The sequence below is a fragment of the Streptomyces luteosporeus genome, from assembly GCF_039532865.1.
GTDB lineage: Bacteria > Actinomycetota > Actinomycetes > Streptomycetales > Streptomycetaceae > Streptomyces > Streptomyces luteosporeus.
Map to the genome: position 1 here is coordinate 1 of NZ_BAAASL010000009.1, position 54,304 is coordinate 54,304.

Sequence of the window (54,304 nt, forward strand, 5' to 3'; positions counted from 1 at the left end):
TTGGTCTCGATGCCGAGGGACAGCGGGGTGACGTCGAGGAGCAGGACGTCCTTGACCTCGCCCTTGAGGACACCGGCCTGGAGCGAGGCGCCGATGGCGACGACCTCGTCCGGGTTCACACCCTTGTGCGGTTCCTTGCCGGTGAGTTCCTTGACCAGGTCGGTCACCGCCGGCATCCGCGTCGAACCGCCGACCAGGATGACGTGGTCGATGTCCGCGACCTTGATGCCGGCGTCCTTCACCGCATTGTGGAACGGTCCCTTGCAGCGTTCCAGCAGGTCGGCCGTGAGCTGCTGGAACTGGGCGCGCGTGAGCTTCTCGTCCAGGTGCAGCGGGCCCTCGGCGGACGCCGTGATGTAGGGCAGGTTGATCGTCGTCTCCGTGGCGGCCGACAGCTCGATCTTCGCCTTCTCGGCGGCCTCGCGCAGCCGCTGGACGGCCATCTTGTCCTGCGAAAGATCGATGCCGTAGCCGTTCTTGAACTGCTTCACCAGATGGTCGACGACCCGCTGATCCCAGTCGTCGCCGCCCAGCTCCGTGTCACCGGACGTCGACTTCACCTCGACCACGCCCTCGCCGATCTCCAGCAGCGAGACGTCGAACGTACCGCCACCGAGGTCGAAGACGAGGACGGTCTGGTCGTTCTCCTTGTCGAGACCATAGGCGAGCGCGGCGGACGTCGGCTCGTTGATGATCCGCAGGACCTTCAGCCCCGCGATCTCGCCCGCCTCCTTGGTCGCGGTGCGCTGGGCGTCGTTGAAGTACGCGGGGACGGTGATGACGGCCTCCGTCACGTCGTCCCCCAGGAACGCCTCCGCATCCCGCTTGAGCTTCTGCAGCACCCGGGCGGAGATCTCCTGCGCGGTGAAACGCTTGCCGTCCACGGTCCCCGAGTCGGGGAAGTGCCACTGCGCATCGCCCATGTGCCGCTTGACGGAACGGGCGGTGCGTTCGACGTTCGTCACGGCCTGGCGCTTGGCGATCTCGCCGACCAGCACCTCCCCGCCCTTCGCGAACGCGACGACGGACGGTGTCGTTCGCATACCCTCCGCGTTCGTGACGACCGAGGGCTCCCCGCCCTCCAGGACGCACACCACGGAGTTCGTCGTACCAAGGTCGATTCCGACAGCGCGTGCCACGATGCATCACCTCTCTGCCTTCATAAAACTTGAGCCGAGGTATGTCAAGGCGAGGAATCCTCCCAGCGGAGCGCGGTCACCGGTAACTGCAGTACATGGCGGTCGTTTTACTCTCCGTGAGCAAGCGATGGAAGGCGACCTGGGTGCTGTGCGCCGTGGCCGCCTGTGGGTTGTCGGTGGCCTGGCCGCTGCAGGACCCCGAGCGGATCTCCGCTGCCGCGGCGGTCGTGAGCGCGGTGATCGCCCTGTTCGGCGTGCTGTCCGGGTGGGCCTCGCGCGCCGGCCGGAGCCGGGCGCCCTCCAGCAGCAGGCAAGTCGCGGAGGCGGCCGAGGCGTTGGCCCGCACGGTCCGCCGGCAGTGGGAGGACGAGGCCACCCTGCGGCAACTGTACGATCCCGAGCCGCTGCCCGTGGTCTGGTCGGACTGTTCCGACCCGGGAGTGTCCGACCACCGTCGGCTGGTGGGCACCGCCGTGGTCTGCCGGGCCGACGATCCGCAGCAACTGGCCGCGGCCTTCGGAGCGCTCGCGCGCCGGCGCCTCGTGGTCCTGGGCCCGGCAGGATCGGGGAAGACGACCTTCGCCGTCCTGCTGCTGCTCGCCCTGCTGCGCACGCGCAGCGACGGCGATCCGGTGCCGGTGCTCTTCTCGCTGTCCTCCTTCGACCCCGCGCGCGAGAGCGCCGGCACGTGGCTGCGCCGCCGCGTTGCCGTGGACTACCCGGCGCTGGCCGACACCGAGAACTACGGTGCCGGCGTCATCGAGGACCTCCTGACGGAGCACCGTCTGATTCCGGTACTCGACGGTCTCGACGAGCTGCCCGAACAGCGCCGGGCAGCAGCCCTGGCCTCCCTCAACGACACCGTGCCGGCCCACACTCCGCTCGTCCTGACCTGCCGTACCGACGACTACGTGCGAGCGGTGGCCGAGAGCGGCATCCTGACCGGAGCGGCCGTCCTGGAACCCGCGCCCGTACGCGCCGGCGACGCCCTCGCCCTGCTGAAGCTGGCCACGCCACCCGGGCCCCGCCAGCGCGGCTGGAACGCCCTGGCCGAGCACCTCGACCACCAGCCGCAGGCCCCTGCGGCCCAGGCCCTGACGAGCCCGCTGATGGTGGCCCTGGCCCGGTCCGTCTACGCCGACAACGACAACGATCCCGCCGAACTCGCCGACACCCGGCGCTTCCCCACGGCCGCCGACATCGAGCGTCATCTCCTCGACGCGCTGATCCCGACGCTCTACGGCCGCGCACGCAGGCAGCACCCGGGCTGCAGCTGGGATCCCCGGCAGGCCCATCGCCACCTCGCCTGGTTCGCGGCGGGCCTGCACGCCCAGGGGACGTACGACCTGATGTGGTGGCAGCTGTACCGGTGGACTCCGGCCCTGGCCGGGCCGTGGCGGCGCGCAGGGACGTGGGCGCTGGTCACATGCCTCGGACTCCTGCTGACCACCTCGCTCCTGGTGGCTGTCCTGGACGTGCCGTCATGGAGCGAAGGCCTGCAGTGGTACCCCTTGTCGGCGATGGAGGCCCTGATCAACGTCCCTGTACTGGGAATCGGCGGCCTGATAGCCGTGCGGGAACGCAGCCTGGCCCGTACGGCCGCTGTGGCTGCGCTCCTGTCCTTGTCCGGCGGCCTCGCGGCCCTGCCCGCAGCGCTGTACTACTACCACGGCCTGTTCGGACCGGTGCTGGTGGCCGCCATCGGGTTCGTCTGCTTCAGCCTGTGGCTGTGCATGCTGGGTGCCGGCGGCCTGCCGTCCCCTCCTCGTATGCCGAGCCGTAGCCGGCCCGCCCGGCGAGGCCGGTCCAGGCAGTTGATCCGTGCGCTCGTCATCGTCGCGGGCGTCGCCGCAATCAGCGAAACGGTCTTCGCCGGATACACGTTCGCCGGCTACGAAACCGCCCTTCCGACCGGGACGGTGCCCTGGGGCCTGACGATCGGGGCCGCGGTGGGCGCCGGCCTGGCCGCACTGGACTGGGTCCGGGGCCCGTCCACTGCTGACGAAGTGGCAACGGCAAGCTCCTCCGTCCAAGCCGATCGCCTGATTTCGCTGATCAGTGGAGCAGCCTGCGCAGTGGTCTTCAACATCCCCGACGGCATCATGCGGGCCGTCGTGTCATGGTCGCCGTACAACCCCCTGCGCACCACTGTGTTCGCGGCTGTGATCGGCCTCTTCCACGGCGGATTCCTCGGTGCCGGTGTGGCGCTGCCCGCTCACTCCTGGCCCCACTACACCCTCGCTCGCCTGATCCTCGCCGCCCGCGGCAGGCTCCCCTGGCGGCTGCAGGCGTTCCTCGCCGACGCGCACCGGCTCGGCATCCTCCGCCGGGTCGGACCCGTCTACCAGTTCCGGCACGCCCGCCTCCAGCACCACCTCGCCACCCGACCCCGGCTTCCGGCCCCGCGCGCCGGTCGGCGGCCGGACCGTCCGAGGCCGGTGCGCACGCCCTTCGGATGACGCGTGCGTCATGGCTCCTGCCCCTCCTCGCACCGCTCCACGAGCAGCATCGCCGCGTCGTCCGCCAGGTGGCCCCGCGTGTGCCCCAGCAGTGCCTCGTGCAGGTGTTCAAGGAAGTCCTTCGGCAGACCGCACGGCAGCTCGGCGGCGGTTTCGCGCATGGCCTCCGGCAGGGGGAAGAAGGCGTCGTTCGGGTCGCGGGCCTCGATTACGCCGTCCGTGTACAGCAGCAGGCGGTCGCCGGGTGCGAACGGGTGGCTCTCCGCCGTGGCGGGGTGGCCCGCGGCGAAGTCCTCCAGCCACAGGGGCGGGAGGGGGTCGGCGGGCGTCAGGACGTGGAGGGTGTCACCGTGCGTCATGAGTGGCGGCGGGTGGCCGCGGTTGACCACCTCGACCACGGGCCCGTCCGGCACCTGGGCGACGAGGGCGGTGACGAAGCCCTCCAGCAGGGCGACCTGGTCGAACGCCCCGGGGACGGCGGTCTCACGGCGCAGGGCGGCGGTGCAGCGGTTCATCACGTCGGCGAGGTCGTCCTCGTACTGCGCGGCCTCGCGGAAGGCGCCCAGGACGGCCGCGGCGGCGCGTACGGCCTGGAGCCCCTTGCCCCGCACGTCGCCCACGATCATCCGGACCCCGTAGCGGGTCTGCAGGATCTCGTACAGGTCGCCGCCGATCTGGGCGCCCTGTTCGGCCGCGAGGTACATGCCGGCGGTCCGCAAGGGGCCGAGCCGCTCGGGTACGGGGCGCAGGACGACCTCCTGGGCCGCGGTGGCGATGCGGCGGACCTGGTCCAGTTCGTTCTCCCTGCGCGTGCGCACGGCGCTGTTCGACGTGATGCCGGCGACGGAGACCAGGAAGATGGCCAGCAGATTGGTGTAGACCTGTTGGGTACCCCAGGCGTCGTTGTACGTCGCGGTCGCCACGCTGATGGCCACCGCGAGACCGATCGACGCGAGCGTGCCCCGCAGCCCCAGCGTCACGGCCGCGAGTGCGGGCGTCGCCGTGAGGAGAGGGCCGGTGTACAGAAAGTGTGCGGGTGAGAACTCGATGGCCAGCACCAGCAGGGCGATCACGAAGGGCAGGCACTGCCCCACCATCAGGAGGCCCCAGGTGTGGGCGCTCCCTCCCGGCCGGGAGGCGGAGCGCAAGAGCGACCCCATGCCTCCAGGCTCGCCCGCGGATCGCCCGGGGGCCACTCGTCGTGCGCCGGGGCCGTGTCCTCGGGTCCCGTCGCCCGGACCCGCGGGAAAAAAAACAGTTGAACGCGATGATCTTCGTGAGATAGCGTGCGCTCGACCGTGACACCGCACGAGGAGGTGAGACCCATGAACGCAGTACGCACGTGGGTGCTCCCGCTCGTCGTCACGGCCGAGCGGACGACATAGGTCGTCGCCGGGAGCGCCTGGGAATGACAAGGCACTTCCGAAAGGCACCACCTATGTACTCTTTGCAGTTCACTTCCCGGTCGTCGTCGAACGGCATGGTCGAGCGCGACTTCACCGTGGGCGGCGTCCCCGGCGTTCTCTGGTCGCCGGCGTCCGGCGCCGACCGCGCACCCCTGGTACTGATGGGGCACGGCGGCGGCAACCACAAGAAGCACCCGGCGATGGCCGGCCGTGCCCGTCTCCTCGTGACCGGTTGCGGCTTCCACGTCGCCTGCATCGATGCGCCCGGTCACGGCGACCGGCCGCGTACGGCGCACGACGAGGAGGAGATCGCCGCACTGTACGCGGCGCGGGCGGCGGGCGAGCCGGAGGGCCCGATCGTCGTCCGCTACAACGCACACCTCGCAGAGCTCGCCGTGCCCGAGTGGCGGGCGACCCTGGACGCCCTCCAGGAGCTTGCGGAAATCGGCACCGACGGGCCGGTCGGCTACTGGGGCATCAACATGGGCACCGCAATCGGCATACCGTTCGTGGCGACCGAACCCAGGGTCACGGCGGCGGTCTTCGGCCAGCACTGGCCCCATGTCCTGGCCGAGCACGCGCAGCGGATCACCGTCCCCGTCGAGTTCGACATGCAGTGGGACGACGAGCACATCTCCCGCGAGGAGGGTCTCGCGCTGTTCGACGCCTTCGCCTCGAAGGAGAAGTCGCTGCACGTGAACTCGGGCAGGCACAAGGAACTGCCCCGGTTCGAGGCCGAGAGCGGTGTCCGGTTCTTCGCCCGGCACCTCGGCGGCGCCGCCGGCCGCAGCTGACGGGCGCCGGCGCCCGGTCACCGGCCGGGCGCCGCTGCACCACCCGCTGTCCCGCCGGGTTCCGCTTCCGGGTCAGGAGACCAGCGGCGGCTCCTCCAGCTCGGCCAGCTTCACCGTGCACAGGCCGTTGCGTTCGGACGTGACGTCGGTCACCTTGAGCTGCGTGCCCGGCAGGAGGATGAACTCCTCCTCGTCCGTGAACGCGGAGAAGCTGCGGATGCCCACGGCCCGGGCGGGCAGCACCTCGAAGAGCGTCCGCTTGCCGCGGCCGCCGAGGAACGCCCGCGCCACGCTGTGCTTGGACGTGCACGAGGACACGCCCCACCAGGTCACGGTCCCGCCGACGGGGTACTGGGCCCGCAGGTCCAGCGGTACGCCGCGCCACAGCGGCTCCGTCCGGGCGGGAAGGCCCGACACCGCCGAGAACAGCAGCCGCAGGTAGGGGAGGTACGGCAGGACCCTGGTCCGGTCGGGGGAGCGCAGGATGGCGTTGATCTCGCGGTAGAAGGCGGACTGGCAGGTGTAGAGGTGGAGGGCGGCGATCGCGTCGGCGGACAGGCTGCCGGACGCCGCGTCCGCCGCATCCGCCCGCCTCTTGCCGAATTCGTGCGAGAGGGTCACGTGCCGGTCGAGACCGGACAGCAGCCGGGCGACGGGGCCGACGGCGTCCCGGAAGTCCATGAGCGGTGTGTCGAGGACCCCGGTGATCGGGGAGAGGAGGAGGCCCTCGTCCTTCACGCCGGCGAGCCGGTCCAGGTACAGCTGGTGCAGCTCCATCGTCGACGCGATGAACGCGCCCATGCGCTCGGCGACGCCGCCGTCCGCCCCGCCGCCCCCGGCCGCGTGCGCGTCCCAGCCCTTGCTCGGCAGCCAGTCGACGGCGTCGGCGCCCAGCGAGGCGAGGGCGTCGTTCACCACGCGGAAGTGCTCGCCGTCGCAGAAGAGGTCGCCCTGTGCGGCGGGGTTGGCATGGTCGATGTGCCGGACGTCGACGTCCGGGTACTTCTCCTGGAGCCGCAGGACGACCTTCTTCAGGGTGCGTGCGTGGGCTCCCCACCACGCGAAGACGACACCCCGGTCCTCCTCCTCGGCCGCGTCCTGCTTGGCCTTGAGGATCTCCTCGACGATCCGTTCCACGACCGGCCGCCAGAACGCGGTGTGCCGGTCGGTGCCCATCGCCCCGTCGGCGCTGGCCGTGAGCGCGGCGTTCAGCAGCAGGACGCCCTGCGTGAGCATCGCCTGGAACCATTCCGGCGGCTGGACGGTGTCCTGCTTCTTCAACAGCGCCCGGATGTCGGCGATCGGCGTCTTCTTGGGGATGCCGTACTTCCACATCGCCGCCGCCTTGATCAGGCAGCGAATGCTGACGACCCTGCCGAACTGACTGTCCTTCCAGTCGTGGAAGGTGTTGTCGAACATGGCGATGCCGGTGGCGCTCTCCGGCCGCGGATAGGGGTTCTGGCCGAAGACGACGACCTTCCACTTGTGGGGCGCATGCGGCTTGAGCGCCTGGAAGGTCAGTTCGCGCACGGGTACGACCTCGGGGCTGCGCCCCGGGCCCATGAACGCGGCGGCGCCCGGCTGGGCCTCGATGACCGGCTTCAGCAGCGGGAGCCACGGCTCGCCGCCGCCCTTGAACAGGTCGGCGAGAGCCAGCGGGTCGCCCGCGTCGGGCAGGGCGGAGGTGTGGGCATCACTCATGGGAGGGGCTCCGAAAAAGTCGAACAGCGCTGGTGGGAGGCCTGATCGGCGAAGTGCTCACGACGATAGGGCAGCCCACTGACATCCCCTCCGGGCGCCGGTCCGGGCCGGACGCAGTGTCAGTGGGGCGCGCTAGCGTCCCGGTCAGTCGAGTGAACGCTTTTCGATCGGAGTGAACCATGACCGTGAATCCCGTGCCGTCGCCGCTCAAGGTCGTGCTGACCGACCTCAACACCGCGGTGGTGGCGGCCTGGCGGGCGGCCTTCGCCGACACCCCCGGCATCGAGATCCGCAAGGGCTCGATCCTCGACGAGGACGTCGACGCCTGGGTCAGCCCGACCAACTCCCGGGGACGGATGGACGGCGGTGTCGACGCGGCCGTCAAGCGGTACCTCGGCGCCGGCATCCAGCTGCGCGTCCAGCGGGCGATCCGGGACGGCTTCGGGGGCACCCTTCCGGTGGGCAGTGCGGTGTGCGTCCCCTCCGGGGCGGTCAAGCCGAAGTTCCTCATCTCGACGCCCACGATGGAGACGTCCGCGCAGAACGTGAGCGAGACCTTGAACGTCGCCCTGGCGTGCGCCGCCGCGTTCCAGGCGATCCACCGGCAGAACGACAAGGAGCCGGGCAGCATCCGGTCGGTGGCCCTGGTCGGCATGGGCGCGCAGACCGGCCGGGTGCCGGCACGGGTGTGCGCGAACCTGATGTGGACGGGCTACACGCTGTTCAACGACTTCTGCTTCGAGGACGACGACGACCTGCGCAGCACGATCACCGCACAGCTCGACGACATCGAGAACGCCACCGGCGGCCGGCGGGTCCGCATAGCCCCGCCCCGGCGCGGCGCCTCCCGCCGCTGACCGGCGGCTGCTCCCGCCGAAACGAGAGACCGGCCGACCACTTGGGCCGATTCCGGGAGAAGCCCGGGCGAGAGGGATACCGTCGGATGTCATGGGGCGACATGCGGCGGGTACCCGGCCCGGGTGGGGCTTCACCCACACCCAGTACAGCGCGGAGTACGGCGTACCGGACGCCACCCGCAGGGCCGGCGCCCTGCTCTCCGCGCAGCCCCTGCCGCAGAACCAGCACATCATGGGCTGGGGCGCGGAGAACCCGGAACCGTCCCCCGGCCGCCACGACTTCGAGGCCCTCGACGAGCGCGTCGCCCTGATGCGCGGCACCGGCGCCGTCCCCGTCCTCACGCTGTGCGCCGCCCCCGACTGGATGAAGGGCGGCCGGGCAGGGCACACCGACTGGTCGCGGCTCGAAACCGCCCCGGATCCCCGGCACTACGCCGACTTCGCCCGCCTCGCGGGCACGGTCGCCCGCCGCTACCCCGACATCCGGCACTTCCTGGTGTGGAACGAGCTCAAGGGCTTCTACGACGAGGACAAGCGCCGCTGGAACTACGAGGGCTACACCCAGCTGTACAACCTCGTCCACGCGGAGCTGAAGAAGCAGAACCCCCGCAACCTCGTCGGCGGGCCGTACGTGGTGGCCGACCACGATCCGCCCGCCGCCCACGAGGAGGACTGCTCGCGCGAACTGCGCGGCTGCTGGGGCGAGCTCGACCAGCGTTCGGCCGACGTCGTCCACTACTGGAACGCGCACAAGACGGGTGCGGACTTCGTCGTCGTCGACGGATCGAGCTACACCCGTGACGGGCACCGCACGATCCCCGACGAGTTCGCCGCCACCGAGAAGTTCGCCGACGTCACCCGCTGGCTGAGGCGGGTGACCGGGCTGCCGGTGTGGTGGGCCGAGTGGTACGTCGAGCCGCCCGCCGACGACGACCGGCCGGGCGGACGGGACGGCTGGAGCGAGCAGCACCGCACCGCCGTACAGGCGACCGCCATGATGCGGCTGGCGGAGAGCGGTGCGGCGGCCGCCTTCTACTGGAACCCGCAGCAGACGGGGGACGACTGCCCCGGCTGCCTGTGGCGCAGCACCCACCTGCGCGACGGCGGAGGAGCGCTGCCCATGGCCCGGCTGCTGAGCCGGTTCGCCCACGAGTTCCCTCCCGGCAGCGCCTTCCGGCCGGTTGCCGTGACGGCCGCAAGGGGCGAGAGGCTCCAGGCCCTGGCCGACGACGCGGCCGTGCTCGTCGTCAACACCGAGGCCCGCCCGGTCGTGGCCAGGGTGGACGGACAGGCGCTGTCCCTCGCCCCGTACGAGGTGCGCTGGCTGCCCCACTGAGCCGTCGCGCCCCGAGGGGGCGCGGGGCAGTGTCGATCTGCGGCTGCCGCCGCGTGGGCGCGATCGGCCACGGACGGCCCGCAGGGGCCGGTGGCAGCACGGCACTTCGGCTGCGGGCGCGTCGTGGCTTGTCGCGCAGTTCCCCGCGCCCCTGACGGGGCGCCGCACGGGCAAGGGGCACCGGCCGACGGGCAGCCGACGCCCCCAGGGCGCGTCAGTCGCCGGGCCTGATGCGGCCGCGCCAGGCGCCCGTCTCGCCGCCCTGCTTCTCGATGTAGTCCTTGAAGCGGCGCATGTCGCCCTTGACGCGGCGGTCGATCGTCCCGGTGAGGTCGCCGGCCTTCTCGGCCATGCCGCTCGGCTCGACGTCCATCACCAGCTCGACGCGCGTGTGCGTGTCGTCCACGCGCCGGAAGCTGACCGTGCCCTTCTGTTTGGTCTCGCCGCCGACCGTTCGCCAGGTGATGCGCTCGTCGGGGTGCTGGTCGACGATCTCGGTGTCGAATTCCCGCTGGACGCCGCCGATCTTGGTGGTCCAGTGGTTGTGACGGTCGTCGATCTGGCGGACCTCCTCGACGCCCTCCATGAAGTTCGGGAACTCCTCGAACTGCGTCCACTGGTTGTAGGCGGTGTGGAGGGGGACGTCGACCTCCACCGCTTCCTTCACCGTGCTCATAGGGACTCCTCGCTGTAGTCGCGGCAGCGCGGTGCGTGTCCGCCGCGCTCGGACTCCTCCGCGGGTACCCGTTCGCGCTCGCTATGTGCGAAGAGCTCGGGAAAAAATCCGGCCGGCGCCTCCTACTCCTGCGGCGTGCCCGAGGGCGCCGGGTGGGAGCTGGTCCGGTAGCGGCTGCGGAATTCGGCCAGCAGCTCGTCGGTCGCCTCGGCCCCGGCGCTCACGGCGGCGTGGACGTCGCGGAAGTAGTTCTCATAGCCGGCAGGGGTGTAGAGGCACAGCGCACGTGCGGTGACCGTGCCCGCGTTGCGGAAGCCGTGCGGCGTACCGCGGGTCGCGGCGAGCAGGTCGCCGGGGCCGGCCGTCACCTCGCCGTCGCCGGTGTGGAGCGTCAGCTCGCCCTCCAGGACGTAGAAGTACTCGTCGTGGCCCTCGTGGACGTGCGGCCGGGCACCGATCGTGCCGGGGGCGAGGCTGAACTCCTCGAAGGAGAAGTGCCCGTTCGTGTGCTCGCCGGTGAGCCGGAAGAAGTGGGCGACTCCGGCGACGTCGATGAGCTCGCCGTCCTGCGGGCGGCGCAGCAGCGGACGGTCGGCAGGAACATGGGCATGATCATTGGTCATGAGGGCATTCTCACCCAGGCGTTCGGCCACCGCCGCGTCGTATCGAACTACGCGAAAGGACCGGGGCCCGGCGAGACTGCCGTCATGGACCTTCTCTCCCTGCGCTATTTCCAGGCCGTTGCCCGGCACCAGCACATCAGCCGCGCCGCCGAGGAACTGCGGGTCGCCCAGCCGTCCGTGAGCCGGACCATCATCCGGCTCGAATCCGAACTCGGGGTTCCGCTCTTCGACCGCCGGGGCCGCCGGATTCGGCTCAACGAGCACGGTGAGGCCTTCCTGCGCCGGGTCGAGCGGGTGCTGGCCGAGCTGGACGACGCCCGGCGGGAGGCGGCCGACGCCTCCGGCGCGGGGCCGGGCCGGGTGGCCGTCGCCGCCGAGACCCTGGTCCAGCTGGCCTCGGTGCTGGCCGCCTTCCGTACGTACCGTCCCGGGGTGAGCGTACGGCTGTTCCAGGCGCCGTTGGACGAGATGCGGCGGCATCTGCGCACCGCCGAGGTGGACTTCGCGCTCGCCTCCCAGCCGCTGTCCGGGCCCGGACTGTGCACGCTGGAGCTGGTGCGGGAGGAGGTGCTGCTGGCCGTGCCGCCGGGCCATCCGCTGGCCGGCCGGGAGCGCGTCACGGTGGCCGAGCTGGCGGGCGAGGGGTTCGTCAGCACCCGCCCCGGCCTGTGGCAGCGTGCCCTGCTGGAGCGGCTCTTCGCCGGCGAGGGACTCGTACCGCGTGTGGTCTGCGAGGGCGACGAGGCCGCCGCGACCCCGGAGCTGATCGCCGCCGGGCTCGGCATCGGACTGATGCCCGCGATCGCCCGGCGGACCATGGCCGAGCGCAGCCCGGTGGCCTGGCTGCGGCTGGACGCCCCGGACTGTCACCGGACGCTGACGCTGGTGTGGCGCCGGGACGCCCACCTTTCCCCCGCGGCCCTGGAGTTCCGCCGCCTGGCGAAAGAACACCTCATGCCCAGCGCGTCATGAGCACATGACAGAACCGGTCGTGGAAGGTATCAGCGGGCGGCACTAGCGTCGACGGCCTCGAGGGGACATTCCGGCAAGGGAGAGCGTCAGCGATGAGCCAGCAGCAGTCCAGCGGGCACGGGCACGGGCACGAGCACGTCGGATTCCGCAGCTACGTGGAGGCCGTCCTCGACGTGTTCTCCGCCCACCCCGAGCGGGCCGCCGTCACCACCGCCGAAGGGCTGGTGATCGGCGCCGGGGAGCTGCGCGACCGCGTCCTCCGGCTCGCCGCCGAGCTGGCCGAGCGCGGCGTGGGCCGTGGCACCACCGTCACGCTGCTCACCGGCAACACCGCCGAGGCCCTCGTCGCCCGCTACGCCGCCAACCTGGCCGGTGGCCGGGTGGTCGGCCTGTACGAGGGCATGAGCCCGCCCACCATGGCGCACATCATGGCCAGTGTGGAGTGCTCCCTGCTGCTGGTGGACGACCAGCGGCACGCCACCGCCGAGGAGCTGCTGCGGCTCGGCGGCGTTCCCCCGGTGCTCTCCCTGGGCCCGAGCGGCTTCGCCGAGGACGTCCTGGCCACCGCCGCCCGGCACCCGGCCCGGCCGATGCGCGGCCGGGTCGGTCCGGACGACGACTGGTGCATCCGGCACACCGGCGGGACCACCGGCATCCCCAAGGGCATCCGGATGACCCACGGCTCGTACCGCACCGGCCTCGACCACCCCCTCGCGGACGCCGGCGACCCGCCCCGCTATCTGGCCTGCACCGCGCTCGCCCACCTCGCGGGCATCTTCGCCGACATGGCCCTGCACGAGGGCGGCTCGGTGGTCCTGCGGCACGGTTTCGACCCCGGGGACGTCCTGGCCACGATCGAGCGCGAGCGCATCACCCACACCTGGTTGCTGCCGCCCCTGCTCTACCGGCTGCTGGACCACCCGGCCCTGCCCACCACCGACCTGTCCGGCCTGCGCCGCATCACCTACGGGGGCACCGCCGCCTCGCCGGCCCGGCTGCGGCAGGCGGCCAAGGCCTTCGGGCCGGTGCTCCACGGCCTGTACGGGCAGGCCGAGGCGCAGCACATCACCGAGGCCGGCCCCGGAGACCAGGAACGCACCGGCCGCGGCGGGCACCTGACGGTCGGTCGGGCACTGCCCGGGGTGGAGATCGCCGTCCGGGACGCCGACGGCACCACCCTGCCGCCCGGGGAACCGGGCGAAGTGCAGGTGCGCTCGCCGTACGTCATGCAGGGCTACTGGAAGCAGCCGGAACTGACCGCCCAGGTGCTGCGGGACGGCTGGGTGCACACCGGAGACGTCGGCTACCTCGACCAGGACGGCTACCTCTACATCGTGGACCGGATCAAGGAGATGATCGTGGTCGTCGGCGGCCACGTCTACCCGGCGGAGCTGGAGGACCTGCTGCTGCGCCATCCTGCCGTCGCCCAGTGCGCGGTCTTCGGCAGCCGGGACGAGCAGTCGGTGGAGCACGTCCACGCCGCCGTGGTGCCCGCGGACGGACAACGGCCGTCGCTGGAGGAGATCCGCGACTTCGTCACCGCCCGCAAAGGACGCCTCTACGCCCCCGAGGCCCTGCACCTCGTCCCCGCCATTCCCCTGACGGCGGCCGGCAAGCCGGACAAGCAGCAGCTGCGCGCACAGCTGGCGGGCTGACCTACGGCGCCGGGGCCGGCACGCGCCGTGTGCCCGCGTCGTCCGGCGCCCCGGCCAGGCGGTGCTGCAGGCGCAGATGACGGAACTCGTAATGCGCACCCGACTGCCGCAGCACGCCGCGGCGGTGCGCCTCGGCGAGGAACCCCATCAGCCGCCAGGGCGCGCGCCCCGTCAGGGCGAGCCAGACGCGGGCGACGCACAGCCGCCCCCACGCGCTGAGCGCGAGCGCGGAGGTGCCGACCGGCACCCACAGTTCGGTGTGCATGGTGCCCAACGGGCCGCCGCGGCCCACCAGGAGGACCAGTGCCAGGCACACCCCGCCCGCGAGGACGGTCGCGGTCGCGCTGCGCGCGAGCGTGGCGGCGCGATCGGCGCGCAGGGTGCTGCGCGGGCCGGCCGCCCGCACCATGTCGGACGGCACGCTCAGGGCCCGGTACACGCCGGACGCGCAGCCCCCGATGGCCCCGATCAGCGCCCCGAAGCCCAGCAGGGGCAGCGTGGCGCCGCGGACGATGACGGGGGCGGGACGCTCGGCGAGCCACAGGTGGACGGGCCGGGGCAGCCCGAGCACCACGTTCCAGGCGTCGGCCCGGGGCAGACCGGGGGCGGTCAGCACCGGGCCCGCGGGCGCCGTGCGGATCCGGACGACCTGCTCGAAGTGCTCCACCCGGCGTCCGTTGCGGGCGATGCGGGCGTGCCGCGGGACGGCCAGTGGGAGCTCGCCGCGCCGGCCGACGAGCAGCTCGCCCCGGTAGGGCCCGGTGGAGGTGGCGGTACGGGTGCCGTCCGCCGCCGTCCGCAGGCGCCAGCCCTCGCTCACCGAGCCGTCCGCCGGCAGGTGCGCCGACCGGACCTCCTGCGCCGCGAAGAGCCCGGTGATGCCGCCGACGACCGCCGCGGCGGCCACCCCGACGAACGTACAGACGAGGAAGCCGCGCAGGAGGCCGCCGGCGAATCCCTTGAGGACCGCGGCGGGGCTCGTGTACTGGGCGACGACCCGTTCGGCGTGCCGCTGTCCTGCTACGCACAGCAGGACGCCCGCCACCAGGGCGGTCGTGGCCGGCAGCACCTCACCGCAGCACAGGAGGACGACTCCGGCGACCGTGGCCACCACGCCCAGCAGCCGGACGGCTCCGCTGCCGTTGTGGCCCCCGGCCCACGGCAGTCCCAGCGGGAGGGGACGGCGGGGGAGACCGGCGACCGCGAACAGCATCGCCAGGATGAGACCCATGCAGCACCCGTTGAGGAACCAGGCCGGGCGCGGCGTGACGACACCACCCAGCCGCAGCCCGAGCACGGGAGGGCACAGCAGACCCACGCACACCGCGACGACCGCCGCGGCCGCGGTGAACGTCGCGGCCATGCGCACCAGACGACGCGGCCCCTGCGGGCTGTCGGCCGTGGCAGGCAGGAGGAAGGCGAGCCCGAAGCCCAGTCCCGTGAAGTCGCCGAGGAGGTTCAGGACGGTGGACAGCGGAGTGTCCCAGTCACCGACGACACCGTCACCGAACCGGGCGAGCGGTACGAGCACGGTGGCCGTTGCCAGCAGCGACAGGGCGGCGGGGCCCAGGACGCGCAAGGCCGCCGGCATCGCCGCGGGCACCTCCCACCAGGCGAACCGCCACGTGCCCTGCACGCCGTCCCGGCTACCCAGGTCGCGGGCGAGCCGGCACAGGATGCGGTGCGCGGCCTCCGGCTGCCAGGTGCTGCCCGGGCCGCCGGTGAAGGCCGCCGGCACGAAGGCGTCCAGCAGGTGTTCCTCGATGCTCTGCGCGGTGGGGAAGCGGGCGGCGTCCGTCAGCTCGGCCGGGTCGCGGGAGGCGTCCCCGTAGACCGTCCGGGCCAGCGCCACCATCAGCGGCGTCGTGAGCACCATGGCCAGCGGCTCGGGCGGGGACCGCAGGACCGGCGTCCAGGCGGTGTCGCCGTGCTCGTCCGGCCGGGCCGTGCGCTCCAGGTAGGTGCGGGCCGTGGCCAGGTCGAGCGGGTCGAGGCGTACGACCTCCGCAGCGGTGAGCACGTCCCCCGACTCGACGGCGCGCGACCAGGCGGTGGTGCGGCAGGTCAGCAGGACGGGCAGGCGGTCGTCCAGTTCCGCGTTGAGGCGGCGCACCGCATCACCGTGCACCGCACGTGGCAGCTCGTCGAAACCGTCGAGGACCGGCAGGATGAGGCCGGCGTCCAGCAGCTCACGGGCCAGGGTGCGCTCGCCCGTGACGGCGGCCAGCGGACGGTACTCCGCGGCCAGGCGGCCGGCCAGCCACTCGCGCAGCGTGACGGCCCGCGGATCCCATCCCGCCAGCGCAAAGAGCACCGGTACGGGGCCGCCGGGGCGCCGGACCGCGAGCGTACCCAGCACGAACTGCACCGCGAGCACCGTCTTGCCCGCCCCCGGCTCGCCCAGCACGACCAGCCGGCGCGCCGGCAGCTCCCCGAAGGCCCGCACGATCCGGTCCAGCCGCTGGTCGCCGTCGCGCGGCGGGGGCAGCGGCCTGCCCCGCAGGACGTTCCGCCGGTGGTCGGCCAGCGGCGGCCCGAGTCGGGACCAGCCGACGTTCAGCGGCTCGGGATCCTGCAACCGCCGTAACTGCGCCTCCCTCGCCCACTGCTCCTGCACCGCGTCGGCGAGCGCGTCGGCCGCCCGCTGCCGCCGGCCCCGCGGCGCCGGACCGCGGTCGTCGTCCGGGGTGCGCAGCAGGTCGGCGGCGAAGGCGCACACCGAGACGACCGCGGAGACGACGGAGACCCACAGGGAGGCCGCGTTGTTCTTGTCGCCGCCGTTCCCCCACAGGACACAGGCCATGACCACCAGCGCCGAGCAGGCCACGCCCAGCCCGATGCGCCGCTGCACCCGCGCCCGCCTCAACGGCGCCCACACGGCCCCGTACCGCCGCATTCCCGACCGCCCATGTCCGGTGAACGAGGCGCCGGCCGAAGCCGTGCCGCGTACGGGGGAGGCGCACAGGAGCACGAGGGGAGCGTCTCCCTGACAGGGGCGGCGTCCCTAGGCTCGTGCCCGGCGCCCGCTCAGCTCTCGTCCTCGGCCTCGGCCGCGTCCGAAGCGGCCAGGGCCTGGGTGATCATGCGGGTGGCGAAGTTGCGGTCGTCGGTGATGCGGTTGATGTGCTCCGCGAGGAGGAAGGCGGTGGCTTCCAGCGGAGTCAGCTCGTCCTTGGTCCAGAACCCGTACTGCCTGCGCCACAGGTTGGGGCTCAGGCCGGTGCCGGCGGCGACGAGCAGGCCGGCCATGGTGGGGATGACCTCGGGGCGGATGCTCTTGGGCATCAGGCGCATCGAGCCCACCAGGTTGGGCACCACGTAGTCGATGACGTCCTCGTCCTGGGCCTCGTAAGCCATGCGCAGCCACTGCATGTACATGAAGATGAGCGTGCACGTGCCGTCCAGGACGTCGTTGGCTCCCCCGGGGCCCAGGGACGCGGCGAACCGGTCGATCATCTCTTGCTGTTCGGGGTCGGTCTCCGTCTTGCCGTCGTAGATGGCCTTGAGCCGGGAGTCGACCATCATGAGCGCAGTGCCCACATCGCCGGCGGGTGCGTGCTCGGGGTCACAGGGCGACGACACAGGGCTCCTCCTCGTGCGACCGCGTCGGCCGGCGCGGGCGCGTCCGTTGGCACAACTCCGCGACCACTGCTGGGCGCACCGGCACAGTAGCGCTTCCGAGCCTGCCGTCAGGGCAGGTCTTCATTTCATTCCACAAGCTCTCGCCGAGGCGTGCCCTGGTGGGCCGTCACCCGGTCGCCTGTTGGCCGTAGTGGGTGTGACATTCACAGAACGGAGTGGTATCGACATATACATCCCCGTTCGTACGTGAGAGGCGGATGTTGCCGATGCCCGCACCCGCCGTCGACCACGTGCATGCTCTGCCCCTTCACCGCGTTCTGGGCCGGCTGATCAGAGGGGGACCGCTCGGGCTGGTCGAGGAGGCCGGCCGGCAGGCGCAGGGGGCGGTGGTGCGGCTGGGGTTGGGGCCCTTCCGGCCCCTGCTGCTCACGCACCCCGACCACCTGCAGCACGTCTTGCGGGACGGGGCGGAGAACTACGCCCGCGGAGCCGCGATGTGGAACGCCCTCGGCCGGTTGACCGGTCAGGGCATCGCCGGGGAGGGCCCGGGGTGGCGGGCCAGCCGCGACGTCCTGCGCGGGGGAATGTCGAGCCGGTATCTGCAGCGGACGGGGGAGGCAATCGCTTCCTCGGTCGAGCAGGCGGTGGAGGAGCTGGCCGCCCGGGCGCGACCGGAACAGCCGGAGGACGCGGTGACGGCGATGACCCGGCTGGTGCACCGGATCATCAGCCCCGTTTTCTTCGGCTCCCGCATCAGCGCTGCCCAGTGCGACCGGCTGGGCAGGGAAGTGGCCACCGCGCTGGACTCGCTGCTGTGGCGCATGGCCATGCCCTTCGTCCCCCACGGCGTGCCGATGCCCGGGGACCGGGCGTTCCTGCGGGCGACCCGGACGATCAACCGGATGCTCCTGCCCGCCATCGACACGGCCCGCCGGCAGGGCGGTGACGGCGCCGATCTGATGAGCGGCCTGCTCCGAGGACGCGGACCGGACGGCCGGCCACTGACCGACCAGCACATCGGCCAGGACATCGTGGCGTTGTTCGTGGCCGGCTCGGAGTCCAGCGCGCTCACGCTCACCTGGGCCTGGGTGGTCCTGGCCCGGCACCCGGCCGTCGCGGCCGGTGTGCGGCGGGAGGCGGACGAGGTGCTGGCCGGCGGGCCGCCACGGCCCGGGCACGTACGGAAGCTGGTCTTCACCCGGCAGGTGATGGCCGAGGTGATGCGGCTGTACTCGATGGCCTGGGCCGTTCCCCGGGTGGCCGGGCAGGACGACACGATCGGCCGGGTGCCGGTGCCGGCCGGCACCACGGTCGTCCTCTCCCCGTACCTCACCCACCGGCTCGCCGCGTTCTGGCCGGACCCGCTGCGCTTCGATCCCGGACGGTTCGGGAAGCAGGCCGTACGGGAGCGGCATCCGCTGGCCTACCTGCCCTTCGGGGACGGGGCCCACCAGTGCGTGGGGCAGGCGTTCTTCACCATGGAGTCGGTGCTCGTCCTGGCCACCGTGCTGAGCCGCTACGACGTGCACGTCACCGGCGACCCCCGCCCGCGCCTGGCCGTGGCGCTACCGCCTCGCGGCCGCGTCGGCCTGGTCCTCACCCCTCGGGACCGCTCAGCCCAAAAAATCTTGGACGGCGATGTCGAGAACCCGTGGCCGGCTCCGTCCCCGGGGTGAAGGCGACCACAATGGGTCGCACCAGCACCGAGGAGAACCACCATGGCCAAGTACTTGCTGCTCAAGCACTACCGAGGCGCCCCGGCTCCGGTCAACGACGTGCCGATGGACCAGTGGACGCCGGAGGAGATCTCGGCCCACGTGCAGTTCATGCACGACTTCGCGGCCCGGCTGGAGAAGACCGGCGAGTTCGTCGACGGCAATGCACTCGCCCCCGAGGGGGAGTGGGTCCGCTACGACGGCGAGGGGCGCCCGCCGGTCACCGACGGGCCGTTCGCGGAGACCAAGGACCTCATCGCCGGCTGGATGATCATCGACGTCGACAGCCACGAGCGCGCCGTCCAGCTGGCCGGCGAACTGTCGGCCGCGCCGGGGGCGGGCGGGAAGCCGATCCACGAGTGGCTGGAGGTGCGCCCGTTCCTGGCCGCGGAGCCCGGCACCACGGAGTGCCCGCATTGATCGACGAGGTCCTGCTCAGGAGCCTCGTACCGGGCGTGCTCACCGTCCTCGTCCGCCGCGGAGCCGACTTCGCGGCGGCCGAGGACGCCGTGCAGGACGCGCTGGTCGAGGCGCTCCGCCTCTGGCCGGCCGACCCTCCGCGGGATGCGAAGGGCTGGCTGGTCACCGTGGCCTGGCGGAAGTTCCTCGACGCGACACGCGCCGACGCGGCCCGCCGCCGGCGCGAGGACCTCGTCGAGGAGGAACCGGCGCCCGGACCGGCGCCCGCGGTGGACGACACGCTCCAGCTCTACTTCCTGTGCGCCCACCCGTTGCTCACCCCTGCGTCCGCGGTCGCGCTCACCCTGCGCGCCGTCGGCGGGCTCACCACCCGCCAGATCGCCGCGGCGTACCTGGTGCCCGAGGCGACCATGGCGCAGCGGATCAGCCGGGCCAAGCGCACCGTGGCCGGCGTGCGCTTCGACCGGCCCGGCGACGTCGCCACCGTGCTGCGCGTCCTCTACCTGGTCTTCAACGAGGGCTACTCCGGCGACGTCGACCTCGCCGCCGAGGCCATCCGCCTCACCCGGCAGCTCGCGGCCGCCGTCGACCACCCCGAGGTGGCCGGGCTGCTCGCCCTCATGCTGCTCCACCACGCCCGGCGCCCCGCCCGGACCGCGCCCGACGGCAGCCTCGTACCGCTCGCCGAGCAGGACCGCAGCCGGTGGGATACGCGCCTGATCGCCGAGGGCGTCGCGATCCTCCAGGCGGCCCTCGCCCGCGACAGGCTGGGCGAGTACCAGGCCCAGGCCGCCATCGCGGCCCTCCACGCCGACGCGCCCACCGCCGCCGAGACCGACTGGGTGCAGATCGTCGAGTGGTACGACGAGCTCACGCGCCTGACCGACAACCCCGTCGTCCGCCTCAACCGTGCAGTGGCCGTCGGCGAGGCCGACGGCCCGCGCGCCGGCCTGGCCGCGCTCGCCGAGCTGGACGCCTCACTGCCCCGCCACACCGCGGTGGCGGCGTACCTCCACGAACGCGACGGCGACCTGGCAACGGCGGCACGGCTGTACGCCGAGGCGGCCCGCAAGGCCTCCAACCTCGCCGAGCGCGACCACCTCACCCGCCAGGCCGCCCGCCTCAACGCCCACCGGAGCCGGTGACGGGCCGGCCTACAGCCGGTCCCACCACCACGCCACCGGCGCAATTCCCGGTGGCCCGGCGGGCGGGGCGGCGTCGGTGAACGCACAGGTGGTGACCACGGCGCCGGGGTGGCAGCCGTCGGGGTTGCTGTAGCGGCCGGCGCGCAGGCCCCACTCCAGGTTGCCCCTGAGCAGCGCCGACAGGTGTGCCAGGTGCCGGCGCAGCGGCTCGCTCGCCCCCTGCCGAACCTGGTCCCGCAGCTGCACGAATCGTGCCGTGAGGCGGTTGTTCAGCGCCACCGCCTGCGCCATCGCCTCCGCCGGCGACAGGGAGCGCTCCTCGATCAGGACGTCCACGAGATTCAGCCGGCACCCATTGCTGTACCCGCTGTGCGCAGCCAGCCACTGTTCCTTGCCGTACGAGAACAGGTCGTCGTCGAAAGCCGCCGTGGTGAAGGCCAGTTGGCGCAGGGCCTGCACCGCCGGCGAGCCCAGTTCCCGCTCCGGGATCTCCTCGCCGTCGACGATCTCCGCCCAGCCGAGCGTCGCCGCGCCGGCCGCGGTGTGCTGCCGCATGCGGACGTAGTCGCCGAGCGATGGCGTACGGCCCCGCCGGCGGCAGGCGAACTCCCACAGCACGCCGAGGAACCAGGCACTGTGTCCCTCCACCAGGCGCCGGACCTGCACCGGCGTCCCCTGGGCGCGGCAGCGCGCCGCCAGGTCGCCCGTCGCCGCGAGGAACGGATCCGCCGATCCGTCCGGTACCGTTCCCGGGGCTTCCAGCACGCGCAGCAGGCGTGTGGCGAAGGCGGCGAAGTCGCCGGTGCGCGTGCTGGCAGGTCCCTCGTCGCAGTGCAGGTCGTCGAAGGTGAACATCAGCACGCACCAGTCCACGGCGACCTGGAGGCGGGCGGCCGGTGCGCGGGGCATGATGCGCCCGTAGAAGCCGGCGCAGTCGTTGCCGGTCATCCGTACGCGCTGCGCCCCGTCGCGGCACAGGCCGTACCCGTTCAGCCAGGCCGCCGCCCGCGCGTCGAGCTGCTGGGCGTCGGGGTGCTCGGCGGAAGGGAGGGGGCAGTACCGCGGTGGGATCTCGACCCGGACGGCCTCCGCGGCGGCCAGGACGCCGGTGTCCGTGACGCTCACGGCAGCAGGCTGCGGGTGAGTGCCTGCGCCGCCTGGGTCACGTCACCGCCGGCGGTGGCATCGAACACCGTGCCCTGGGCGGGCAGTGGGGCGGTGCCGAAGGCGTCCTTGAGCGCGTTGTCGCCGCCCTGGCCAAGGCCCAGGGCCGCGGCGCCCTCCGCCGTACCCCTGGCGAGGTCGATCTTCGTCTTCGCCGGCTGGAATTCCATCGTGAACAGGTCGGCCGATTGCTGCCGGCCCCTGCCGGCGCGCGAGCCCTCGATGGTGGTCGTCCCGGTGGCCCTGAGCGTACCGAAGTCGAATACCAGGGCGTTGAAGGCCAGAACCCGGCCCGTGGACCTGGTGAAGGTGATGCTGCCGTCGGCCGGTACGGACCCCGCACTGAGGTCCAGCGCGAACTCGCCCCGCGTCATCGGCAGGCGCACGCACGTACGGTCGCCGACGTGGGCCATCACCGCCGGGCTCCTGGCGCCGAGCGTCACCCCTTGGTCGGCCAGTGCCTTGGCGGCGGCTGCGGTGGGGCACAGGTCCGCCTGCGCCTTGCCGACCTTCAGCTGCGGGGCGGGCAGCAGGTGCGGAGTGGTCCCCGTCGCCGCGCCGGCCCAGGCCAGGGCGCAGGCGGTGGCGGCCGCCACGCAACCCAGCGCCGCGACGCGGGTCCGGTGCAGGGACATGGCGACTCCTGTCGACGGTCGCAGGGCGCGGATTCGTGGGGCGCGGATTCGTGGGGCGCGGATTCGTGCGGCTCGGGGAGCGGCCTGCCTCCACACGACCACGCCGCCGCCGCGCCCGACCACCGCAGGTGGGCCACCCGGGTGAACGGGCAGCACACAGGCGCCATGGTCGGGTTGACCCGAACACGCGGGCTGTTCGACCCCGCAGGAAGGTTGTTGATCATGTGGGTGCAGAATGACCCAGGTGCCGATAAAGAACACGCCGCAGATGGCGACGCTCGACGACGTGCAACCGATCAGCCGCGCTCTGGCCCGTGCTTTTGACGACGACCCGATGATGCGCTGGTTCTTCCCCGACGATGCCTCCCGCGAGGGGCAGTTGGGTCGTTACTTCACCACTCTCTTCACCCGGCAGTACGCCCTCCACGGCGTGTGCGAGCGCACCGACGCCGCGGCCGCGTTCTGGGTGGCGCCGGAGGGGCAGGAGAAGGCCGTTCCGGATGCGGGGACGATCCAGGAGCTGCAGGAGATCCTGGGCGACCGGGCCCCGGTGTTCCGCGACGCCGTGCAGGCGGCGGCCGCGCACGCGCCGCAGGAGCCGCACTGGTACCTGGCCGTGATCGGCGCCGACCCGGACGCCCGGGGCCAGGGCCACGGGTCCGCGCTGCTGCGCTCGGGGCTGGCCAAGGCCGATGCGGCGGGCATGCCCGTCCACCTGGAGTCCTCCAAGCCCGACAACCTCCCCGTCTACGAGCACTTCGGCTTCGTCGTGCGCGAAGAGGTGCAGCTGCCCGGCGGCGGGCCGGTGCTGTGGGCGATGCGGCGCGAGCCGGTCCGCCCGGCCGGTGCCTGACGGAGGAGGAACGAGGGTGGGGCGGTCACCCGGACGGCCGGCGTCCGGTCGACCCCGGCCGTCGGTCGCCCGATGCTGGGGGAGCGTACGGCGTCATGCCGGCGCGATGCCGGATCGCCGGGAGGACGTGCTCATGGCCACCGATGCCCATCCCGCTCCGCTGCGGATCCTGGTGTTCGGGGCCGCGCTGCGGGCCGGGTCGCTGAACGCCCGCCTGGCCTCCCTGGCGGCCCGGCTGTTCACCGAGGCCGGCGCCGACGTCGATCACGCGACGATGCGCGAGTTCGACATGCCGCTGTACGACGGTGACGCGGAGGAGGCCGAGGGCCTGCCGGCGGGCGCCCGGGCCCTGCACGACCGGATCGCGCGCTCCGACGCGATGGTGATCTCCTCCCCGGAGTACAACGCCTCGGTGCCCGGCGTGCTGAAGAACGCCATCGACTGGGTCTCCCGCTTCCGGCCCCAGCCGTTCAAGGACAAGCAGGCGCTGCTGCTGTCCGCCTCGCCCTCGCTGGTCGGCGGCAACCGCGGCCTGTGGACGCTGCGCATCCCGCTGGAGCATCTGGGGGCCCGCGTCTACCCCGACATGTTCAGCCTGGCCCGTTCCCACCAGGGCTTCGCCGACGACGGCCTGCTCGCCGACCCGTCGGGCCAGCAGCGCCTGACGGAGACGGTGCGGGCGTTCCTGAGCCTGGTCGAGGCGGACACGCGATATGTGTGCCTGCAGCGCCGCTGGTACGAGTTCCTCGGCGACCACACCGACGCCCCCGTCACTCAGCGCGCGCAGGACTAGCGGCCGCCCGCCGCGCCCCAGCCCCGCTCCAGGAGGGCGAAGATCTCGTCCGCGGCGCGCTGCGGGTCGGGGTGGCGGTGGGCGACGAGGGGGGCGTCCAGGGCGAACCGGGCCAGGGCGGCGCAGGCGGCGTCGTCCTCGGGAGCGCCCGTCTCCTCGGCGATGGCGCGGGCCAGGGCGGTCTCGTGGCGCATCCACATCCGGTGGGCGTACTCGCGCAGGGCCGGAGTCTCCTCCACCATGCGGGCGAACTCCGCCAGCTGCGGCCCTGCGGCATGTCCGCCCGGCGGCTGGGGGATCAGGCTGTGCGGGCCCACGGCCGTCACCAGGTGCTCGCGCAGGGCCTGCAGGACGGAGACGCCGGGCGCGCGTTCGCGCACGGCGGCGACGAGTGCCGCCTCGATGTCCTGGTCGAGGTCGAAGACCAGGGCCTCCTTGCAGGGGAAGTGCTTGAACAGCGTGGTCACCGACACGTCGGCGGCGTCCGCCACCTCCTTCACGCCGACCTGGTCGTAGCCGCGGTCGAGGAAGAGCTCCAGGGCTGCGTCGGCCAGGGCCTTGCGGGTCTGGGCCTTCTTGCGCTCGCGGCGTCCGGTCGGTGCGTTCACCGGCCCACCATACCCCGCGGACGATGCCGCAAGGTGAGTGAGGCAAAAAGTTAAGTCGTTGCACTTTCGTAGTGGGTGTGTTTTCGTGGGAGTGCCGCTTCCGGCATGCAATTCCTCCACCTCCCATCGTCGAAGGAGCCTTAGGTGAACGCCCGTTTCGCCCGCATCGCCGTCGTCGGGGCCGGCCCCGGCGGGCTGATATGCGCCCGCATCCTGCAGGTGCACGGCTGGTCCGTCACCGTCTTCGAGCGCGAGGCGTCCCCTTCCGCACGGACGCAGGGCGGCACGCTCGACATCCACGCCACCACCGGCCAACAGGCGCTGCGCGAAGCCGGCTTGCTGGAGAAGTTCCACGAGCTGGCCCGGCCCGAGGGGGAGGTGTGGCGACAGCTCGACCCCTTCACGGCCGAGGTCCTGGTGGTCGACGAGCCCGCCGACGGTCAGGCCGGCCGGCCGGAGATCGACCGCGGGCAGTTGCGCGGACTGCTGCTCGACTCCCTCGCCCCCGGAACCGTCCGCTGGGGCTGCCCGGTCAGCCGCGTCGTCCCGCTCGGCGACGGCACGCACCGACTGCTGTTCGAGGACGGCATGGCGGAGGACTTCGACCTGGTCGTCGGCGCCGACGGCGCCTGGTCGCGCGTCCGCCCGGCACTGACCGACGCCGTGCCCCGCTACACAGGTGTCACCTTCGTCGGCACCGGGTTCGACGACTCCGACACCCGTCATCCGGCATTCGCCCGCCTGGTCGGCAACGGCACCATGTCGGCCCGCTCCGGCAGCCAGGCACTGACGGCCCAGCGCAACAGCGGTGGCTACCTCGACGCCGTCGCCATGTTCCGCGCCCAGGAGGACTGGTACGTCACCGCGGGCCTCGACTTCGCCGACACCGCCGCCGTACGCGCCCACCTGCTGGCCAAATACGACGGCTGGCACGACAGCTTGCTGTACCTGCTGCGGGCCGGCGACAGGGGATTCGTCAACCGGCCGCTGTACGCCCTGCCCGTACCCCCTGCCTGGGACCACGTGCCCGGCCTGACGCTGGTGGGCGACGCCGCCCACCTGATGCCGCCGCTCGGCGTCGGCGCCAACCTCGCCCTCGTCGACGGCGCCGAACTCGCCCTGGCGCTCGTCGCCCACCCGCACCTCGACGCGGCGGTCCGGGCGTACGAGGAGGTCATGCTGCCGCGCGCGGCGGACCTGGCCGCACGCACGGCGCAGGGCCTCGACCACTTGCTGCCGCCGGAGGGGGCACCCGAGCCCGCCCCGGGGGCGAGGGGCTTCGAGGCCTAGGGCGACAGGCCCTGGCAGGCGCCTCGCGCACCGCGCCGTCGGCTTTGTGTCCTGGCGCCGGCTTCATCCCGTGGGCTACGCTGCCCGGCGATGACTACCGGGACGGCCTTGCGCCACACACGGATTGGTGACCCGGTGCTCTCCTGAGCACCGTACGGGCCGATGCGGGCCCGCCGTTCGATCGAGGGGCCGGCACTGCTGCGCGTGCTCCGCCTCCCGTCGTGTTGACCACAGATTCGACACGTCAACCACGACAGGAGGATCCATGCCCATCAAGACGCTGCAGATTCCCACCGCGGACGGCCGGGCCGACGCCTTCGCCGCCTTCCCCGACCGCGGCGACCGGCACCCAGGGGTGCTGATGTACACGGACGGCTTCGGCATCCGGCCCGTGCTGCGGGAGATGGCCCACGAGCTGGCCGGGCACGGGTACTACGTACTCGTCCCCAACATCTTCTACCGGCACGGACCGGCGCCCGTCATCGACCTTCCCGAGCACATCGGAGAAGAGGCCCGGCCCCGGGTCATGGCCGAGCTGATGCCCTTGATCGAGGCGCACACCGCCGAACGTGCCCTCAGTGACGCCGACGCCTACCTGGGGTTCCTCACCACCCGGCCCGAGGTCGGCGCCGGCCCGGTCGCCGTGACCGGCTACTGCATCGGCGGCCTCCTGGCGATGCGCACCGCCGCGGCCCACCCGGGCCAAGTGGCCGCCGTCGCCGCCTTCCACGGCCCCGTGGGCGCCGACGGGCCCGGCCTCTTCGCCGGGCTCACCGCCCAGGTCCACCTCGGCCACGCCGAAGGCGACATGACCCCCGACGCCCTCGGCGAGCTCAACCGGGCCCTGGACGCCGCAGGTGTCGACCACACCTCCGAGATCTACCCCGGCACCGTCCACGGCTTCACCATGTCCGACACCGACGCTTTCAACGCCGGCGGGCTGAAGCGCCACTGGGACCGTCTACTCCCCCTCCTGGACCGCACCTTGGCCAACGGCTGAGGCCCCGGCGGCTCCCTGCACCTCCCTGTGATCGCATAGCTTGGTGAGCAGGATGAGAAGCGCGGGGGTGGCGATGACCGTGGTACTGAGCTCGGCAGATGTGACACTGCGTCCGTGGGAGGCCGGTGATGCATCCGCGTTGGCGACCCTGGCCAATGACGAGGAATTGCGCCGCTGGACGTCGCACCGGGTGGCCGACCGGGACGACGCGGAGCGCTGGATCGCCGCAGCAGCAGCCGGGTGGGAGACCCGGGAGCGGCTCGGCTTCGCGGTCCTCGCGCAGGGGCGGGTCGCGGGGCACATCGTGCTCAAACGGCCGGGCGGCGTGGGTGCCGTGGCCCAGGTCGGCTACTGGACCGGTGCTCCCGCGCGCGGCCAGGGCCTGGCCTCCCGGGCCGTCGAGATGCTGACGGCCTGGGCCTTCGACGCCGACGAGGGGGAGGAGCTGACCCGCCTGGAACTGATCCACAACGTGGGCAATCCGGCCTCCTGCCGGGTGGCCGAGAAGGCGGGCTATGCCCTGGAAGCCGTCCTCCCGCCGCGCCCGCCGCGCCCGTTGGAAGGGCATCTGCACGTGCGCGAGCGCGGGGCCGTACCGTCGCTGCCGGGCATGCGCTAGGGGACGCCGAGGAGGCGCAGGACGGCGGTCGCCGCGGCGGCCGCCAGGACCACCGCCAGGAACGGCACCTTGCGCCAGGCCAGCACACCGGCCACCAGGACACCGGCCGGTCGTGCGACGCCGGCCGGGCCGTGGCCCTCGGCCAGGGCCGTGGTCGCGACCAGCGAGGCGAGGAGGACGACGGCGGAGATCTCCTCGAACCGTCGACCCGCGCCGTCCTCGTACTGGAACACCCCTAGCCAGGCCGTGTCCGGCGGATCATGCGGCGCCCCGTAGGGGCTCGGGGCAGTGTCGACCTGCGGGTGCGTCGTGGCTTGTCGCGCAGTTCCCCGCGCCCCTGACGGGGCGCCGTGGTGGCCTCACTGGATGTACTGGAGGGTCCACTTCTGGTTCGGCAGTCCCTGGTTGTCGTTGGTCACGACCGGCGACCGGTTCGCACCGTTCCAGCCGCGGTCGGGTTCCAGGACGCGGCCGAAGAGGTTCGCGATGCGGGCCGGGTCGGCCTGGGTGGCCGGGTCGACGTACCAGAGCTGGTCGACGTTGCTGAAGCTGTTGTCGCACGGGGACAGCCAGGTCGCCCAGCCGCTGGGGCCCTGCGCGTAACCCGCGAGGCATGTGCCGTTCCTGCGGTTCACCATGTGGTAGCGGCCCTGGCCGTCGGCGACCAGGTCCCACAGCTGGTACGTCTCCGTGGTGCAGTCCCACACCCGTACGCGGTCTTCACCGGACGGGAAGCCCATGCAGCGGCCTGTGCCGTAGTTCCTGACCTGGAACGGCCCGACCGCGCGCTGCGCGGAGGCGGCCGGGACCGCCGGGGCCGTCGTGGCGAAGGCGGCGGCCAATACCGTGGCGAGCACGGCGAGTCGTGTGCGTGGTCTCACGAGTTTCCCCCTGTCCGACCGTCCCCGGAGTCGTCGGACCAGACTCTCGCACCGCGCCCCGTTCGAAAGGGGTTTCGCCGTGAAACCCCTCTTACGGGGAGCGTGGGATCGCACAACGGGCGCAGCAGGAGCCAGCCCACCGCGGGCAGGGCGACGAGGGGGACGAGGGCCGTCCGCAGGGACGTGGCGTCGGCCAGGGCGCCGATGAGCGGCCCGGCCACGCCGCCCACGCTGATGGCCAGGCCCAGCGTCACGCCGCCCGCGGTGCCCACGTGGCGGGGGAGGTAGTCCTGGCCGAGGGTGACGTGCAGGGAGAAGGGGACGTACAGACCGGCCGACGTCAGCGCGACGAACAGGTACAGCAGCGGGCCGGGCACCAGGACGACGCCGGCCACGGCGGCGACCGTCAGCAGGTACGACCAGCGGATCACCGGCAGCCGGCCGTAGCGGTCGGCGAGCCTGCCGCCGGTCACCGTGCCCGCCGCGCCGCCCAGGTAGAGCAGGAACAGTGCGGCCGTGCCGGAGAGGTTCCCGCCGCCGGTGCGCTGACGGGCGTAGAGCGAGACGAAGGTGCTCAGCCCCACGAAGACGACGGAACGGGAGACGATCGCGCCGGACAGCCTGACGAAGGACCGCCAGTCGTCCCGGCGGCCGTCTGCGGCTGCCTTCGCCACCGCTTCCCCGGCGGGCGACCCGGCGGCCGTCCGCAGTGCCGCCGCGCACAGTCCCGTACCGGCCACGGCCGGGACGGCCAGCAGCGGCGAGGCGTGCAGCCCGCCGGTCGCGACGACGGCGGACACCAGCAGCGGGGCCGCGGCGAAGCCGAGGCTGCCGCCCAGCGAGAACCAGCTCATCGCCGTGTGGCTGCCGCGACTGGCGTCGCGCGCGACCCGCGCCGCCTCCGGGTGGTACGCCGCGATGCCGATCCCGGAGACGGCCACGGCGGCCAGCGTGAGCCCGTACGTGCCGTACAGCCCGCTCGCGGCGACACCGATGCCGCTCACCAGCGTGCTCAGCGGCAGCAGCCACGGCAGCGACCGGCGGTCGGTGAGCACGCCGAACAGCGGCTGTATCACCGACGACAGCAGTGATGCGGCCAGCACGATGCCGGAGGCGGCGGCGTACGAGTAGGCCCGCTCGGCGACGAAGTACGGCACCAGCGCGGCCACCGCGCCCTGGTAGACGTCGACGCAGGCGTGTCCCCATGACAGCAGAACGATCGGGCGGTTGGTTCGAGCGGTCTTCGGCGGCATGCTTTTCGTCGGCATGGTGTGATCGTGTCCGTGCAGCCACCTGTCCCGCTTCCGATGGAACGCCCGTTCCTGTCGAAAATCCGCCACGAGCCGCAGGCCCCGACGCGCGTGCAGGACCTGGCCGCCGGGCAGGGCATCGACGCCCACCGCCACGACGACCACCAGATCGTCTACGCGGGAGCGGGCGTCCTGGCCGTCACCACCGACGCCGGTACGTGGGTCGCGCCGGGCACCCGCGCCCTGTGGGTGCCCGCGGGCACCGTCCACGCCCACCGAGCCCACGGCCACCTGGAGCTGCACCTGGTCGGCCTGCCGGCCGACGACAACCCGCTCGGCCTGACCGCCCCCACCGTCCTGGCCGTCAGCCCGCTGCTGCGCGAGCTGATCCGCGCCTACACCCGCAGCCCCGAGGACGCCGGCCCCGAACGCCGCCGCCTGCTCGCCGTCCTGCGCGACCAACTGCGCGCCTCGCCGCAGCAGCCCCTGCGGCTGCCCGCCCCGGCCGACCCCCGCCTGGCCGCCGTCTGCACCCTGGTGCACGACGCCCCCGCCGACACCCGCACCCTCGCCGCCCTCGGCTCCGCGACCGGCACGGGGGAGCGCACCCTCAGCCGGCTCTTCCGCGCCGAGCTCGGCATGACCTTCCCGCAGTGGCGTACGCAGTCGCGTCTGTTCCACGCGCTGCGGATGCTCGCCGACGACGTGCCCGTCACCACGGTCGCGCACCGCTGCGGGTGGTCGTCGGCCAGCGCGTTCATCGACGTCTTCCGCCGGTGTTTCGGGTGCACGCCGGGCGCGTACCAACGGGATCAGCGACAAATGGCCGGTTTGGACGGAACCCCTCCGGCAACCCGTCCGCTTTAACGGGAGAGAGCAGTAAACCCCGTGCCCGCAGGGGCACTTGCGATGGGGGGAACCCATGCCCGCACCCCGTACCCCATGGCGCTCCGGCGCCGCCCTGGCCCTGCTCGCCGCCCTGACCGTGCCCGCCGTCGCCTTCGCGGCGGCCTCCGGCCGCCCCGCCGACGTCCCCCGCACGGACCCCGCACCGGCCACCGCCCCCGATGCGGAGCAGCCGGTCCGCGAGGGCAACGCGGGATCGGTGGTGGACCAGGTGGCCGCGTTCTACGGCGCGTACGTCGGCGCCCGCAGCGGTACGCCCGACTCCGTACTGTCCGGCGCCCTGCGCTCGCACTACCTCACCCGCGAATTCCGCACCCGGCTGGAGGAGTGGGAGCGCAAGAGCGGCGCCGACGGTGTCCTGCGCGCCCAGGACACCCCGCGCGCCTGGCGCGTGACGTACGACAACAGCGGCGCCGGCCACACCTGGACCCGCGTCCGGCTCACGTGGGGCGACGAGAAGAAGCCCACCTACACCTACCTGAGCGTGCAGTCGGACATCGCGACCCGGCTCATCTCCGACATCAAGGAGGAGTCGGCGAGCTGAAGCGGCTGAAGCCGGGTCACTTCTTCGTCAGATAGCGGTGGCGGGCCCACAGCGGCAGGCCGAACCAGCACAGCACGAGCCAGGCCACCAGAACCGCCACCACCCACGGCACAGCGGTGCCGGGCATCGCGATGCGCAGGATGAGCAGCAGCGAGGAGGTGACGGTGCACAGCAGCAGGACCACACCCACCATGGTCATCCGCGACGCCCAGGTGACGGTCTGCGGCTTGATCCGGCGTCCCGTCACCAGCCGGTGGAAGGAGACCGGCCCGACCAGCGCCCCGGTGGTCGCGGCGCCCAGCAGGACCGTGGCCACGTAGATCGCCCGGTCCGTGTCGCTCAGCGTGGGGAAACGCGGCGTGAAGGCCACGGTCAGCAGGAAGCCGAAGAGGATCTGCACCCCGGTCTGGGCGACACGGACCTCCTGCAGCAGCTCGGCCCAGCGCCGGTCCGCGCGCTCCTCCTCTGTTTCGTGACGCCCAGTGGGTGCTGGGCGGCCCGGCTGTCCACTCGGCTCGTTCGGCGGCATGTCGTCCCGTCCGTACCTCGTCGTCCCGTCCGTCTTCCCGCCCGGGGCCAGGCTATGCGGGCGGGGACGGCGGTCGGGGAGAGGACATGCCGGGGGATCAGGCGGTCGTGGGATGCGGGCGCTCGTAGCAGTCGTAGTTGCGCTGGGAGACGATCCTCCCGTCGCGGAACTCCAGGAACGTCGCGATGTGCGCACGCAGCACGTGCCCGACGGGCAGATCGCCCAGGGCCATGGCGAGCGTTCCGTGCCAGGTGACCTCCAGGGCCACCTGGTCACCGGACGCGACGGCGTTGAGCACCTCGAAGTGCTGCTCGGTCAGCACCGTCCGCCCCCGCTCCGCCGCGGCGAGCACGGCGGGCAGATCACGGACGGCACCCTCGGGGAAGAGCGCGTTGGGCAGCTCGCGATGGACCGCTTCCGGATGGAAGAAGGCAGCCAGCTCCTCGCCCGTGGCCCACTGCGCGACCGCCTGGTGGTACCGGATCGCCGTCTCGACGTTGGGATGCACGACTGTCACGGTAGCGCCGGAGCTCAGCCCGTGGCGTGCTCGCTGCGGTCACCGCTCCAGAGCGTGTGGAAGGACCCCTCGCGGTCGGTGCGGCGGTAGGTGTGGGCACCGAAGAAGTCCCGCTGCCCCTGGGTCAGCGCGGCGGGCAGCCGCTCCGCGCGCAGCGCGTCGTAGTACGCGAGCGCGGCTGAGAAGCCGGGCGTCGGCACACCGTGCCGCACGGCGGTGGCCACGACCGTCCGCCACGCCTCCTGCGCCTGCCCGACCTCCCGCGCGAAGCCCTCGTCCGCCAGCAGCGTCGACAGCTGCGGGTCGGTCTCGAAGGCGGCGCGGATACGGTCGAGGAACGCGGCCCGGATGATGCAGCCGCCGCGCCAGATGGCCGCCATCGCACCCAGGTCGATGTCCCAGCCGTACTCCTCGCTCGCCTTGGCGATCATGTTCCAGCCCTGGGCGTACGAGACGACCTTCGAGGCGTACAGCGCCTGCTCGACCTGCGCCGCGAACTCCTCCGCCTCGGCGGGGGAGAGGGCCCGGGCGCTCGGCCCGGGCAGGCCGCGCGCGGCCTCGCGCAGCCCGGTGTGCCCGGACAGCGAGCGCGCGAAGACGGCCTCGGCGATGCCGGACACGGGCACCCCCAGGTCCAGCGCGGTCTGCACCGTCCACCGCCCGGTGCCCTTCTGCTCCGCCTCGTCCGCCACGACGTCCACGAACGGCCGCCCGGTGCCGGCGTCGGTGTGCGCGAGCACCTCGGCGGTGATCTCGATGAGGTACGAGTCCAGCCGCCCGGTGTTCCACGTCCGAAACGTTTCGGCGATCCGGCCCGGCTCGTACCCCCCGACCGCACGCAGCAGGTCGTACGCCTCGGCGATCAGCTGCATGTCGGCGTACTCGATGCCGTTGTGCACCATCTTGACGAAGTGCCCGGCACCGTCGGGGCCGACGTGGGTGCAGCAGGGGGAGCCGTCCTTCGCCTTGGCGGCGATGGATTCGAGGAGGGGCCCGAGGGACTTGTAGGACTCCTCCGACCCGCCGGGCATGATGGAGGGCCCGTTGAGGGCGCCCTCCTCGCCGCCGGAGATGCCGGCGCCGACGAAGTGGATGCCCTTGTCGCGGAGGTCCTTCTCACGGCGGCGGGTGTCCTCGAAGTGCGCATTGCCGCCGTCGATGAGGACGTCGCCCTCGTCGAGGAGGGGCGCGAACTCGTCGATGACGGCGTCGGTGGCGTCACCCGCCTTGACCATGATGACGATGCGGCGGGGCTTCTGGAGGGAGGCGACGAAGTCCTCGGCGGTCTCGGAGGGGACGAAGTCGCCTTCGTGGCCGTGCTGCTCGATGAGGGCCTTGGTCTTGGCGTAGGTGCGGTTGTGGACGGCGACGGTGTGGCCGTGGCGTGCGAAGTTGCGGGCGAGGTTGCTGCCCATGACGGCGAGCCCGGTGACGCCGATCTGTGCGGTCGCCGTGGTGGCGGGGGAGCTAGGCATGCGGTGGTCCACTCCTGTCGCTGTGCGTCGAAGGCTGGTGCGAGCGTCAACACCGCGGGGTTTGGAGATCTTCCCCGCAGGTGTCCGGGCATCGCCCGGTCATCGTGGCATGCGGCGCTCGTGGGCGGCTGGGTGCGCGCTGGAGATGATCTCGGATCTGTCAGTTTCCTCGCGCATGAGAGCTTCCGCCTCGATGGTCCGATTGTGTGAATCACACAAGATGTGGAGCCGGGCGTACAGCCTCCGGAGCGACCCTTCGGCGCTAGGTGAACCTCCGGAGGTGCGGTCGGGCGGTTGCGTGATCTTGGCGCTTGCGGGCGGTTCGCGGCGGGTTCCGACGGGTCGGATGCTGACTTAATGCTGACTTTGCTGACGGCTAGTCAGCTATTCGGGTTCGGCCCCGTGCGGGCGTCGAGGCGCCAGTGAGGAGGTGGCGATACCGAGGCCGGCGGTAACGGAGCGTGATATTGATCAGAAACTGCTGGGGTTCTCGTCCAGGGCGTAGCGGACGTGCGGGCCGCCGAAGTAGCCGCGGACGATATGGGCCGGGGGTAGGTGAATCGGCATAGGCTCGCCCGCGTGGCTGATGACATAGCTGAACTCGTGCGGAATCTGCCGGGTCTGAAGAGTGTGACGGGGGTGTGGCGGCTCGCCGAGCAGTGGTTGGCGGCCGGGGACAGCGAGCGGGTCGCCGAGCTGGGTGTCCGGCTCGTTGGGGAGTACCGCGGCCGAGAGCAGGAGTTGTGGCAGTACGTGACGATGCGGGACGGGCTGCTGCGGTTGCTCGCCCGCACGCCCGGCCCCGGCCAGGTCCTCGCCACGGGTCGGCTGGCCCAGGCTCTGGGCGGCAGTCACTTCCCGAGCCTGGCCGCCTCCCTGCTGGTCTCGGCGCAGCAACCAGCGGACCTGGCAGTCCTGTTCGGTGACGGGGCGGATGGACCGGACGAGTTGCGGGCCTGCCTGGTACAGGAATTGGTGGTCCGAGGAGTCGACCTCGCCGGGCTGCCGCAGGTGGCCAACTGGGCGGGCGCTTCGCGTCAAAGACACGGTCGGTTCGCCTGGCTGCCGCTCAGTCGTGCCGAGTTCGAGCTCGGCTACCCCGTGCCAGCCCGCTTCCCGGACGGGGAGAGCCGCACCGGGCAAGGGGCGCTCATGTGGCACTCCGGCAGCGCCCCGGTGCCGCTGCCCGGCGTGAGGGAGACCACCGCGGCAGCGACCGGCGAGCTGATCGCTGCCGCCGCGCGGAACTGGGCCGAGGACTCGAACGGCTGTCTCGAGGCCCGGGTGTTCGAGTTCGTCGAGCCGCTGACGGCGGCCAGCCTGCCTGCCGCCCTTGGGGCGATCGGTCTGAAGTGCACGGCCGCGGCGGCCCAGGTGAGCCTCAGCCGCTGCTTTCCGGTGGAGGTCTGGGAGGTCCTGTTCGACGCCGCGGCCGAGGGAGGAGCGTATGAATCGGCGGAGTACGGCGCCTATGGCCGCCTTGCGGCCTGGCGTTCCCTGGCCGGACTGACGGGAGTGGAAGAGGGCACCCCGGTGGCCGAGGTCGAGGCGTTGGTGGCGGCCTACCGGTGGTACAGCTTCGGCACCGACAGCGGGTGGTTCTTCCGCCAGCGCTGGGACCTCGCCATCGTGGCCCTCTCACCGAACGGCCGCCGACTGGCTGTGCTGGCAGCCACGGACACCTACTGAGCGCCAGCGCATCCGAGGCAGACGGTCAGCTCCCCCCTCACCTGGTCGCCCGCCACGACGGTCCCGCCGATCCTGGCCTCGACGGGACCACCGGCGGACTGTCTGACTTACTGGTCGTCGCCGTTCTCCGATGCGACCCAGTCCGCCGCGAGCCAGGAGTGCGAGGCGGCGTCGACGCCGACGGCCACGGAGCCACGACGGGCGTCACTCACGCCGACTCGCCGAACGAGTGCTCCAGTGATCCTGCCTAAGGATCAGGCCCGGCGCGTCACGTGATCCATGATCAGCTCACCTACGGCATTCCAGCGCTTTTCTCGACATCTCCCGACCGTTCTCATCGAAACGACCACTTCCGACGGCCGGCCGTTGGCGTGCCAGTACCGCCACTCACCTACCGCGGCACCCATGATGGTCACGCCCTCGGCCCGCTTGGTCCCGTCCGGCCACCACTCCTGCTGCCGCCCGTGCTCGATGCCCGAGCAGTAGGTGCAGTTCCCCTGCGTGACAGGTGCGTCCGTACTAGTCCAAGTAGGTCTGATCGCCTTTGATACGCATCGCCCGTACTGACGTCGGCGTCGCCCCGAGCGGTTTCGTCGGCGGCTCGGCACCACCACGAGCCTCGACGGTGGGCCCTGACTCGCCCTCGGCGGCGCGCTGCCCGCGCGCTGCCAACTTGCGCCTGAGCTCTGCGCGCCAGCGCGCGGCGTTGCTGCCGTCCAGTTGCCCGGCGAAGGCGGCACGGGCGGCGTCGACAAGTTCGGCAGGGGCCCCCGGACCATACTTGGCGATCTCCCACAGCGCGTCATCCGTTGCCATGTCGAGCCCAGTGCAGGTTCGCAAACCCTGGCCACTGAGAACCTCTTCCAGCACGGCGCCGAAAGTCCTCCTCAACTGGTCCTCGGTCGGCCAATCGCCGAGCATGGACCCACCCCTCCCTGAAGCGAACGAACTGTCCCGTCCCTGTACGACGCCCGGCGCGATCGGGCGGGTTCCCGCCGCCGTCACCGCTCGCATCCTGCCGAACGATCCACCCGGCGACAACAACGCCGTCGAGCCGAAGCTCGGTAGTTGTCACATATTGATCTGAAACGGCTGGGTTTGGGGTCGTTGGTGGGGTGTGAGCGATCTGGTGGGGGACGCGCGGCATCTGTCGCCGTCGGCGCAGGAGGCCCTGCGACTGCGGGCGGTGGCTGCGTTGGTGGCGGGGCGGGACCGTGAGGACGTGGCAGCGTGGAAGTCCGCGCCGGTGTTGTGGCCGAGATGGTGGTGGCGGTCGCGGGCGAAGCAGTAGGTGCAGGCGTGGGAGCAGCCGCGGCACGGGGTGAGGGTCCACCCCATGCCGCCGGGCGTGGCGCCGGGCATGCGGTTGAGGAGGGTGCGGGCCTGGATCTCGTGGAAGGTGACGCCGCGGAAGTCCGGGGACGGGGGCGGCTCGGGGGTGAGGGCCGAGGTGGGGAAGAGGGCGGGCTGCGCATCGCTCATGGTGCTACCTGGCCGGTGTCGGGGGCGTCGGGGGCTTCGGTGATGGCCTGGGCTGCCTGCAGGAGTTGTCGGCCCAGGGCGGCGAGGTGCGGGGCGAGTTCCGGGTCGGCTTGGAGGGTGGTGTCGGGGCCGAGGTTGAGCAGGTGCTGGGCGATGTGGAGGGGGTTGTCGGCGGAGATATCGACGGTGCAGGAGTTGTCGCCGGTCGGGGTGATGCGTTCGGGCAGGGCTCCGGTGCGGGTGCGGATCGTCTGCGCGTCGGTGGGGACGGTGGCGCGGGCGCGGTAGCGGGCGGGTGCGCGGGCGATGGTGCGGGCGACGAAGGCGGCAGGGTCGGGGGCGGGGAGTTCGCGGGGCGGGACGCGGTGGCCGGTGGGGGTGGGGTCGGAGAGACGGTCGACGCGGAAGGTGCGCCAGTCGTCGCGGTCGGTGTCGTGGGCGACCAGGTACCAGCGACCGTACGAGGCGACCAGGGCATGCGGCTCGACGCGGCGGGTGCCGGGGGAGCCGTGGCGGGTGGCGTAGGCGAAGGTGATGATCTCGTGGTCGCGGCAGGCCGCGGCCAGCACGGTCAGCGTGGTGGGGTCGGCCTGGGGGCCGGTGTTCCAGGGCAGGGGGACGGTGGTCTGCTGGAGGGCCGCGACCTGGTGGCGCAGGCGGGCGGGCAGCGCCCGTTCCAGCTTGGCGAGCGCGCGTACGGCGGTCTCCTCGATACCCGTCACGCCGCCGGTGGCGGTGCGCAGAGTGACGGCGATGACGACGGCTTCCTCGTCGTCGAGCGCGAGCGGGGGCAGATCGGCGCCGGGGGCGAGCCGGTAGCCGCCGGCGGTGCCGGTGGTCCCGTCGATCACGTAGCCGATCTCCCGCAGGCGGTCGATGTCACGCCGCACGGTACGACCGGTGACGCCCAGGCGCTCGGCGAGCTCCGCGCCGGACCATTCCCGGCGGGCCTGGAGGAGGGAGAGCAGGCGCAGCATCCGGGCGGGCATGTCCGTGGTCATGGCATACAGACTGCCAGGCATTACGGACGAGTCGTGTCCTAAAGGGCGTCTAGCGTCGAATCCATGACCGAGAACAAAACCCCTCAAGCAGCAAGAATCTCCCCCGTTGATGCGGATCCGCGCCGGTGGGCGGCGATGGTCGTCCTGCTGGTGGCGACGTTCATGGACACGGTGGACGTCACCGTCGTCAACATCGCCGTCCCCCACATCCAGGAGGACACGGGGGCGTCGTTCTCCCAGGTGCAATGGGTGGTCGGCGGCTACGCCCTCGCCTTCGCGCTCGGCCTGATCACCGGCGGGCGGCTCGGCGACCTCTACGGCCGCAAGCGCGTCTTCCTGGTCGGCGTCGCCGGGTTCACGCTCACGTCGCTGGTGTGCGGGATCGCCACCACGCCGGAGGTGCTGCTCGCGGGCCGCATCGCGCAGGGCGCGATAGCCGCGCTGATGGTGCCGCAGGTGCTGTCGATCATCCACGTCTCCTTCCCGAAGGAGGAGCGGGGCAAGGTCTTCGGGATCTTCGGCGCGGTCACCGCACTGGGCACCCTCGCCGGTCCGCTCATCGGCGCGCTGTTGCTCGAAGGCGATGTGCTGGGCCTGGGCTGGCGGCCGATCTTCCTGGTCAACCTGCCCCTCGGCGTCCTCGGCCTGGCCGTCGGTGCGGCCCTGATCCGCGAGTCGAAAGCCGAGCGAGCGGCCCGGCTCGACGTGGGCGGCATGCTGCTGTCCACCGCCGGGCTGCTCTGCCTCGTCCTGCCGCTCACCCAGGGCCGCGAGCTCGGCTGGCCCGCCTGGACCTGGGCCATGCTGGCAGCCTCGCTGCCCGTCCTGGCGCTCTTCGTCGCCTACGAGCGGCGGGTGATCAACCGCGGCGGCTCCCCGATGGTCGTGCTCTCGCTGTTCACCCGCAACAGCTTCGCCGGGGGTCTGGGTGTGCAGCTGCTGTTCGGTCTCGCCTCCGGTGTGTTCTTCCTGGCCTGGGCCCTGTACCTGCAGATCGGCCTCGGCTTCTCCCCGCTCAAGGCCGGCCTGTCCGGGCTCCCGCTGTCGCTGCTGCTGATGGCCGGGGCCGGGATCTCCATGCAGGTCCTCGTGCCGCGCTTCGGCCGCACCGTTCTCCAGGCGGGTGCGCTGATCGCCGCGGCCGGGATGGGCTGGTTCGCCTGGTCGGCCGGCCACTACGGCGCGGACATCTCCCTGTGGCAGACCATGCTGCCCCTGGTGCCCATGGGCATCGGCATGGGACTGATCATCGCCCCGCTCACCGACATCATCCTGGCCGACGTCCCGCACGAGCACGCCGGATCCGCCTCCGGCCTGAACAACACCACCGTCCAGCTCGGCCAGGCCCTCGGCACCGCCCTGTCCTCCGTCATCTTCTTCAACCACCTCGGTGGCAGCAGCGACAACCCCGCCACCCAGGCGCCACGGATGCCGGACGCCTTCGCCCACACCCTGCCCTACGTCGCCGCCGCCTTCGCCCTGGCCGCCGTGCTGCTGTACGCGGTGCCCCGGCGGGCCGGACGCAAGGATCCCGCGGCGACTGGCGAAACCACCGCCCCGCCCGGCCAGGCCGAGGGCGCGCAAGCAGCGGAACAGGCCGCGACGGCAAACGCGGGACTTTAGGACATTCCCCGTCCTAAAGGGTCCCTACGGTGGGCTTCGGGGCGAGATACAGCGCCCGCACCCGGGCCCGCCCGGCGCGGCTGGCCACTGCGCCGGCCCGCCCCACCTTCCCCGCCCGCGCGCCCGCCCCGAGGGCATCGGCGCGACGATTCGAAAGGTCTTCGTCATGAGCTTCATGTCCCCCGGAAACGTCGTCTGGTTCGAGATCAGCACCACCGACCCCGAGGCGGTCAAGGACTTCTACGGCCCCCTGCTGGGCTGGACCTTCGAGACCGACCCCGACTCCTCCATCGACGGCCGCACCTACACCCGCATCCTCGCCCCCGGCGCACCGTGGCCGATGGGCGCGATCGCCGAAGGCGACCCCGTCGGCAAGGCGGTCAGCCTGTCGGTCCTGTCCACCGACGTAGCCGCCGACACAGCCCGGCTGACCGCGCTCGGCGCCACAGTCGTCGTCCCGCCCACACAGGTCGGTGATGTCACCGTCTTCACCCGCCTGCGCGACGTACGCGGCAACAACATCTCCCTGTTCTCCCGGACTTCCGCGCCCAGGCTGCAAGAGCGCATGGAGGACTCCGAGCAGCAGATGGAACAGATCGCCGCCGCGCCCCGGCCGGGGATGTTCGCCTGGTTCGAGATCGGCACCACCGACCCCGAGGCCACCAAGAGTTTCTACCAGGACGCCTTCGGCTGGACGTTCGTCTTCGACGAGACGGCCGGCGGCAAGCCCTACTCCAACATCTTCACCGGCCCCCAGTGGCCCTCCGGTGGCCTGAACGCCGGGGCCGGGGCCGACTACGCCATGCCCTCGTTCCTGGTCACCGACGTCCCCGCCACCACCGCCGAGGCGCAAGCAGCGGGCGCACAGGTCGAGGACGGCCCCGGCACCAACCCCGACGGCCTGGTCTACTCCCGCCTGCTCGACCCCAAGGGCAACCGCTTCGGCCTGTTCTCCATGCCCACCCAGCCCATCCAGCCCGCCGGCGCCTGAACGCCGCCATCGATCCGGAGGTACCCGTCATGAAGATCGCCCTGCTCGGCACCGGCTTCGGCCGGGCCCACGCCGCCGTCTACGCCACCCGCCCCGACATCGACGAGGTCATCGTCTTCGGCCGCACCCCGGCCAAACTCCAGGCCGTCGCAGGCGAGTACGGCTTCGCCACGACCACCGACCTGGATGCCATCTACGCCGACCCGGACGTCACCCTGGTCGACATCTGCCTGCCCACCGAGCTCCACGCCGAGCACGCGGTACGGGCCATGCAGGCCGGCAAGGACGTCCTGTGCGAGCTGCCCCTGGCCGCCTCCATGGCCGACGCCCACCGCATCATCGACGCCCAGCGGGCCAGCGGGCGGCAGCTGTTCGTGGACATGTTCGCCCGCTTCAGCCCCGTCAACGAATACACGCGCAAGGCCATCACCGACGGCACGTACGGGCCGCTGCGCACCTGGGAGATCGACACCCGCACCGCACTGCTCTGGCCCGGCTACGACCTGCTCCTTAACTCCCTGGCCGTGGACGCCCTCCACACCGACCTCGACACCATCACCACCGCACTCGGACGCCCCGCCTCCGTCACCGCACACGGCATCCAGGGCGAACAGCGCGGCTCAGCCGCCCACATCCTGCTGAACTACCCCGGCGACGTCCTGGTCCGCTGCAGCGCCTCCGCGTTCATGCCCGCCTCCTACGGCATGGGCGGCGGCTCGCGCCTGGTCTTTGCCGAGGGCGTGTTGGAGACAGAGTTCACCGCGGGCGCCGACGGCCAGGGCCGCACCCACCTGGTCGAGTACACCGATACCGGACGGCGCACCATCGACCTGCCCGTACGCGCCCCCTACGCGGCCGTCATCGACCACGTCCTGGCCTGCCTGGCCGGAAAGGAAACCTCCCGCATCACACCCGACAGCATCCTCGACGGCCTCCAGCTCACGTTGGACGTCCGCGAGCAGCTCGCCGCACGGAATCAGCCAAACATCTAAGACGACCGACCGCTGCCAGAAAAGGAGCCCTGCCATGGCCACCAAGGAAACCTTCCAGCGCTTCGTGCCGCTGCTGTATGTGCACGACAGCCTGGAGGCCATAGCCTTCTACACCGACATCTTCGGCGTCGAGGAACTCACCGAACGCACCATGCTGCTCTCCCAGGTCCCCGGCATGGACAAGATCCCGGGCGCGGGGCGGGCCAACGGACCTTCAGGCGCTCGGCCCTCACGTCAGCTATTGCCGGCGTCCTACTATGACCTGTCTGATTCGCCTTCTCCCAGCAACCGCCTACACGCTCGAAGTCTCGATCGCCACGGCTCAATTTGACATCGCCACAAACCGTTCGATTGTTGCTGTGAGTCCTCAAGGCGCGCCCCTGGCCACCACCTACCCGGCTGGCACTTCAGGCAAGCCCGGGTCCTTTGGAGGCGGTGGGGGCCGTGGCGCGTACCTGCTGCTCCCGGCTCTCCGGTGTGCTGCAGACCACGCGTACACCGGCACCAGCGGAGCACCGGGAAGCCCAGGCGAAGGTTTCAACGGAGGGGCCGGAGGGGCCGGCGGACGTCCCACTCAAACGATCCCAGGGTGCCCCGCGAACACCGGTGGGGGGCTGGGGGAAGGGGCGCCACAGGTGGCTTTCTCAACCCTCCTGGCAGAGGCGAAGCCGGCAGTGCCGGCTGCGTGAGAGTCAGCCGCTACACGAGCACGGAAACGCCCCCGTTGTAACCCCCCTCTGTCACCGACAACGCTCATCTGCGGGAGGCAACGACCGGCGGGATCAAGCCGTCAGATCGCGGTCCAGCGGGGTGCGGTAAGCAGGCACGAACCGCCTGTCGCCGAGGAAGGTGTTCAGGCGGTTCACTTCTGTCTCGACCGCGGTGCACTCTTCCCTGCCGAGGTCGGTGAAGAGACGGTGCACGATCGTGCCGTCGGGGCGTTGTGCCCAGCCGCCGACGATCCGGCCGTCCCACCACACGGTGGGGCCGATGTTGCCCATGCGGTCGAACAGGGCTGGGCTGTGGGCAGGGTCGAGGTAGAAGCCGCGGTCGCGCCAGCCCATCGGGGTGGGGTCCAGGGCCGGCAGCAGCGCGGCGCTCGGCTCGGGCGTGTCAACCGGCTCGATGTCCTGGGGCAGGGCGTAGCCGGGGCCGTCATCCAGGCGGACTTCCACGGCGTCGGTGGCGGCGAGGGCCTTGCGGGTTTCGGTGAGGGTCCAGCCGGTCCACCACTTCAGGTCGGGCAGGGTGCCGGGGCCGAAGGCCGATAGCCAGTGGCGGACCAGCTCCGCGCGGGCCTGTGGGGCGGGGACGTCGTCCAGGGCGGGGGCGAGGGCCCAGGCGTGCTGGTTGCTGGTCCAGCCGCCGCGGCGGGTGCCGCGGGTGAGGTGGCCGTCGGCGGCCAGGGCGAAGAGCAGGTCGGTGGCGATGCTGCGGCGCGACTCGTACGGCTTGCCCGGGGAGACGACCAGCTGCCGGTCCAGGCCGGGGACAGCGGTGGCGAGCTCGGCCGTCGTGGCCTCGCTCCGTTCCCGTACGGCCTCCAGCGTGGCGCGGCCCGTCTTCTCCAGCCAGGCGGCGTCGCCGTAGCCGTTCTGCTCCAGCTGCCGCAGCAGGCCCTTGGTACGGGCGGCGGCGTTGGGGCGGCCGCACGCGGCGAGCATCGCCGGCGCGAGGGTGGTGGGGATGACGAAGAGGGTGCAGCGCATCGCCGTCATCCGCAGCAGCGCATCCCGGTCGTACAGTTCGCGCTCGATCGCCTCATGCTGTGGGTTGTCCATGCGCGCGGCGGCCGAGAGGTAGATGGTGGCCGGGTCGGTGGCGTGCAGGGCCAGCACCGACTCGGCCACCTCCCGCACTGAGGCGGCCCGCCGGCCGGGGCCGGGCAGGTGGCGGCGGGCCAGGCGGGCGCGGCGCTGTGCGTCGGTGATGCGCGGCAGGGCGGTGCTCATGCGGGATCCGGCCCGGCGGGGGCGGGCAGGTTCGGGTTGGGGGTGAGGATGCGGCGCAGGATGCCCTCCACCTCGGCGCGGGTGGGCGGTGTGGTACCGGCCAGGCCCCGCAGGGTCAGGCCGTTGGTGGCCACGGCCGCGGTGCGGGCGGTGAGTTCGTCGACGTAGGGCAGGAGGGCGTTCACGCTCAGTTCGATGAACCGGTCGGCGATCGGGCGCAGGGCGGGGCGGCGCAGGGCGGCGAGGTAGAGCTCGAATTCCATGACCTGCTGGTCGCGCTGGGGGCCGAAGCAGCCCATGAGGGCGTCGGTGAGCAACACGGTGAGCTGTTCGGGGGTGAGCTCGGGGCGCTGGGCGACCCAGTCGGCGAGGTAGGCGGCGTAGCGGTCCACGGCCCGCTGGAGGGCCGCGGTGATGAGGTCGTCCTTGGCCGCGAAGTGGTAGGTCGTCGCGCCGAGCGGGACGCCGGCCTTCTCCGCAACCGCGCGGTGGGTCAGCCCCTCGATGCCGCGCTCGGCGATGACCTGCTCGGTGGCGGCGGTGATCTCCTCGATCCGCCGCTTGGGGTCGTACCGCCGCCTCGTGGCGCCCTGCCCAGCCATGACCGCGTCCCTCCCGAAGGGGTCTCACGCACTCCCCGAGTGCTTGACTTCTGTACGAAGGTATCAGATTCACTCCAGAGCGGCTCCCGCAGCCTCTAGCCAGGCCAGAAGGGGGCTGGTAGCTCGTGTTTCTTCAACTACGGACTGCCATAGGCGCAGGTCCAGCAGCCCCCTCAAGGGGGCGGTTTGCCCTACTTGCGAGTACGCCTCGACAAGAATGCGAGACGTATGTACTAATTGAAGTACGGGGCCGCTGAGAGCCACCTGCAGCCTGAAGAAGCGGGACATCACCGTGCGAGACCAGGGCCCGCCCATTGCGTGGCCCGGGCGGTGCGCCGCCCGCGGAAGGCGATGAACATGGAGCAGGTGACGTGCCGACGGGCCCCCCTCGCGCGGCCTGCGGTCCCCCCTTCACGACCACGAGGAGCCCGACAGGTATGGCCACCCCCACAGGTACCGTGCGTATGTCCGCGTTCTGGGCCCCCGACGGCAGGGCGCTCGCGGACTTCTACGCCGCCGCTCTCGGCTGGGAGGTCACTGCCGAGCACAAGGACGACGACGGCAACAGCCTGGCCACCCTCATTAGCGACGGCCAGGCGACCTACGTCTTCTACACCGCCCGCAATTTCCGGGCCCCGAACTGGCCCGCCGACGAGCTGCCCTTCCACCTCGACCTGGCCTTCGACGACGTCGAAGCCGCCGAGCGGCGGCTGACCGAACTGGGTGCCACCAAGCCGGCCCACCAACCCGGCGGAGGGCACTGGACCGTCCTGCTGGACCCCTCCGGTCAGCCCTTCTGCCTCAGCGCCACGCCCCGGACCGCCTGACCCGCCCAGCCCGCCCCGGAGACGACCATGGCTTTCGCCCCCTGCATCAGCGTCCGTGACACCGCCGCCAGCCTTGCCTTCTACCGGCGGCTCGGCTTCGACGCGGACTCCAGCACCTCCCGCCCCGGCGACGACATCCACATCCTCACCTACGAGGGCGACTTCGTCGCGATGATCTACCTCAACGCCGATCTGAAGAACTGGCTCCCGGTCCTGGCCGACACCCACATCGGCTTCGCGGGCATGTTCTACCTCGGCGTCGACGGCCTCGAGGCCGCCTTCGCGCGGATCGCGCAGCATGCCGAGATCGTCAAGCCCGTCATCACCAACCACATGGGCCAGCGGATGTTCTACTTCCGCGACCTGGACGGCTACGTCGTCGGCATCAACGAAAAGGCCCGCCTGCAGGCCAGCGACATGGGCAAGTACGCCTGATCACCCACCGCCCTTTCGGAGGCAAGCCCGTCATGATGAACATCGCCCCCTGCCTCGCCGTGAGCGACCCCCTGGCCACCGCGGACTTCTACAAGAAGCTCGGCTTCGGGGTCCTGGACACCGGCCCCCTCGACCCCGGGCACCCCTTGCTGATCATCACCCACGACGGCAAGCCCGCCCTGATGATCCAGGGCCAGGAAAGCCTGCGGGAACTGCTCCCCGCCATGCAGAGCGGCCTCGGCTGTTCGGGCATCCACTACTTCACCGTCGCCGACTTCGACACCACCGTCGAGCGCATCCGCCCCCTGGTCGACGTCGTCCAGGACACCGTCGTCAACCATGACCGCACCGGACGGGAGTTCTTCTTCCGTGACCCCGACGGCTACATCCTCGGCATCTTCGGCCCCGACGACTGGGGCGCCTTCCGCCGGCAGACCGAAAGCACCTGAGAGCCCGCCATGCGCACCCCCGCCGTCTCCGCCTGCCTCGGAGTGGGCGACCTCGACGCCACCCTCACCTACTACGAGAACCTCGGCTTCGCCGCCCTGCCCGCCCCCGCAGGCGCCTACATCCGCGTCCTGACCTACGGCGGCGAGTTCGCCTTCATGCTCCAGCAGGCCGGCCTGCTCGGCATGTGGCTGCCGCCCCTGAAGGACACCCCCACCGGCTGCTGCGGCATGCACTACCTCGCCGTCGACGACTTCGACACCTGGGTAGAGCAGCACGCCGGCCATGTCGATGTAGTCAAGGGCCCCGTCGATGCCGGCGGCCACCAAGCCCTCTACTTCCGTGACCCCAACGGCTACATCATCGGCGTCACCCAGAAGACCCAGCACTGACCCCAGAACCACCGGAACACCCGGAAACCCGCCCCCCCCACGCACAGCAAGGAGCACCACCATGAAGATCGCAGTTCTCGGCACCGGAGGCGGCGGCCGCGCCCACGCCGCCAAGCTTCTCCAGCTCGGCCACGAGGTCTACGTCGGCACCCGCGACGTGGAGACCACCCTCGCCCGCACCGAGCCCGACATGATGGGCAACCCGCCCTACAGCCAGTTCCTCGCCGACCACCCCGGCATCCAGCTGCGCACCTTCGCCGACGCCGCCCAGGCCGCCGACCTCGTCATCAACGGCATCGACGGCGCCAGCGCCCTGACCGCCCTGACCGCCATCGCCGACCACCTCGCCGGCAAGACCCTCATCGACTACGCCGTCCCCTACCTCTACAACCCCCAGGTCGAGCACCCCTGGCCCACGCCCTTCGGCGTCATGCCCAAGCTCGTCCCGTGCGACGACGACAGCCTCGCCGAACAGATCCAGCGCGCCCTGCCCGAGGTGAAGGTCGTCAAGTCCTTCGTCACCCAGGAACAGGACACCGTCGTCGACCCCCAGGCCATCGGCGGCGGCGACCACACCATCTTCGTCGCCGGCGACGACGACCAGGCGAAGAAGACCGTCACCGAACTGCTCCAGTCCTACGGCTGGACCGACATCCTCGACCTCGGCGGCCTCGTCGCGGCCCGCGGCATGGAAATGTACGCCCACATGCACGCCGCCATCGGCATGGCCCTCGGCATGGGCACCCCCTTCGGCGTCAAGATCGTCCGCCGCTGAACCGGCAACGGCAACACCACTGGTGCCGGGAGCGCGCCGTCCTGGCAGGCGCTCCCGGCACTGCGGCGATCACCACACCTGTCCGGGTTCTCCATGGGAGGCAGTACGGGAAGAGACGGAAGCGACGGGACCGGAACCGACACCGGGAGCCCACCGAGTGCCAAGTTGAGGACGGTCAACGGGAGCGCGCGCCAGCTCACGGGGATGGGCGCTGGTCAACCGGGTGGACTCGCGGATCCACCCCACGTCCGTCACGACCACGCAGCCCTCGAAGAGCCTGATGGCGCCCATGCCGGCCTTGAGGTCCTCCCAGGCGGCCACGGGCGTGAAGGACGTGAACTGCGGGCCGATCTCGCACAGGATCCGCAGGCGGCGGCCGTTTCTCCGCGCGTCGTCGAGGAGTGGTTCGACCACCTGCTGGTAGTCGTCCTTCGATACGGTCCCGATCGCTGTCCCCACGTCGATGCCGGCGGGTGCGTCCCGGGCTCTCTCCAGCATGCCGTTCCCCTCTTCGCACGGTCGACGTACCGCTCGGGCGGGGGCCGGCACGCGGAAACGACCGGCCCGCACCCTTCCCCGGTGCGGCATGCGCGCGTTTGCGGCACGTCGGCTGCGGTCCTGGCGACCGGGGAAGCGGCTTGCGCGGCTTGAGGACCCGGGTGGCCGTGCCGCCCGGGTGGTCCACGCTGGAGGTGGCGAGTCTCCCGCGACGGGCCCGGTGACGTGAGAGGGCGGCGACCGAGGTGACCGTCGTGGGCCGGACACCGCTCACCGTGGTGGCGCACGACCGAGGGGCCGGATGATGAAGGTTTCGGCGGTGATGGCCACGCCCCCGGTCACGGTGGGCCGGCAGGCCACCGCGGCGGAGGCCGTGCTGCGCATGAAGCAGGAGGCGGTGGGCTGCGTCATTGTCGCCGACAGTCGCACTCTGTATGGAATCGTCGATCCTCAACCTCCATTTCCCCGAGGTGCCGAAGGCGTTGCTGGACTACCGCCACCGGCGCCTGGCGCAGGCCGTGCGGGCGGCTCGGCAGGAGGAGCGGTCGGGGGCGATGTATCCGTGGCAGAGCGGCAGCGACGGTCGCAGCGCCGTCCTCGACTCCACGAGCGGCCGGTACCGCATCCGCGGGGTGGTCGGGCCGGACGAGTACCACGACGCCTACCCCGGCGCCGCCCGGCCCGGCATCGACGACAACGCGTACACCAACGTCACGGCCGCCTGGGTCCTGGCCCGCGCCCTCGACCTGGTGCGCGGGCTGCCGGCACGCCGCCGGCAGGAGCTCGTCGAACGCGGCTGCCTCGACCTTGGCGAACCGCCGCTGTGGGAGGACCTGGACCTCACACTGCGGCCGGACTGGGCGGAGGGGAGCGCCGCCACCCCGCCCCGGGCGGCCCCGCACCGCCGGTCGCCTGTCCCGCGCCCCCCGGGGCCCCGGCCGCGCGGCCCGACCCCGGGCGCCCGGCGCTCGTCGTGCGTTACCCGTGTTCGGTGGTCAGCCGGCCTTGCCGGCGTCGTCCTGCAGGAGTTCGACGACGACCTCGATGCCGAGCGCGTAGGCCGGCGTGCCCGAGGTGATGAGCGCGGTCTCGGCGACGCCGATGAGGTCGGCGATGCCGGCGCCCGCGTGGAGTGCTCCCCGGGCGTGGATCCGGGCCGGTTCTGCCCGGCCGAGAGCCAGCAACTGTCCGAAGTGGACCAACTGTTGCACTCGGCCGCCGAGTGGGCTGTCGCCCAGCACGATGTGGCGCAGGGCCGTGAACGCCTCCTCCGTGGGGAGCCGGCCGAAGGCCTGGGCCACCCGCAGACGGTCCTCGACCGCGCCGGGGACGGCTCCGAGCGTCGTGCGGTAGCGATCCCGCAGGGCTTCGGAGCGCTCGGTGAAGGTGTGGTCGGTCATGACGAGACCCGTGCGATCGAGGCTCGGACACTCTCCAGGGCGCCCTCGGGGAAGTCCACGGCCCCGCCGATCGCCGCAGCGGCGATCTCGGCCTCGGCGCTTTCCTCGATCGCCACCAGGAGGTGGCCGGCAGCCGCCGCGTCCGGGCCGAACACCAGCAGCCCGTGGTTGGCCAGGAGGACTGCGGCCGTCGTCGGGCGTCGTTCCAGGACGTCGGCAATGCCCCGGACCGACACGTCCGACCCGCGCGGCCCCCAGGGCACCACCGGTACGTCCTCGGGCTGTCCGAAGCGCAGCATCGGTTCGGTGCGGCACGGCAGCGGCCGGTGGGCCACCGCGAATGCCGTCGCGGCGGGTGAGTGGGTGTGGATGATCGCGCCCACGTGCGGACGAGCGCGGTAGACGACGCTGTGCATGGCGATGATCTCGACGCTGACGGAGCGCAGTTCTCCTTCCAGGACCTGCCCGTCGAGACTGACGGTCGCCAGCTGGTGGGGCTGCAGGTCGCGGACGAACCCCGGGGTCAGCAGGAAGCGGTCGGTGTCGAGCCTGACGCTCAGGTTGGCGTGTCCGGAGTGCGACATCACCCCCGCCACGAAGAGCTGCCGGGCAGCCTCGACGAGCTGGTGGGCCCGACTCTTCACTTCAGGTGCATCTGTCATTTCTTCATCTCCCAATTCTCCGTCGGTGGCGGCGGCTGGTTCGCCGCCGCTGCACGTGCCAGCCACTCTGCGACTTGAACTAAGGTTCAAGTCAAACGTCAGGTCGGCACGACGAGACGACGACAGGAAGAGGAGGGCCGGAGCATGCGTATGACGATCGGCCGGCTTGCCGAGATCACCAACGTTCCCGCGTCGGCCATCCGGTTCTGGGAGCGCCACGGTCTGCTGCCTGCGCCCGAACGTCAGAGTGGGCAGCGGCGCTATCCGCCGCAGGCCGCAGAGCGGATCGTGCTGTTGCGCAAGTTCCAGCAAGCCGGGCTGAGCCTGGCCGAGGTCAGAGAGTTCCAGCAGGACCAGCCGCGCAGGAAGGCGATGATCCGCGCCAAGGTCGCCGAGATCGAGCAGCGCATGGTCGATCTCGAACACGCCCACCAGCTCCTGACCCATGCCCTCCAGTGCAGCAAGACGGACATCGTTGCCTGCCCGACCTTCCGGGAACAGATGGCGACGTGGAGCCAGTCCAGCTGACGGCAAAAACCGCAGCCACGTGAGGGCTTCGTCGGTCCTGCACGGCGCAGGCCGGCCTCATAGCAGGACAGGCAGGTGGCGGGGGCCGCGGAGCATGGCGTTCTGCCGGTAGGGGGGCGGGTCCTGGACCAGGCGGGCCGTGCCGAGGTGGGGGATCAGCGCGGCGAGTGCGGCCTGGGCCTCGATGCGGGCGAGGGGCGCGCCGTAGCACAGGTGGATGCCGTTGCCGAAGCCGAGATGGCGGTTGTCCGGGCGCGTGGGGTCGAACCTGTCGGGCTCGGGGAACCGCATGGGATCGCGGTTGCCCGACGCCAGCACCAGCACGACGGACGCGCCTTGGGGAATCGCGGTACCGGCGACGTCGATGTCGGCCAGGGGGATGCGCTCGCGCATGTGGACCGGGGGTTCGTAGCGCAGCAGTTCCTCCACCGCTCGGGGCAGCAGGTCGGGCTCGCGACGCAGGCGGTCCAGCTGCTCGGGGTGGCGCAGCAGGGTGAGCACGCCGTTGGTGATCAGGTTGACCGTGGTCTCGTGCCCCGCGATGAACAACAGGATCGCGGTCTGCGCGAGTTCCTCCCGGGTGAGACGCAGGGCGGGATCCGGCTCGTTGACGAAGGCGGAGAGCATGTCCTCGGTGGGGTGATCACGGCGCCGTTCGGCGAGGTCCAGCAGGTACCGGCCCATCTCGGTCCGTGCCCGGTCGCCCGCCCGGCTCCGCTCGGTGGCGTCCTCGCCCGGCCGCACATCGGCGGATGTGACCAGGGCGTCGGACCATTCCCGAAGCAGCGCCTCGTCCTCGCGCGGTACGCCGAGGAGCCGGCAGATCACCGTGACGGGCAGGGGGTAGGCGAAATCGTCGACGATGTCGATCTGCCGGCCCGCCTCGACGGTGCCCGCCAGCTCCTTGGTGATCCGGGCGATCTCGTCGCGCATGGCATCGACCCGGCCCGGGCTGTGCGGCGGGCCGAACGGCCGCATGGCCAGGGTGCGCAGCCTGTGGTGCTCGGGGTCGTCGAGCCGCAGGAACGGCAGATGCGGTGCCGTCTCGCCGCGGCTGCGCGGATCGGCACTCATGCGCGGGTCGCCGAGCAGAGCGGCGATCTCGTGGTAGGTGCCGACCAGATGAGTGCCGTCCGCCTGCCGCACGACGGGACCGGCCTCGCGGAGTTCCGCGTACAGCGGGTAGGGGTCGGGACGGCTGGCGTAGTCGGTGATCCGTGCCAGCAAGGTGTCGGAGGCCATGGTGGCTCCTCGTCGTCGGGCGGGACGCGGGTCGGTGGGCGGGCCCTACACCACGGTCAGCCGGCGGTCCGGCAGGTATCCGGTGAGCGCCACGGTGGGGCCGTGGGTGAGCCCCTTCGGGTCCGGCACGTCGGAGGGAATCGTGATGTCGGCGGCGATCGCGCGGTCCGCCGCGCCGGGTGGGGGCGGGAACGGAGCGGCGGTCTCGATCAGGTGCCGGTAGTAGTCGAGCGACTTGGCCATGTCGACGGTGACCGCGGCGGTGACCCGCCCCTGGTAGCCGTAGACCATCGCCAAGCGGCGTGCCTCCAAGGAGCCCTGGGCGATCACCACATGGTCGGAGAAGGCCGGCACACCCACCGACTTGATGTTGAGCCCGAACTGGGTCGACCAGAATTCGGGCACGGCGAGGTGCGGACGCCGCAGGGGTCCCGGACTGACCATGTTGTGGGCCGCCACCTCGGCCTGCGCCACCGCGTTGCCCCAGTGCTCCAGGGAGAGCATCTGATACCCGAACAGCGGATGGGGAAAGCGGGAGACGTCGCCGGCCACGAAGACGTCGTCGGTGACGATCCCGTACATGGTGAAGGCCCGGCAGCCGGCGTCGCAGGCGATGCCGCGCGGGCCCGCCGCCAGGCCGGAATCCGCCAGCCACTCCACGTTGCGGACCGCTCCCAACGCCACGACGCACACGTCCGCGTCGACGCGGCTGCCGTCGGACAGGTCCGCACCGCTGAAGCGGCCGTTGCCGTCCCCGCGCAGGCCGGTGACCGTCACCCCGCAGCGCAGGTCCACCCCGTGGTTGCGCTGCATGACGGCCGCGAGCTTCGACAGGGTGCCGCCGAGCGCACCCACCAAGGGCGCGGGGCCGCGCTCGGCGACCGTGACCTCCAGCCCCCGTTCCCGGCAGGCCGAGGCGATCTCCGAACCGGTGAAGCCGCCACCGATCACCAGCACCCGCCGCGGCCCGGCGGCCAGCCGCTGCGCCAGCCCTCCGGCGTCGTCACGGGTGCGCAGGGTGAACACCCCGTCCAGGGCGGCCTCCTCCGGGTGGGGCCAGGGCCGCGCGCGGGTCCCGGTGGCGATCAGCAGCCTGTCGAACGGCAGCGATTCGCCGGTGTCCAGCACCACCCGTTTCCCGAGCGGGTCCAGGCCCGTGGCGCGTACGCCCAGCCGCCAGTCGGCGTCCGGATCCCGCCGCATCGGCAGCCCGGTGGTGTCCGCTGCCACATGGCCGAGGAGCACCTGTTTGGACAGCGGTGGCCGGTCGTAGGGCGGATGGGGCTCGTCCCCGATCACGGTCAGTGAGCCGGTGAAGCCCTCGTCGCGCAAGGCCTCCGCGGCCCTCAGCCCGGCCAGCGACGCGCCGACGATGACGAAGCGGCCGTCCTTGAGGTCACCGGCCACCGGCGTTCACCTCCTCGCCGAGGAGGATCGCCTGGACCGGGCACGCCGCAGCGGCCTGACGCACGCGCTCGACCTGGTCGTCGGGGACGGCCGGGGCGTACAGCAGCCCCTCCTCCCCGTGCAGTTGGAACACCTCCGGCGCGAGGAACACGCACTGCGCGTAGCCCTGGCAGCGCGTGAGGTCGACAACGGTCCGCATCCTCACCACTTCCTCCGTCGCCTCGCCCCCCTCCTTTCCAGCATGGGGGGAAATGCGGCCGCCCGCACGACCACGCCGGCCGCCGCACCCCGGCCATCCGGGGATGCGAAGATCGCGGCGTGAACACGCATACGCACGACGAGCCCGGCCGGCCGCCCGGCGCCCCGGTCCGGGCCGGCATCCCCGAACACGGTCGGATTCCCAAGTACTACGTGGTCAAGACCCGGGTGGCCGGCCTGCTCGACGAGCTGGGGGAGGGGGGACTGCTGCCCACCGAGCGGGAGCTGGCCGCGCGCTTCGAGGTCTCCCGGGAGACCGTGCGGCAGGCCCTGCGCGAGCTGCTGCTCGAGGGGCGGTTGCGCCGGATGGGGCGCGGCACGGTCGTCGCGGGGCCGAAGCTGGAGCAGCCCCTCTCGCTCGCCAGCTACACCGAGGGCGTGCGCCGCCAGGGCCGCCGCCCGGGGCGTGCCCTCGTCGGCCTGGACCGCCTCTCCTGCCCGGCGGCCCTCGCACCCGACCTCGGGGTGGAGCCGCTGGCCCCTGTCTGGCACCTGGAGCGCGTGCTGCTCGCCGACGACGAACGGGTCGGGCTGGAGAGCACGTACGTGGCAGTGGAGCGCGCACCGAGGCTGGATGCGGACTTCGAGCCGGACTCCTCCTTCTACGGCTATCTGCGCGAGCGTCTCGGCATCGGGTTCGGGGACGCGGACGAGCGGCTCGAGACCGTCCTGGCCACGCCACGCGAGGCGCTGCTGATCGGCACGCCGCCGGCGCTGCCCATGCTGCTGATCCACCGGGTGTCGCGGGACACGGACGGGCGGCCGTTGGAGCGGGTGCGCTCGCTCTACCGAGGAGACCGGTTCTCCTTCACCGCTCATTTGCGCGGCGGGAGCTGAGCGGCGGGAGCCGAGGGGCAGGGCAGGCCCATCCATGATCACCTTCAGTATTGTCTCAGAAAGATAACGGGTCTAGTCCAAGTTTGACGCCCGGTTTCCCGTCGGTTCTCCGAACGGTTGCCCACGCGCCACCCGCCCCGACGACCGTTCGAGTCATGCGAGTCATAGTCGTCGGAGCCGGCGTGCTGGGAACCATGCATGCCTGGCAAGCACTTCAGCGCGGTCACGAGGTCGTGCACATCGAGCGCGAGGCGGAGGCCCGGGGGGCCTCCGTCCGCAACTTCGGCCTGGTCTGGGTCAGCGGCCGTGCCGCAGGGGAGGAGCTGGCCACCGCCCTGCGGGCCCGCGAGCTGTGGGAGGAGATGGGCGCCGCCGTCCCGGGCCTCGGTTTCCGCGCCAACGGTTCGCTGACGGCCGTCACCACCGAGGCCGAACTCGCGGTCGCCCGCGAGGCCCTGGCCCGGCCCGATGCCGCGGCCCGCGGCCTGCGCCTCCTCACCCCCGGCGAGGTGCGGACCGTCAACCCGGCCCTGCGCGGCGACATCCTCGGCGCCCTGGCCTGCGACCGCGACGCCGCCGTGGAACCCCGCACGGCCCAGCGCGCTCTGAAGGAGGCCCTGCTCCGCTCCGGTCGTTACACGTTCCTCGGCGGTCGCGAGGTCCGGGACATCGTGGACACCGCAAGCGGGTCCGCCGTCCGCGACGACCGCGGCGAGGTGC

General features: G+C 72.0%; 55 protein-coding genes and 3 pseudogenes (1 of these 58 cut by a window edge). 31 read left to right on the forward strand and 27 right to left on the reverse strand.

All coding sequences use genetic code 11. The annotated features are described in order from the left end of the window. Positions 1-1,139 (reverse strand): molecular chaperone DnaK (gene dnaK, locus ABD361_RS13455; RefSeq protein ID WP_344435331.1); only part of this gene is annotated, 1,139 nt, incomplete at its 3' end. Between the two features lie 95 nt (positions 1,140-1,234). Between dnaK and ABD361_RS13460 the strand changes: the two genes are divergently transcribed. After that, the gene (locus ABD361_RS13460; protein WP_344435332.1) at positions 1,235-3,598 is read left to right on the forward strand and encodes an NACHT domain-containing protein; all 2,364 of its coding nucleotides are present in this window, start codon (positions 1,235-1,237) and stop codon (positions 3,596-3,598) included. 8 nt (positions 3,599-3,606) lie between these two features. On the opposite strand, the gene ABD361_RS13465 is transcribed toward ABD361_RS13460, so the two are convergent. Next, positions 3,607-4,758 (reverse strand): PP2C family protein-serine/threonine phosphatase, encoded by a 1,152-nt coding sequence (locus tag ABD361_RS13465; RefSeq protein WP_344435333.1) that lies wholly within the window; start codon positions 4,756-4,758, stop codon positions 3,607-3,609. 278 nt (positions 4,759-5,036) lie between these two features. Between ABD361_RS13465 and ABD361_RS13470 the strand changes: the two genes are divergently transcribed. Next, entirely contained in the window at positions 5,037-5,798 is a 762-nt protein-coding gene (locus ABD361_RS13470) for an alpha/beta hydrolase family protein (protein ID WP_344435334.1), read from the forward strand. A 72-nt stretch (positions 5,799-5,870) separates the two neighbouring features. Here ABD361_RS13470 and ABD361_RS13475 read toward each other — a convergent pair whose 3' ends face one another. Next, complete coding sequence (locus ABD361_RS13475; RefSeq protein ID WP_344435335.1) at positions 5,871-7,499, reverse strand: ADP-ribosyltransferase domain-containing protein; 1,629 nt, start codon at positions 7,497-7,499, stop codon at positions 5,871-5,873. 179 nt (positions 7,500-7,678) lie between these two features. On the opposite strand from ABD361_RS13475, the gene ABD361_RS13480 reads away from it, so the two are divergent. Together ABD361_RS13480 and ABD361_RS13485 are read left to right on the forward strand one after the other, a co-directional pair. Then, entirely contained in the window at positions 7,679-8,356 is a 678-nt protein-coding gene (locus ABD361_RS13480; protein ID WP_344435337.1) for a macro domain-containing protein, read from the forward strand. A 91-nt stretch (positions 8,357-8,447) separates the two neighbouring features. Further along, positions 8,448-9,692: a xylan 1,4-beta-xylosidase gene (locus ABD361_RS13485; protein ID WP_344435338.1), complete on the forward strand. Its 1,245-nt coding sequence runs from the start codon at positions 8,448-8,450 to the stop codon at positions 9,690-9,692. Between the two features lie 214 nt (positions 9,693-9,906). Here the strand turns inward: ABD361_RS13485 and ABD361_RS13490 are convergent, their stop codons facing one another. Both ABD361_RS13490 and ABD361_RS13495 read right to left on the reverse strand, forming a co-directional pair. Next, on the reverse strand, positions 9,907-10,368 hold the full coding sequence (locus ABD361_RS13490) for an SRPBCC family protein (RefSeq protein ID WP_344435339.1): 462 nt from the start codon (positions 10,366-10,368) through the stop codon (positions 9,907-9,909). Positions 10,369-10,490: 122 nt separating this feature from the next. Next, the gene (locus ABD361_RS13495; RefSeq protein ID WP_344435341.1) at positions 10,491-10,991 is read right to left on the reverse strand and encodes a cupin domain-containing protein; all 501 of its coding nucleotides are present in this window, start codon (positions 10,989-10,991) and stop codon (positions 10,491-10,493) included. An 84-nt stretch (positions 10,992-11,075) separates the two neighbouring features. Here ABD361_RS13495 and ABD361_RS13500 point away from each other — a divergent pair, with 84 nt between their 5' ends. Together ABD361_RS13500 and ABD361_RS13505 are read left to right on the forward strand one after the other, a co-directional pair. After that, positions 11,076-11,963 carry a LysR family transcriptional regulator gene (locus ABD361_RS13500; protein WP_344435343.1) on the forward strand — a complete coding sequence of 296 codons (888 nt, stop codon included), beginning with the start codon at positions 11,076-11,078 and terminating at the stop codon, positions 11,961-11,963. 92 nt (positions 11,964-12,055) lie between these two features. After that, the gene (locus ABD361_RS13505) at positions 12,056-13,618 is read left to right on the forward strand and encodes an AMP-binding protein (protein WP_344435344.1); all 1,563 of its coding nucleotides are present in this window, start codon (positions 12,056-12,058) and stop codon (positions 13,616-13,618) included. 1 nt (position 13,619) lies between these two features. Here the strand turns inward: ABD361_RS13505 and ABD361_RS13510 are convergent, their stop codons facing one another. Continuing rightward, entirely contained in the window at positions 13,620-16,469 is a 2,850-nt protein-coding gene (locus tag ABD361_RS13510) for an NACHT domain-containing protein (RefSeq protein ID WP_344435345.1), read from the reverse strand. 176 nt (positions 16,470-16,645) lie between these two features. Next, on the reverse strand, positions 16,646-17,200 hold the full coding sequence (locus ABD361_RS13515) for a hypothetical protein (protein WP_344435346.1): 555 nt from the start codon (positions 17,198-17,200) through the stop codon (positions 16,646-16,648). A gap of 266 nt (positions 17,201-17,466) precedes the next feature. Between ABD361_RS13515 and ABD361_RS13520 the strand changes: the two genes are divergently transcribed. The 3 genes from ABD361_RS13520 to ABD361_RS13530 are packed head-to-tail and all read left to right on the forward strand — an operon-like array spanning position 17,467 to position 20,480. Beyond that, on the forward strand, positions 17,467-18,876 hold the full coding sequence (locus ABD361_RS13520; RefSeq protein WP_344435347.1) for a cytochrome P450: 1,410 nt from the start codon (positions 17,467-17,469) through the stop codon (positions 18,874-18,876). A gap of 42 nt (positions 18,877-18,918) precedes the next feature. Then, entirely contained in the window at positions 18,919-19,335 is a 417-nt protein-coding gene (locus ABD361_RS13525; protein WP_344435348.1) for a YciI family protein, read from the forward strand. Continuing rightward, positions 19,335-20,480 carry an RNA polymerase sigma factor gene (locus ABD361_RS13530; protein ID WP_344435667.1) on the forward strand — a complete coding sequence of 382 codons (1,146 nt, stop codon included), beginning with the start codon at positions 19,335-19,337 and terminating at the stop codon, positions 20,478-20,480. Before ABD361_RS13525 ends, ABD361_RS13530 begins: the two co-directional genes overlap by 1 nt. Positions 20,481-20,489: 9 nt before the next feature. On the opposite strand, the gene ABD361_RS13535 is transcribed toward ABD361_RS13530, so the two are convergent. Together ABD361_RS13535 and ABD361_RS13540 are read right to left on the reverse strand one after the other, a co-directional pair. Next, the gene (locus ABD361_RS13535; RefSeq protein ID WP_344435351.1) at positions 20,490-21,605 is read right to left on the reverse strand and encodes a terpene synthase family protein; all 1,116 of its coding nucleotides are present in this window, start codon (positions 21,603-21,605) and stop codon (positions 20,490-20,492) included. Next, positions 21,602-22,279, reverse strand: a complete 678-nt coding sequence (locus ABD361_RS13540; RefSeq protein ID WP_344435352.1) for a hypothetical protein — start codon at positions 22,277-22,279, stop codon at positions 21,602-21,604. Before ABD361_RS13540 ends, ABD361_RS13535 begins: the two co-directional genes overlap by 4 nt. Positions 22,280-22,514: 235 nt before the next feature. On the opposite strand from ABD361_RS13540, the gene ABD361_RS13545 reads away from it, so the two are divergent. Both ABD361_RS13545 and ABD361_RS13550 read left to right on the forward strand, forming a co-directional pair. Continuing rightward, complete coding sequence (locus tag ABD361_RS13545) at positions 22,515-23,132, forward strand: GNAT family N-acetyltransferase (protein ID WP_344435354.1); 618 nt, start codon at positions 22,515-22,517, stop codon at positions 23,130-23,132. A gap of 133 nt (positions 23,133-23,265) precedes the next feature. Further along, positions 23,266-23,925 carry an NADPH-dependent FMN reductase gene (locus tag ABD361_RS13550; protein WP_344435668.1) on the forward strand — a complete coding sequence of 220 codons (660 nt, stop codon included), beginning with the start codon at positions 23,266-23,268 and terminating at the stop codon, positions 23,923-23,925. Here the strand turns inward: ABD361_RS13550 and ABD361_RS13555 are convergent. Further along, positions 23,922-24,533, reverse strand: coding sequence for a TetR/AcrR family transcriptional regulator (locus ABD361_RS13555; RefSeq protein WP_344435355.1), 612 nt, complete (start codon positions 24,531-24,533; stop codon positions 23,922-23,924). The genes ABD361_RS13550 and ABD361_RS13555 overlap by 4 nt on opposite strands. A gap of 144 nt (positions 24,534-24,677) precedes the next feature. Between ABD361_RS13555 and ABD361_RS13560 the strand changes: the two genes are divergently transcribed. The 3 genes from ABD361_RS13560 to ABD361_RS13570 all read left to right on the forward strand — a co-directional run bounded on the left by ABD361_RS13560 (position 24,678) and on the right by ABD361_RS13570 (position 27,442). Continuing rightward, positions 24,678-25,823, forward strand: coding sequence for an FAD-dependent oxidoreductase (locus tag ABD361_RS13560; protein WP_344435356.1), 1,146 nt, complete (start codon positions 24,678-24,680; stop codon positions 25,821-25,823). Positions 25,824-26,088: 265 nt separating this feature from the next. Continuing rightward, positions 26,089-26,823: a dienelactone hydrolase family protein gene (locus ABD361_RS13565; protein WP_344435357.1), complete on the forward strand. Its 735-nt coding sequence runs from the start codon at positions 26,089-26,091 to the stop codon at positions 26,821-26,823. A 52-nt stretch (positions 26,824-26,875) separates the two neighbouring features. Further along, positions 26,876-27,442 carry a GNAT family N-acetyltransferase gene (locus tag ABD361_RS13570; protein ID WP_344435669.1) on the forward strand — a complete coding sequence of 189 codons (567 nt, stop codon included), beginning with the start codon at positions 26,876-26,878 and terminating at the stop codon, positions 27,440-27,442. Here the strand turns inward: ABD361_RS13570 and ABD361_RS13575 are convergent. The 3 genes and pseudogenes from ABD361_RS13575 to ABD361_RS13585 form a co-directional block, all read right to left on the reverse strand. Beyond that, positions 27,439-27,636: pseudogene (locus ABD361_RS13575) on the reverse strand (AzlD domain-containing protein); the annotation flags it as partial. The gene ABD361_RS13570 and the pseudogene ABD361_RS13575 overlap by 4 nt on opposite strands. A gap of 165 nt (positions 27,637-27,801) precedes the next feature. Next, positions 27,802-28,323: an RICIN domain-containing protein gene (locus ABD361_RS13580; protein WP_344435358.1), complete on the reverse strand. Its 522-nt coding sequence runs from the start codon at positions 28,321-28,323 to the stop codon at positions 27,802-27,804. Next, entirely contained in the window at positions 28,320-29,576 is a 1,257-nt protein-coding gene (locus ABD361_RS13585; RefSeq protein ID WP_425583210.1) for an MFS transporter, read from the reverse strand. Before ABD361_RS13585 ends, ABD361_RS13580 begins: the two co-directional genes overlap by 4 nt. Before the next feature lie 54 nt (positions 29,577-29,630). Between ABD361_RS13585 and ABD361_RS13590 the strand changes: the two genes are divergently transcribed. Then, positions 29,631-30,440, forward strand: coding sequence for an AraC family transcriptional regulator (locus ABD361_RS13590; RefSeq protein ID WP_425583207.1), 810 nt, complete (start codon positions 29,631-29,633; stop codon positions 30,438-30,440). Positions 30,441-30,495: 55 nt separating this feature from the next. Then, on the forward strand, positions 30,496-31,023 hold the full coding sequence (locus tag ABD361_RS13595; protein WP_344435362.1) for a hypothetical protein: 528 nt from the start codon (positions 30,496-30,498) through the stop codon (positions 31,021-31,023). 16 nt (positions 31,024-31,039) lie between these two features. On the opposite strand, the gene ABD361_RS13600 is transcribed toward ABD361_RS13595, so the two are convergent. The 3 genes from ABD361_RS13600 to gndA all read right to left on the reverse strand — a co-directional run bounded on the left by ABD361_RS13600 (position 31,040) and on the right by gndA (position 33,544). Continuing rightward, positions 31,040-31,552, reverse strand: coding sequence for a DUF6328 family protein (locus tag ABD361_RS13600; RefSeq protein WP_344435363.1), 513 nt, complete (start codon positions 31,550-31,552; stop codon positions 31,040-31,042). Positions 31,553-31,649: 97 nt separating this feature from the next. Further along, positions 31,650-32,060 (reverse strand): nuclear transport factor 2 family protein, encoded by a 411-nt coding sequence (locus tag ABD361_RS13605; protein WP_344435364.1) that lies wholly within the window; start codon positions 32,058-32,060, stop codon positions 31,650-31,652. 23 nt (positions 32,061-32,083) lie between these two features. Further along, on the reverse strand, positions 32,084-33,544 hold the full coding sequence (gndA, locus tag ABD361_RS13610) for an NADP-dependent phosphogluconate dehydrogenase (protein ID WP_344435365.1): 1,461 nt from the start codon (positions 33,542-33,544) through the stop codon (positions 32,084-32,086). Between the two features lie 579 nt (positions 33,545-34,123). Between gndA and ABD361_RS13615 the strand changes: the two genes are divergently transcribed. Beyond that, positions 34,124-35,233: a DUF6183 family protein gene (locus ABD361_RS13615; RefSeq protein WP_344435366.1), complete on the forward strand. Its 1,110-nt coding sequence runs from the start codon at positions 34,124-34,126 to the stop codon at positions 35,231-35,233. 519 nt (positions 35,234-35,752) lie between these two features. On the opposite strand, the gene ABD361_RS13620 is transcribed toward ABD361_RS13615, so the two are convergent. The 3 genes from ABD361_RS13620 to ABD361_RS13630 form a co-directional block, all read right to left on the reverse strand. Continuing rightward, positions 35,753-36,154 carry a hypothetical protein gene (locus tag ABD361_RS13620; RefSeq protein WP_344435367.1) on the reverse strand — a complete coding sequence of 134 codons (402 nt, stop codon included), beginning with the start codon at positions 36,152-36,154 and terminating at the stop codon, positions 35,753-35,755. Between the two features lie 150 nt (positions 36,155-36,304). Next, positions 36,305-36,715, reverse strand: a complete 411-nt coding sequence (locus ABD361_RS13625; RefSeq protein ID WP_344435368.1) for a hypothetical protein — start codon at positions 36,713-36,715, stop codon at positions 36,305-36,307. Next, positions 36,712-37,716: a helix-turn-helix transcriptional regulator gene (locus ABD361_RS13630; protein ID WP_344435369.1), complete on the reverse strand. Its 1,005-nt coding sequence runs from the start codon at positions 37,714-37,716 to the stop codon at positions 36,712-36,714. Before ABD361_RS13630 ends, ABD361_RS13625 begins: the two co-directional genes overlap by 4 nt. 63 nt (positions 37,717-37,779) lie before the next feature. Between ABD361_RS13630 and ABD361_RS13635 the strand changes: the two genes are divergently transcribed. The 4 genes from ABD361_RS13635 (at position 37,780) to ABD361_RS13650 (ending at position 41,653) form a co-directional block, all read left to right on the forward strand. Continuing rightward, entirely contained in the window at positions 37,780-39,339 is a 1,560-nt protein-coding gene (locus tag ABD361_RS13635) for an MFS transporter (protein ID WP_344435370.1), read from the forward strand. A gap of 166 nt (positions 39,340-39,505) precedes the next feature. Next, on the forward strand, positions 39,506-40,330 hold the full coding sequence (locus ABD361_RS13640; protein WP_344435371.1) for a VOC family protein: 825 nt from the start codon (positions 39,506-39,508) through the stop codon (positions 40,328-40,330). 29 nt (positions 40,331-40,359) lie between these two features. Next, positions 40,360-41,322 carry a Gfo/Idh/MocA family protein gene (locus ABD361_RS13645; protein WP_344435372.1) on the forward strand — a complete coding sequence of 321 codons (963 nt, stop codon included), beginning with the start codon at positions 40,360-40,362 and terminating at the stop codon, positions 41,320-41,322. A 34-nt stretch (positions 41,323-41,356) separates the two neighbouring features. Beyond that, entirely contained in the window at positions 41,357-41,653 is a 297-nt protein-coding gene (locus ABD361_RS13650) for a hypothetical protein (RefSeq protein WP_344435373.1), read from the forward strand. Positions 41,654-42,104: 451 nt separating this feature from the next. Here ABD361_RS13650 and ABD361_RS13655 read toward each other — a convergent pair whose 3' ends face one another. Together ABD361_RS13655 and ABD361_RS13660 are read right to left on the reverse strand one after the other, a co-directional pair. Next, the gene (locus tag ABD361_RS13655) at positions 42,105-43,274 is read right to left on the reverse strand and encodes a winged helix DNA-binding domain-containing protein (protein WP_344435374.1); all 1,170 of its coding nucleotides are present in this window, start codon (positions 43,272-43,274) and stop codon (positions 42,105-42,107) included. After that, complete coding sequence (locus ABD361_RS13660; protein WP_344435376.1) at positions 43,271-43,876, reverse strand: TetR/AcrR family transcriptional regulator; 606 nt, start codon at positions 43,874-43,876, stop codon at positions 43,271-43,273. The genes ABD361_RS13655 and ABD361_RS13660 overlap by 4 nt, the downstream gene beginning before the upstream one ends. Positions 43,877-44,340: 464 nt before the next feature. Here ABD361_RS13660 and ABD361_RS13665 point away from each other — a divergent pair, with 464 nt between their 5' ends. The 5 genes from ABD361_RS13665 (at position 44,341) to ABD361_RS13685 (ending at position 46,752) form a co-directional block, all read left to right on the forward strand. Next, on the forward strand, positions 44,341-44,703 hold the full coding sequence (locus tag ABD361_RS13665) for a VOC family protein (protein ID WP_344435377.1): 363 nt from the start codon (positions 44,341-44,343) through the stop codon (positions 44,701-44,703). A 27-nt stretch (positions 44,704-44,730) separates the two neighbouring features. Beyond that, positions 44,731-45,138 (forward strand): VOC family protein, encoded by a 408-nt coding sequence (locus ABD361_RS13670; protein WP_344435378.1) that lies wholly within the window; start codon positions 44,731-44,733, stop codon positions 45,136-45,138. Between the two features lie 32 nt (positions 45,139-45,170). Then, positions 45,171-45,587 (forward strand): VOC family protein, encoded by a 417-nt coding sequence (locus tag ABD361_RS13675; RefSeq protein ID WP_344435379.1) that lies wholly within the window; start codon positions 45,171-45,173, stop codon positions 45,585-45,587. A 9-nt stretch (positions 45,588-45,596) separates the two neighbouring features. Beyond that, positions 45,597-45,977 carry a VOC family protein gene (locus ABD361_RS13680; RefSeq protein ID WP_344435381.1) on the forward strand — a complete coding sequence of 127 codons (381 nt, stop codon included), beginning with the start codon at positions 45,597-45,599 and terminating at the stop codon, positions 45,975-45,977. A gap of 61 nt (positions 45,978-46,038) precedes the next feature. Next, positions 46,039-46,752, forward strand: a complete 714-nt coding sequence (locus ABD361_RS13685) for an NADPH-dependent F420 reductase (RefSeq protein ID WP_344435382.1) — start codon at positions 46,039-46,041, stop codon at positions 46,750-46,752. Positions 46,753-46,821: 69 nt separating this feature from the next. Here the strand turns inward: ABD361_RS13685 and ABD361_RS13690 are convergent, their stop codons facing one another. After that, positions 46,822-47,250 carry a SpoIIAA family protein gene (locus ABD361_RS13690; protein WP_344435383.1) on the reverse strand — a complete coding sequence of 143 codons (429 nt, stop codon included), beginning with the start codon at positions 47,248-47,250 and terminating at the stop codon, positions 46,822-46,824. A 322-nt stretch (positions 47,251-47,572) separates the two neighbouring features. On the opposite strand from ABD361_RS13690, the pseudogene ABD361_RS30665 reads away from it, so the two are divergent. Together ABD361_RS30665 and ABD361_RS13700 are read left to right on the forward strand one after the other, a co-directional pair. Next, positions 47,573-47,638: pseudogene (locus ABD361_RS30665) on the forward strand (hypothetical protein); the annotation flags it as partial. Between the two features lie 61 nt (positions 47,639-47,699). Continuing rightward, a pseudogene (locus ABD361_RS13700) lies at positions 47,700-48,119 on the forward strand (glycoside hydrolase family 65 protein); the annotation flags it as partial. 126 nt (positions 48,120-48,245) lie between these two features. On the opposite strand, the gene ABD361_RS13705 reads toward ABD361_RS13700, so the two are convergent. Beyond that, positions 48,246-48,650: a carboxymuconolactone decarboxylase family protein gene (locus tag ABD361_RS13705; protein ID WP_344435385.1), complete on the reverse strand. Its 405-nt coding sequence runs from the start codon at positions 48,648-48,650 to the stop codon at positions 48,246-48,248. Beyond that, positions 48,647-49,312, reverse strand: a complete 666-nt coding sequence (locus ABD361_RS13710) for a class II aldolase/adducin family protein (RefSeq protein WP_344435386.1) — start codon at positions 49,310-49,312, stop codon at positions 48,647-48,649. The genes ABD361_RS13705 and ABD361_RS13710 overlap by 4 nt, the downstream gene beginning before the upstream one ends. A gap of 144 nt (positions 49,313-49,456) precedes the next feature. On the opposite strand from ABD361_RS13710, the gene ABD361_RS13715 reads away from it, so the two are divergent. Further along, on the forward strand, positions 49,457-49,840 hold the full coding sequence (locus tag ABD361_RS13715) for a MerR family transcriptional regulator (RefSeq protein ID WP_344435387.1): 384 nt from the start codon (positions 49,457-49,459) through the stop codon (positions 49,838-49,840). Between the two features lie 57 nt (positions 49,841-49,897). Here the strand turns inward: ABD361_RS13715 and ABD361_RS13720 are convergent, their stop codons facing one another. Genes ABD361_RS13720 through ABD361_RS13730 form a run of 3 tightly spaced genes read right to left on the reverse strand, consistent with a single transcriptional unit; the run spans position 49,898 to position 52,688 of the window. Next, the gene (locus tag ABD361_RS13720) at positions 49,898-51,082 is read right to left on the reverse strand and encodes a cytochrome P450 (protein ID WP_344435389.1); all 1,185 of its coding nucleotides are present in this window, start codon (positions 51,080-51,082) and stop codon (positions 49,898-49,900) included. A 45-nt stretch (positions 51,083-51,127) separates the two neighbouring features. Further along, the gene (locus ABD361_RS13725) at positions 51,128-52,489 is read right to left on the reverse strand and encodes an NAD(P)/FAD-dependent oxidoreductase (protein ID WP_344435390.1); all 1,362 of its coding nucleotides are present in this window, start codon (positions 52,487-52,489) and stop codon (positions 51,128-51,130) included. Beyond that, on the reverse strand, positions 52,479-52,688 hold the full coding sequence (locus tag ABD361_RS13730; protein WP_344435391.1) for a ferredoxin: 210 nt from the start codon (positions 52,686-52,688) through the stop codon (positions 52,479-52,481). The genes ABD361_RS13725 and ABD361_RS13730 overlap by 11 nt, the downstream gene beginning before the upstream one ends. A gap of 119 nt (positions 52,689-52,807) precedes the next feature. Here ABD361_RS13730 and ABD361_RS13735 point away from each other — a divergent pair, with 119 nt between their 5' ends. Both ABD361_RS13735 and ABD361_RS13740 read left to right on the forward strand, forming a co-directional pair. Beyond that, positions 52,808-53,584 carry a GntR family transcriptional regulator gene (locus ABD361_RS13735; protein WP_344435392.1) on the forward strand — a complete coding sequence of 259 codons (777 nt, stop codon included), beginning with the start codon at positions 52,808-52,810 and terminating at the stop codon, positions 53,582-53,584. Between the two features lie 155 nt (positions 53,585-53,739). Further along, a protein-coding gene (locus tag ABD361_RS13740; protein ID WP_344435394.1) for a TIGR03364 family FAD-dependent oxidoreductase crosses the window boundary here: on the forward strand, positions 53,740-54,304 show its start. 566 nt of this gene lie beyond the right edge of the window; only the first 565 of its 1,131 coding nucleotides appear in the window; it begins with the start codon at positions 53,740-53,742; its stop codon lies beyond the right edge, outside the window.

Excerpts from the sequence above, each read along its gene's own strand:
- ABD361_RS13460 (WP_344435332.1), top strand. The coding sequence starts at position 1,235 with ATGGCGGTCGTTTTACTCTCCGTGAGCAAGCGATGGAAGGCGACCTGG.
- ABD361_RS13465 (WP_344435333.1), bottom strand. The coding sequence starts at position 4,758 with ATGGGGTCGCTCTTGCGCTCCGCCTCCCGGCCGGGAGGGAGCGCCCAC.
- ABD361_RS13470 (WP_344435334.1), top strand. The coding sequence starts at position 5,037 with ATGTACTCTTTGCAGTTCACTTCCCGGTCGTCGTCGAACGGCATGGTC.
- ABD361_RS13475 (WP_344435335.1), bottom strand. The coding sequence starts at position 7,499 with ATGAGTGATGCCCACACCTCCGCCCTGCCCGACGCGGGCGACCCGCTG.
- ABD361_RS13480 (WP_344435337.1), top strand. The coding sequence starts at position 7,679 with ATGACCGTGAATCCCGTGCCGTCGCCGCTCAAGGTCGTGCTGACCGAC.
- ABD361_RS13485 (WP_344435338.1), top strand. The coding sequence starts at position 8,448 with ATGGGGCGACATGCGGCGGGTACCCGGCCCGGGTGGGGCTTCACCCAC.
- ABD361_RS13490 (WP_344435339.1), bottom strand. The coding sequence starts at position 10,368 with ATGAGCACGGTGAAGGAAGCGGTGGAGGTCGACGTCCCCCTCCACACC.
- ABD361_RS13495 (WP_344435341.1), bottom strand. The coding sequence starts at position 10,991 with ATGACCAATGATCATGCCCATGTTCCTGCCGACCGTCCGCTGCTGCGC.
- ABD361_RS13500 (WP_344435343.1), top strand. The coding sequence starts at position 11,076 with ATGGACCTTCTCTCCCTGCGCTATTTCCAGGCCGTTGCCCGGCACCAG.
- ABD361_RS13505 (WP_344435344.1), top strand. The coding sequence starts at position 12,056 with ATGAGCCAGCAGCAGTCCAGCGGGCACGGGCACGGGCACGAGCACGTC.
- ABD361_RS13520 (WP_344435347.1), top strand. The coding sequence starts at position 17,467 with ATGCCCGCACCCGCCGTCGACCACGTGCATGCTCTGCCCCTTCACCGC.
- ABD361_RS13525 (WP_344435348.1), top strand. The coding sequence starts at position 18,919 with ATGGCCAAGTACTTGCTGCTCAAGCACTACCGAGGCGCCCCGGCTCCG.
- ABD361_RS13540 (WP_344435352.1), bottom strand. The coding sequence starts at position 22,279 with ATGTCCCTGCACCGGACCCGCGTCGCGGCGCTGGGTTGCGTGGCGGCC.
- ABD361_RS13545 (WP_344435354.1), top strand. The coding sequence starts at position 22,515 with ATGACCCAGGTGCCGATAAAGAACACGCCGCAGATGGCGACGCTCGAC.
- ABD361_RS13550 (WP_344435668.1), top strand. The coding sequence starts at position 23,266 with ATGGCCACCGATGCCCATCCCGCTCCGCTGCGGATCCTGGTGTTCGGG.
- ABD361_RS13565 (WP_344435357.1), top strand. The coding sequence starts at position 26,089 with ATGCCCATCAAGACGCTGCAGATTCCCACCGCGGACGGCCGGGCCGAC.
- ABD361_RS13570 (WP_344435669.1), top strand. The coding sequence starts at position 26,876 with ATGAGAAGCGCGGGGGTGGCGATGACCGTGGTACTGAGCTCGGCAGAT.
- ABD361_RS13585 (WP_425583210.1), bottom strand. The coding sequence starts at position 29,576 with ATGCCGCCGAAGACCGCTCGAACCAACCGCCCGATCGTTCTGCTGTCA.
- ABD361_RS13590 (WP_425583207.1), top strand. The coding sequence starts at position 29,631 with ATGGAACGCCCGTTCCTGTCGAAAATCCGCCACGAGCCGCAGGCCCCG.
- ABD361_RS13595 (WP_344435362.1), top strand. The coding sequence starts at position 30,496 with ATGCCCGCACCCCGTACCCCATGGCGCTCCGGCGCCGCCCTGGCCCTG.
- ABD361_RS13600 (WP_344435363.1), bottom strand. The coding sequence starts at position 31,552 with ATGCCGCCGAACGAGCCGAGTGGACAGCCGGGCCGCCCAGCACCCACT.
- gndA (WP_344435365.1), bottom strand. The coding sequence starts at position 33,544 with ATGCCTAGCTCCCCCGCCACCACGGCGACCGCACAGATCGGCGTCACC.
- ABD361_RS13620 (WP_344435367.1), bottom strand. The coding sequence starts at position 36,154 with ATGCTCGGCGATTGGCCGACCGAGGACCAGTTGAGGAGGACTTTCGGC.
- ABD361_RS13625 (WP_344435368.1), bottom strand. The coding sequence starts at position 36,715 with ATGAGCGATGCGCAGCCCGCCCTCTTCCCCACCTCGGCCCTCACCCCC.
- ABD361_RS13630 (WP_344435369.1), bottom strand. The coding sequence starts at position 37,716 with ATGACCACGGACATGCCCGCCCGGATGCTGCGCCTGCTCTCCCTCCTC.
- ABD361_RS13635 (WP_344435370.1), top strand. The coding sequence starts at position 37,780 with ATGACCGAGAACAAAACCCCTCAAGCAGCAAGAATCTCCCCCGTTGAT.
- ABD361_RS13640 (WP_344435371.1), top strand. The coding sequence starts at position 39,506 with ATGAGCTTCATGTCCCCCGGAAACGTCGTCTGGTTCGAGATCAGCACC.
- ABD361_RS13645 (WP_344435372.1), top strand. The coding sequence starts at position 40,360 with ATGAAGATCGCCCTGCTCGGCACCGGCTTCGGCCGGGCCCACGCCGCC.
- ABD361_RS13650 (WP_344435373.1), top strand. The coding sequence starts at position 41,357 with ATGGCCACCAAGGAAACCTTCCAGCGCTTCGTGCCGCTGCTGTATGTG.
- ABD361_RS13655 (WP_344435374.1), bottom strand. The coding sequence starts at position 43,274 with ATGAGCACCGCCCTGCCGCGCATCACCGACGCACAGCGCCGCGCCCGC.
- ABD361_RS13660 (WP_344435376.1), bottom strand. The coding sequence starts at position 43,876 with ATGGCTGGGCAGGGCGCCACGAGGCGGCGGTACGACCCCAAGCGGCGG.
- ABD361_RS13665 (WP_344435377.1), top strand. The coding sequence starts at position 44,341 with ATGTCCGCGTTCTGGGCCCCCGACGGCAGGGCGCTCGCGGACTTCTAC.
- ABD361_RS13670 (WP_344435378.1), top strand. The coding sequence starts at position 44,731 with ATGGCTTTCGCCCCCTGCATCAGCGTCCGTGACACCGCCGCCAGCCTT.
- ABD361_RS13675 (WP_344435379.1), top strand. The coding sequence starts at position 45,171 with ATGATGAACATCGCCCCCTGCCTCGCCGTGAGCGACCCCCTGGCCACC.
- ABD361_RS13680 (WP_344435381.1), top strand. The coding sequence starts at position 45,597 with ATGCGCACCCCCGCCGTCTCCGCCTGCCTCGGAGTGGGCGACCTCGAC.
- ABD361_RS13685 (WP_344435382.1), top strand. The coding sequence starts at position 46,039 with ATGAAGATCGCAGTTCTCGGCACCGGAGGCGGCGGCCGCGCCCACGCC.
- ABD361_RS13690 (WP_344435383.1), bottom strand. The coding sequence starts at position 47,250 with ATGCTGGAGAGAGCCCGGGACGCACCCGCCGGCATCGACGTGGGGACA.
- ABD361_RS13705 (WP_344435385.1), bottom strand. The coding sequence starts at position 48,650 with ATGACCGACCACACCTTCACCGAGCGCTCCGAAGCCCTGCGGGATCGC.
- ABD361_RS13710 (WP_344435386.1), bottom strand. The coding sequence starts at position 49,312 with ATGACAGATGCACCTGAAGTGAAGAGTCGGGCCCACCAGCTCGTCGAG.
- ABD361_RS13715 (WP_344435387.1), top strand. The coding sequence starts at position 49,457 with ATGCGTATGACGATCGGCCGGCTTGCCGAGATCACCAACGTTCCCGCG.
- ABD361_RS13720 (WP_344435389.1), bottom strand. The coding sequence starts at position 51,082 with ATGGCCTCCGACACCTTGCTGGCACGGATCACCGACTACGCCAGCCGT.
- ABD361_RS13730 (WP_344435391.1), bottom strand. The coding sequence starts at position 52,688 with ATGCGGACCGTTGTCGACCTCACGCGCTGCCAGGGCTACGCGCAGTGC.